The sequence below is a fragment of the Kitasatospora sp. NPDC048722 genome, from assembly GCF_040650235.1.
Lineage (GTDB): Bacteria > Actinomycetota > Actinomycetes > Streptomycetales > Streptomycetaceae > Kitasatospora.
This window is the reverse complement of the sequence record NZ_JBEZGX010000058.1, coordinates 1-56,312: the sequence shown is the minus strand read 5'-3', so window position 1 is coordinate 56,312 and position 56,312 is coordinate 1. Positions and strand designations below refer to the sequence as shown.

Here is a 56,312-nt window from a genome sequence, read left to right as displayed (position 1 = left end):
TAATCCCTGGCGGGCCGCGCGGGCCACCTGCGATGCTGATCGGCAGTCAGGGAGCATCCGGCACGGGAGAACGGACGCACCCGGTGAAGGGCGGGCTCCGGGGGAGACACCGCGTCAGAGCTCGGTCCGGCGGCGCCGGATGACCACGACGAGATCGACGACGGCGAACAGGGTGAGCAGGCCCATCGCGACCGCGAAGCCGGTGAGGGTGCCGCTGCTCGGGGCCCCGTACGACGGGGAGTTCGCCGCCCAGACCGCGAAGACCACCGTCGAGATCGCGAACAGCGGGGTGAAGGTGAGCGACAGCAGGTAGCGGAGCTTGAGGTCGCTGCGGGCGTTCGAGGGTTCGGTGCCGCTGCGCCAGCGCCGCGGGGTGGTGGTGCGCATGCCCGTTCACCTCCCGGCCGTACGGGTGCGGGCTACGATTCCAGCGTACGTCCGAGGGACGGGCCGGGGAGGGGCGATGACGGGATCGGGCAGGGTGGGACCGGGGGCCGGCGGCGGCGATCAGGGGGGCGCGGGCCGTGCCTGGGACGGGCCGGAGGGGGACGCCGAGGGCTATGCGGGACTGCGGATCGAGCGGGCGCGGGAGCTGGCCCGCCGGCACGGGTGGGCCTCGGTCCGGGTGCTGGAGCCGGACGCGATGATCACCATGGAGTACCGGGAGGGGCGGCTCAACCTCGCGGTGCGCGACGGCGTGGTGGAGCGCAGCTGGGAGGGGTGAGGCGCCGTGCCGGGTCGTTGACCCGGCCGTCGCTCAGCGGTTCCGGACGTCCCGGCGGCTTCCGCGCCCGCGGCTGGTGATCCACTGCTCGGCCGTGGTGACGAGCGGCTCCAGCAGCGGCAGCGAAAGCAGCACCAGCAGTCCGGCGGCCCAGCCGGCCAGGACGTCGGTGACCCAGTGGGTGCCCAGGTAGACGGTGGTCAGGCCGATCGAGCAGGCGGTGGCGGCGGCGATCAGCGCGCCGGTGCGGCGCCAGCGGGCGGCGAGGTAGGCGAGCACGCCCCAGGTGACCACGGCGTTGGCGGTGTGGCCGGAGGGGAAGATCGTGCCGCCGGAGAAGAGTTCGGGGGAGCCGACGTACTGGGCGTAGTGCGGGCCGAGCCGACCGGTGACGATCTTGACGGCGCCGACGGTGACGTTGAGCAGCAGCAGGGCGATGCCCATCACCAGGAGCGGGCGCAGACGGCCGAGCCGGTGGGCGCGCCAGCCGAGCCAGGCGAAGGCGGCGATCGCGGAGGGGCCGCGCTGGCCGGCCACCACCCAGGTGTCGAGCAGCGGTTCCAGGCTGGGCCAGCGTTCGTAGGGGCGCAGCAGGCGGACCGACCAGTCGAGGTCGACGAGGGCGGTGTTGAGGAGTACACCGGCGAGTACCAGCAGGTAGCAGGCGCAGGTGGCGAGGAGCAGGAGCGCGCGGCGGCGGCTCATCGGGGGCCAGCCGGTCTCGGCGGCGGCCGGGCCGAGCGGCGCGCGGCCCTCCGGGGCCGGGCGCACGGGCCGGTCCTGGGCCGGCCGGCCGGGGCGGCGGGAGGTGTTCTCCGGGCCCTGCTTCGGGAATTGCCGGGAGGCACTCGGGGCTTGCACGGGGGTGACCCTACCCATCCGTCCGGTGCCATTTCGGAGGGAATTGTCATTTCCCCGGGAAATCGACAATCGGGTAGACGGAGGATGGTCCGGGGAGTGATTTCGGCTAATCCTCGATCGAAAGTCCGTGTGGTGTTCGAATCATCCTTCAAAAGAGTCGGTAAAAAGAACGGGGCGGTCGGCCGGTCTGCCCGGCCGCCCGCCCCGTGGTCACCCTGTGTAGGTTCCGTGCTCAGTCGAGGGGTCAGTCGAGGGGGCCACCCGCGACGTAGATCACCTGACCGGAGACGAAGCCGGCGCCTTCGCTCGCGAGGAAGGAGATGGTGTGGGCCACGTCCTCAGGCAGACCGACCCGCTGGACCGGGATCTGAGAGGCGGCGGCCCGCTTGAAGTCTTCGAAGTCCATGCCGACCCGGGCCGCGGTGGCCGCGGTCATGTCCGTGGCGATGAAGCCCGGGGCGACGGCGTTGGCGGTGATGCCGAACTTGCCGAGCTCGATGGCCAAAGTCTTGGTGAAGCCCTGCAGGCCCGCTTTGGCGGCCGAGTAGTTGGCCTGGCCGCGGTTGCCCTGGGCGGATGAGGAGGACAGGTTGACGATGCGGCCGAAACCCGCGTCCACCATGTGCTTCTGCACCGCGCGGGTCATCAGGAAGGCGCCGCGCAGGTGGACGTTCATGACCGTGTCCCAGTCGGACTCGGACATCTTGAAGAGCAGGTTGTCGCGGAGCACTCCGGCGTTGTTGACCAGGACGACGGGGGCGCCGAGCTCGGCCACCACGCGGTCCACGGCGGCCTGGACCTGCCCGGCGTCCGAGACGTCGGCGCCGACCGCGAGGGCCCGGCCGCCCGCGGCGGTGATCCGGTCGACGGTGTCCTTGCCGGCCGCCTCGTCCAGGTCGAGGACGGCGACCGCGTAGCCGTCGGCGGCCAGCCGGAGGGCGGTGGCGGCGCCCAGGCCGCGTCCGGCGCCGGTGACGACGGCGACCCGGGGGGTGCTCTGCTCGGTCATGCTCGCTCTCGTCTCTCTCAGGATTTTCCCAGGGAAGGGCGTCCCCGGGTGACGCTGGCCACACCCTACCGGCGAGTAGGGAGGGCGGCCAGAGCGGAGACGCGCAGGTGACGGTGGGTAAGGACCGACCGGTCGGCTTTCTGCTGAGAACGGGTTACCGAGAGGGCGTGGCGGCGCGTAAATATGCCAATGTTGCCGAACCTGCGTCTACTATCCGCCCCTGCCTGCCAGCGAGGGCCCGCCGTTTGTATAGTGTCCGCCAGCAGCCACCGGCTGCACGGCTGGAGCGCCCTCCCTCATAGCGGGACGCCCACTCGCCGTTACTGCCCCACCCGGGTGTCCCACACACACCGGGTGTGACATCGGGACGGATACATGGTGCTGGGGGAGATCCCGACGACCCGCGTGTCCGCGCGACTGCAGCAGTCGCCCGGACACCTCATCCGCGTTGCACAGCAGGTCCACACACGACTGTGGTCCGAACACGTCGGAGCCGATCTCACGGCTCCGCAGTTCGCCGTCCTGCTGGTCCTCGCGCTGGAACCGGGCGCGGACCAGAGGACGGTCGGCGAGCGAGCCTCGCTGGACAAGGCCACGATGGCGGAGATGGTCGCGCGGCTGGTCCGCCGCGGCCTGGTGCTGAGAAGGCGCGACCCGGCCGACGGCCGGCGCAAGCTCCTCGCTCTGTCGCAGAGCGGGGCCCAGGCGGTGCGCGAGGCCACCGGAGGCGTGGTCCGCGTGCAGCGCACCCTGTTCGAGCCACTCGACGCGGACGAGCAGGTCGAGATCGTCCGGGTGATGGCCAAGATAGCCAGGCTGGAGCCCGCGGCGGTCGTGTACAGCGACGCGCGGCCGATACTGGACGCCCAGCGGGCGATCGGTTACCTGATCAGGGTGAGCCAGCAGGTGCACACCAAGCTCTGGTCGGAGCACGTCGGTTCGGAGCTCACCGCTCCGCAGTACGCGGTGCTCGACGCGCTGGAGCTGGAACCGGGCGCGGACCAGCGCACGGTCGGCGAGCTGGCGTCGCTGGACAAGGCCACGATGGCCGAGATGGTGAGCCGTCTCGTCCGCCGCGGCCTGGTGCAGCGCCGCCGCGATCCCTCGGACGGGCGGCGCAACCTGCTCTCGCTCTCGCCGGCGGGACAGGACCTGCTGCACCGCTCGGCGGCCGGCGTCGCCAAGGTGCAGCAGCTGCTGCTGGCGCCGCTGGAGGAGCACGAGCACGCCCCGGCGCTCGCGCTGATCGGCAAGGCCGCCAGGCTCTAGCTCCACCCTTTTGAGCTCCAGCCAAAACGATTCGCCAACGTACGGACGATCTCGGGTCGGATGGGGGTGGGTCGGGGAGGGCTTCGGGCTCGTGTCGTAGCGATCGTGTGCTCGTGTGCTCACATATGTGCGCCACGGGCCCCTTCCGGACATGCCGAAGACCGCCCACCCCTCAAACGGGGTGGGCGGTCTTTCGATATGACCGTCGGTCCGGTGACCACGGATTCCTGGTGTCGGACACCCGGCCAGGGGTGCCCGGCCGAGGGCGCCTGGCTTCCGGCTGCCCGGCCGGGCAGCCGGGCGGAACTCAGTTCCAGTCGAAGCCCTGCGGATCCGGGCCGATGCGCTCGCCGGTGGCGACGCCGGCGATCGCGGTGAGGTCGTCCGCGTCCAGCTCGAAGCCGGCCACGTCCAGGTTCTCCCGGATGCGGGAGGGGGTGACCGACTTCGGGATCGCGATGATGCCGCTCTGCAGGTGCCAGCGGAGCACGACCTGCGCGACCGTGCGGCCGTGCTTCTCGGCGATCTTCACCAGCGCCGGCTCGGCGAGCAGGTCCTTGCCCTGGCCCAGCGGGCTCCACGCCTCGGTGGCGATGCCGTGCTCGGCGTGGAAGGCGCGCAGCTCCGTCTGGGGGAAGTACGGGTGCAGCTCGACCTGGTTGAGCGCCGGGACGACCGAGGCCTCGTCGATCAGGCGGGTCAGCTGCTCGGGGCCGAAGTTCGAGACGCCGATGGAGCGGGCCCGGCCGTCGGCCTTGAGCTGCTCCAGCGCCTTCCAGACGTTCGGGTAGGTGCCGTGCATCGGGCGCGGCCAGTGGATCAGGTAGAGGTCGACGTACTCCAGGCCGAGCTTGGCCAGCGAGGCGTCGAACTCGCGCAGGACCGCGTCCCGGCCCTGCGCGCCGGACCAGTCGCGGGTGCCGGAGTTCCACAGCTTCGTGGTGATGTAGAGGTCCTCGCGGGCCACACCGCCGGCCAGCGCCTCGGCGACGGCCTGGCCGGTGCCGGTCTCGTTCTCGTAGATCGCCGCGGTGTCGATCGAGCGGTAGCCCGCCTCGATGGCGGCGCGGACGGCCGGAGTGGCCTCCGCGTCCGGGACCTGCCACACGCCGAAGCCGAGCTGCGGGATCCGCGTGCCGTCGTTCAGGGTCACGGTGGGGATGTTGCTCACGGGAAGGGGTGCCCTCCTGGTCGACCATGGGTTCCAGTGGGGCAACCGGAACTCCGGGGGGTTTGTTCCCGCCGTTCGGGTGAACCTTCCGGGGCCGTGGGCCGGCCGGGCGGGGAACCGCGGGGGCGGGCCCGGAAAACCTGTTGCGCGGATCACACCGGGGTTGGCAGGCTCGCGGCCATGACCTCCTGAGACACGGGCCCTTCGTGCCCTCCCCAATCCCGCCCCGGCCGCTGCCGGGCGCGTTTTCGCCGCCGTGTCGCCCGCGCCGCCCGTGGCGCGCGGCGCCTCGAACCAACCCGAAGCCTCCCGGACCGTGCGCACCGCGGACTGCTCGTCGCAGGCCGCGTGCCGCCGAACCGGCGCGCCGCTGTTCCGCGTGCCGCCGTTCCGCGCGCCGACCGGGCCCCAGGACCGTCCCCCGAACCACCGGCATCGGAGTGTCATGCCGCTCGCATCCCTCCCCCTGGCCGATCCCGGCCGTCCCGACCTCTCCTCACCCCTCGCCCTCCTGCGCTGGCTCCAACGCGCCCAGCGGCGCGGGCAGGTGCTCTCCACCTGCTGGGCGCTGCTGGAGATGGGCGGTCAGGCCGCCCTGCCCGTACCGCTCGGGCACGGCGTCCAGGCCGCCGTGGACGGCGACGCGGGCGGGATCTGGCGGGCCGGCGCCCTCGTGGTGCTGCTCGCCGCCGCCGCCTCGCTCGGGACCGTCCTGCTGCACCGCCAGGCGGTCTGGAACTGGATCCACGCCGCCACCCACGTACGGCAGTTGGTCGCCCGGCAGGCCTCGCACCTCGGCGCCGGGCTGTCCCGGCGGATCGCCACTGGCGAGGTCGTCGCGGTCGGCAGCGGGGACGTCGAGCGGATCGGCTGGTACGTCGAGCTCGTCGCCCGCGTCCGGGCCGCGGTGATCGTCTGGCTGGCCGTCAGCGCGGTGGTGCTGGTGACCGAACCGGTGCTCGGCCTCGGCGTGCTGCTCGGCGTGCCGGTGCTCGCGGCCTCCGTCTGGCCGTTGATCGGGCCGTTCGAGCGGCGCTACGAGAAGCAGCGCGCGCTCGGCGGCAAGGCCACCGAACTGGCCGCCGACACCGTCGCCGGGCTGCGGGTGCTGCGCGGCATCGGCGGCGAGGAGCTGTTCCTGGAGCGCTACCGCGCGGCCTCCCAGAAGGTCCGTGCCGCGGCCGTCCGCTCGGCCCGGCTGTGGTCCCTGATGCAGGCCCAACAGGTGCTGCTGCCCGGCCTGTTCGTCGTCGGGGTCACCTGGTACGGGGCCCGGCTGGCGGCCTCCGGGGAGCTGGCCGTCGGCACCCTGATCGCCGTGTACGGCGCCACCGCCTTCCTGGCGGCGCCGCTGCGGATCCTCGGCGAGGCCGCGCACGCCTGGAGCGTCGCCCGGGTCTCCGCGGGCCGGGCCGTCCGGGTGCTCTCGCTGCGCCGGACCAGCGGCGCGGCCGAGGCCGCGCTCACCCGGCCGGCCAACTCCGACCTGCACGATCCGGCGACGGGGCTGACCGCGCGGGCCGGCGAGCTGACCGCCGTGGTCTGCGGCGACCCGGACTTCGCCGGGGCGCTCGCCGAGCGGCTCGGCGGGCACGTGCCGGCGGCCGAGGAGGAACGGCAGCCCTCCGCCCGGCTCGGCGGGACGGAGCTGGACGCGGTGCCGCTGGGCGAGGCGCGGGCCGCGGTGCTGGTCCACGACAAGGAACCGGTGCTGCTCTCCGGCACGCTGGCCGGGCTGTTCGACATCCCGTCCTCGGGCCGGGTCCCGGTGGCCGAGGCGCTCGCGGCCGCCCGCTCCGACGACGTGCTGGAGGCCCTGGTCGAGGGCTCGCCGGAGTGCGGGGGAGACCCGATGCGCGCCCGGATCACCGAGCGCGGCCGGTCCCTGTCCGGCGGCCAGCGCCAGCGGCTCGCACTGGCCCGCGCGCTGCTGGCCGACCCGCCGGTGCTCGTCCTGGACGAGCCCACCAGCGCGGTCGACGCCCACACCGAGTCGCGGATCGCCACCGGTCTGCGGGACGTCCGGGCCGGGCGCACCACGGTGGTGTTCGCGACCAGCCCGCTGCTGCTCGACCAGGCGGACCGGGTGGTGCTGGTCCGCGACGGCCGGGCGGTCGTGGCAGGGCGGCACCGCGAGCTGATGCGGACGGAGCCCGCGTACCGGGCGGTGGTCACCCGTGAGGAGGAGGCCGCGCCCGGGGCTCCTGCCCGGGGGGAGACCGTCGCGGGGGCGGCCGCCCGGGGCGGGGAGGCCCTGCCCGGGGCGGAGGCGGCTTCCGTGGGGGCCGGGGAGGGGGCCGCGTGAGCACGCCCGTCAACTGTCCAGCGAAGCGAGCGAGGAGTACGTCATGAAGCCCCCTCTGCATCAGGAGCAGGGGCCGGCCGCCACCCTGCCGGTCGGCTCCCCGGCCGCCGTGCGCGCGTACCTGCGGCTGCTCGCGCGACGCCACCGCGGGGCCTTCTCCGGGGTGGTGGCGCTGCACTCGGTCGCCACGCTCGCCGGGCTGGTCGGGCCCTGGGTGCTCGGCGGGCTGGTCGAGTCGCTGGCCGCGGACGGCGCGCGGGCCTCCATCGGGGTGGCCGTCGGCTGGTACCTGCTGGCGCTGGCGGTGCAGTCCGCCTTCACCGGCTGGTCCCGGATGCGCGGCGCGATCCTCGGCGAGCGGGTCCTCGCAGACCTGCGCGAGGACTTCCTGATCCGCTCGGTCGGGCTGCCCACCGGCGTCCTGGAGCGGGCCGGCACCGGCGACCTCGTCTCCCGTGGTACCACGGACATCGACCGGCTGGACAAGTCCGTGCGCGAGGCGGTGCCCGAACTCGCGGTCGCCGTCGTGTCGTTGCTGCTCGTCCTCGGCGCCCTGCTGGTCACCTCGCCGCTGCTCGCGCTCACCTCGCTGGTCGGGCTGCCGCTGCTGCTGGCCAGCTCCCGCTGGTACTTCCGGCGCGCGCCGCAGTCCTACCGCAACGAGTCCGCCGGGTACGCCGCGGTGAACACCGTGCTCGCCGAGACGGTGGACGCCGGGCGGACGGTCGAGGCGCTGCGCCTGGGCGACCAGCGGGTCCGGCTGACGGACCGCAAGCTGCGCGAGTGGCTGGCCTGGGAACGGTACACGCTGTGGCTGCGCTCGGTGTGGTTCCCGACCGTCGACGCGGTCTACGCCTCTGCGGTGCTGGCCACGCTGGTGCTCGGCGGCCTGTTCACCCTCCGCGGGTGGATCACCGTCGGCCAGCTGACCACCGGAGTGCTGTACGCCCAGATGCTCACCGGCCCGGTCGACCTGATCCTGCGCTGGTACGACGAGCTGCAGATCGGGCAGGCTTCGCTGGCCCGGCTGGTCGGCGTCCGCGAGGTGCCGGAGCACGAGGGCGACGAGGGCGTGCGCCCGGACGGCCGCCGGGTCGAGGCCACGGACGTGCGGTTCGGCTACCGCGAGGGCGCGGACGTCCTGCACGGGATCAGCCTGGACGTCGCCCCGGGCAGCCGGGTGGCGCTGGTCGGGCCGTCCGGGGCGGGCAAGTCCACCCTCGGGCGGCTGCTGGCCGGGATCTACGCGCCCGGCCGGGGCAGCGTCACGCTCGGCGGGGCGGCGCTCGCGCGGATGCCGGCCGAGCGGGTCCGGGCCGAGGTGGCGCTCGTCAACCAGGAGCACCACGTCTTCGTGGGCACGCTGCGGGACAACCTGCGGCTGGCCGCGCCCGGTGCCGACGACACCGAGCTGCGGGCCGCGCTCGACGCGGTGGACGCCGGCGCCTGGGTGGACGCCCTCCCCGAGGGCCTTGACACCGAGGTCGGCTCCGGCGGCGCCGTGCTGACCCCGCCGCAGGCCCAGCAACTGGCCCTGGCCCGGCTGGTGCTGGCCGATCCGCACACCCTCGTGCTGGACGAGGCCACCTCGCTGCTCGACCCGCGCGCCGCCCGGCACCTGGAGCGCTCGCTCTCCCGGGTGCTGGAGGGGCGGACGGTCATCGCCATCGCGCATCGGCTGCACACCGCGCACGACGCCGACGTGATCGCGGTGGTCGAGGGCGGGCGGATCAGCGAGTACGGCAGCCACCCGGAGCTGGTCGCGGCCGGCGGTCCGTACGCGGCGCTGTGGCGCTCCTGGCGGGACGAGCGGTAGCACCCGCCCGCTCCGGGGTCGCCCGCTCCGGGGTCGTCCGGGCCCGCGCGGTGCGTGCCCTGCCCGCGCGGTACGTGCCGGGCCCGGACGTCCCAAACCCGCACGGGGCCGGATTACCCCGTGCGGGTTACTCCGCCCGCACGGAAGGGCGCGTAACCGGGCAAACCGGGGCCCGGGCCCGCAGACTGCTCCGGTGACCAAAGTTTCAGGCGGCTCGTCCGGCCCCCAGCGCAGCGAAATCGGCGGGATCCCCACCCGGTACATCGGGATCGGCGTCATCGTCGTCCTCGCGGTGTGGTTCCTGTTCGCCAACCTCGACAGGGTGAAGATCCAGTTCTGGGTGTTCACCGTCACCGCGCCGCTGTGGATCGCCCTGCTGGCCACCCTGCTCGCGGGCGGCGCGCTGGGCTGGCTGCTGAAGGGGCGGCGCGCACGGTGACCGCAGACCCCGGACCCGCACAAGGCGGCGCGTCCGGCTTCGCGCCGCTGATCGAGATGCGCGGCGTCAACAAGCACTTCGGGGACCTGCACGTCCTGCACGACATCGAGCTGACGGTCGGCCGCGGCGAGGTCGTCGTGGTGATCGGACCCTCCGGTTCCGGCAAGTCCACGCTCTGCCGGGCCATCAACCGGCTGGAGCCGATCGAGGCCGGCACCATCCTGATCGACGGCGAGCCGCTCCCCGCGGAGGGCAAGGGGCTGGCCCGGCTGCGGGCCGAGGTCGGGATGGTGTTCCAGTCCTTCAACCTGTTCGCGCACAAGACGGTGCTGCAGAACGTCTCGCTCGCCCAGATCAGGGTGCGCCGCCGGCCGAGGGCGGAGGCGGACGCCAAGTCCCGGACGCTGCTGGAGCGGGTCGGGCTGGCCGACCAGGCCGACAAGTACCCGGCGCAGCTGTCCGGCGGCCAGCAGCAGCGCGTGGCGATCGCCCGTGCGCTGGCGATGGACCCGAAGGCGCTGCTGTTCGACGAGCCCACTTCGGCCCTCGACCCCGAGATGATCAACGAGGTGCTGGACGTCATGCGCCAGCTCGCCCACGAGGGCATGACGATGGTCGTCGTCACGCACGAGATGGGCTTCGCCCGGGCCTCGGCGAACCGGGTGGTCTTCATGGCGGACGGCCGGATCGTCGAGGACCGCGCCCCGGAGGCGTTCTTCGGCGCTCCCGAGAGCGAGCGCGCCCGGGACTTCCTCTCCAAGATCCTGAAGCACTGAGGCGGCGTCGGTGACGAGGAAGGCCGTTGCGACGAAGGCCATGGCGAGGAAGGCCGTCGCGAGGAAGGTCGTGACGACGGGGACGGTGGAGGAGGCCAGGAGGACGAAGGCCGGGACGAAGAAGGGCGGGGCCGCCGCCGTGCTGGTGCTCGCCGTGCTGGCGGCGGGCTGCGGCAAGGCCGGCACCCCGCCGCCCAAGGGCCCGCAGCCCAGCGCCCTGCCCACCTACCAGGTGCAGGACGCCGCCGCGATCACCGGCTCGCCCACCCTGAACTCGGCCCGCAGCCGCGGCCACCTGGTGGTCGGTGTCAAGGAGGACCAGCCGTACCTGGGGCAGAAGAACCCGGCCACCGGCGTGTACTCGGGCTTCGACATCGAGATCGCCAAGATGGTCGGGGCCTCGCTCGGGTTCGCGCCGGACAGGATCCAGTTCAAGACCATCGCCTCGGCCAACCGCGAGACCGCGCTGCAGAACGGCCAGGTGGACTACTACGTCGGCACCTACACCATCAACGGCAACCGCAAGAAGCTGGTCGGCTTCGCCGGCCCGTACTTCGTCGCCGGGCAGTCGCTGCTGGTGCGCAAGAACGACAACAGCATCCACGGCCCGCAGGACCTGAACGGCAAGAAGGTGTGCTCGGCGGCGGGCTCGACCCCGTACCAGCGGATCCATTCGCAGTACCCGAAGGCGAAGCTGATCGGCTACGACACCTACTCGGCCTGCGTGGACAACCTGATCACCGGCCAGGTCGACACCGTCACCACGGACAACGCGATCCTGCTGGGCTACGCCGCCAAGGTGCCGGACGAGCTCAAGGTCGTCGGCCCGCTGTTCTCGACCGAGCCGTACGGGATCGGGACGCCGAAGAACGACACCGTGCTGCGGTACGCGCTGGACGACGCCCTGGCCCGGCACGAGCAGAACGGCGACTGGACGAAGGCGTTCGACGTGACCCTCGGCCTCTCCGGGGAGCCCGCGCCGACCCCGCCGCAGATCGACCGGTACTGAGAGGGGCCGCGCCGTGAAAACGCTGACCGACAACTGGTCGATCTACTGGGAAGGCTTCCTCGGCACGCTCTCGCTGTTCGCGGTGAGCGCCGTGATGTCGCTGGTGCTGGGCGTGCTGATCGCGAGCTTCAGGGTCTCGCCGGTGAAGCCGCTGCGGATCTTCGGCGCGGTGTGGGTGACGATCCTGCGCAACACGCCGCTGACCCTGCTGTTCTTCATCGTGGTGCTGGGTCTGCCGCGGTTCGACATCACGCTGCCCTTCTACACGTTCTCGGTGCTCGCCCTCGGCTGCTACACCTCGGCGTTCGTCTGCGAGGCGGTGCGCTCGGGCGTCAACACCGTGCCGCTCGGGCAGGGCGAGGCGGCGCGCAGCCTGGGCATGACCTTCGGGCAGACGATGGGGCTCGTGGTGCTGCCGCAGGCGGGCCGCTCGGTGGTCGCGCCGATCGGCAGCGTGCTGATCGCGCTGGCGAAGAACACCGCGATCGCCGGCTCGTTCAGCGTCACCGAGCTGCTGGGAACCTACCGGCCCATCAACGAGCTGGGCTACAGCATCGTCTGGACGTTCGTCTGGATCGCCGTCGGCTACCTGATCATCACCCTGGCCATCAGCGCCGTCTTCAACCTGCTCGAACGACGACTGGCGGTGTCGCGATGACCGTTGAATCCTCGGCGCTGTACGACATCCCCGGCCCGAAGGCGCTCGCCCGGCACCGGGCGTACGGCCTGGTCGCGCTGGTGCTGATCGCGGGGCTGATCGCGTGGGTCGTCTACATGCTCTTCCACACCCACCAGTTCACGTACGCGAAGTGGGAGCCGTTCACGTACCGCGGCGTCCAGGACCTGCTGCTGCGCGGGCTCGGCTACACGCTGAAGGCGTTCGGCTGGACGGTGCTGTTCGCGCTGCCGTTCGGGGCGCTGTTCGCGGCCGGGCGGCTGTCGGACCACCGGGTGGTGCGCTGGTTCTCCACGCTCGTGGTCGAGTTCTTCCGGGCGATGCCGCTGCTGGTGATGATCTTCTTCATCTTCGTCGCGCTGAAGGTGCAGCCGCTCTGGGCGCTGGTGGCCGGGCTGGTGCTGTACAACGGCTCGGTGCTGGCCGAGGTGTTCCGCGCCGGCGTGCTCGCCGTGCCGAAGGGGCAGCGGGAGGCGGCGTACGCGCTCGGGCTGCGCAAGACCCAGGTGATGGCCTACGTGCTGGTGCCGCAGGCCAACCGGGCGATGCTGCCGGCGATCATCAGCCAGCTGGTGGTCGCGCTCAAGGACACCTCGCTCGGCTTCCTGATCACCTACGAGGAGTTCCTGCACGCGGGCAAGCTGATCGCCACCAACCTCGACTACGACCTCCCGTTCATCCCCGTGGTGATCGTGATCGCGCCGATCTACATCGGGATGTGCCTGCTGCTCTCCTGGCTCGCCCGGTGGGTCGAGCGGCGCAGTCGGCGCAGCCCGAGCGTGCGGGGTGGGGCACCGGTGGCGAAGGCGGGGGTGGCGTTGGGGCTCCCGCCGTCGGCGCAGCAGGGAGGCGGGTGACGCGGGTGGGGTGGCCAGGGCGGTGGAGCGGTCGTGCCGGAGTGGGTCCGCCGTGCCGGTGTGGGTGCTGGTTCGCAACTGAACCATAGGTGCGCTCGGGGTCAGGCCCAGAACCTCCAAATTCCTCTTATGATTGCGGAGGCTGGAGGCAGACGACCGGGCGGAGGGGCCATGGAGCCGGTGTTCGACTCGCGGCACATCAGGACGTTCCACGAGGTGGTCAGGGCCGGGTCCTACTCGGCGGCGGCCCGCGAACTCGGCTACACCCAGCCCGCCATCACCCAGCAGATGAAGGCGCTCGAACGGACCGTCGGCGTTCCCCTCTTCACCCGGGCCGGACGCGGACTGCGCCTCACCGAGGCCGGCGAAGCGCTCTCCCGGCACGCCGAGGTGATCCTCGGCAGCCTCTCCGCCGCCCAGCAGCAGCTCGCCGCGCTCGCCCGGCTGCGCACCGGGCGCGTGCGGGTCTGCGCGTTCCCGAGCGCCAACGCGACCCTGATACCGCAGGCGATGGCGCGACTGCTCGACGAGCACCCGGGCGTGCGGGTCGAGCTCCTGGAGGCCGAGCCGCCGGACTCCGTCCAGCGGTTGCTGCGCGGGGAGTGCGACATCGCGCTGGCCTTCCGCTACCCCGGCGCCCCGGCCGACGTGCCGGAGGGGCTGGACGAGATTCCGCTGATGGAGGACCTGCTCACGGTGTTGCTGCCGGTCGGGCACCCGCTCGGGCGCCGGCACGCCGTGCGGCTCGCCGACCTCGACCGCGAGCGGTGGATCGCCGGGTGCCCGCGCTGCCGTGCGAACCTGCTGCACGTGTGCGCGGAGGAGGGCTTCGCGCCGGACATCGTCTTCTCGACGGACGACAACCTCGCGGTGCAGAGCCTCGTCGCGGCCGGCGTCGGGATCGCGCTGATGCCGGCGCTCGTGCTCTCGTTCATGTGCCACCGCAAGGTCACCGGGCGTGCCGTCGAGCCGCACCTGCGGCGGCACGTGAGCGCGTACGTGCTGCGCGAGCACCGGCGGATCCCGGCCACCGCGCTGGTGCTCGATCACCTGCGGCAGGCGGCGGCGAGCCGGGTGGGGTGCTGAGCCCGGTCCCGGAGCACGGCCGGTCGTAGGCCCGTCACGAAGCGTGCTCGGGGCGTTGTCGAGGGGCGGATCGTCTGCGGATTTATAAGCATGTGTTGGAATACCGCTTACGATCCCTCGTTGGACGTGATAGGTCCGCTTGGCCGAACCTGCTGGCATGACAGCCTCAGCCACGGTCGACAGCGACCGTCTCACCGAGCGGATGAACGCCCTCATCGGCGAGATCCGCGCCGTCGTCGACCGCGGCCTGCCGCCGGAGCTCACGGCGTACCTGGTCGGCGAACGCCTCGCCCCCCACCTGTCGGCCGACCCCGACGGCCCCGGCGCCCTGCTCACCCCCGCCCAGTGCGAGGCCGACCCCGCCCGCTACCGGCAGCACGTCGTGCACGCCGAGAAGGACGGCAGCTTCTCCGTCGTCGCCCTCGTCTGGCTGCCCGGCCAGCAGACCCCGATCCACGATCACGTCTCCTGGTGCGTCGCCGGCGTCCACCAGGGCCAGGAGAGCGAGATCCGCTACCGGCTCGTCTCCGACGGCCGCACCGCCCGGCTCGTCGAGACCGAGCACGTGGCCGGCCCGGCCGGCACCGTCGCCGCCTTCGCCCCGCCCGGCGACATCCACCTCGTGCGCAACGCGTGCAGCACCACCGCCATCTCCATCCACGTGTACGGCGCCGACGTCTCGCGCCTCGGCACCAGCATCCGGCGCGTCTACCGGTTGCCCGCCGACGGGCAGCGGTGAGCGTGGCGTGGCGCTGACCCTCCGGGAGCGGACCACCCGCACCCGCTCCCTCCCCCCGCTCGGTGGCGACGCCCCCGGCCTGCTCCTCGCGGCCGCTGGCGTCGGCGCCGCGCTCGCCGTCCACGCGGCCGTGCCGGCCGTGCCCAAGCTCACCGCCGCCGTCGTGCTCGGCATGGCGGCGGCCCACCTGCCCGGACTGCGCCCGGTCGTGCGCGGCGTGGCACGGCCCGGCCTGTCCACGGCCGGCAAGCGGCTGATGCGGCTCGGGATCGTGCTGCTCGGCCTCAAGCTCAGCCTCGGCGACGTGCTCGGCCTCGGCTGGGCCACCGTCGCCATGGTGCTCGCCGTCGTCGCTGCCACCTTCGGCGGCACGCTGTGGCTGGGGCGCAGGCTCGGACTGCCGGGGGACCAGCCGCTGCTGGTCGCCACCGGCTACTCGATCTGCGGCGCCTCGGCGATCGGCGCGGTCAGCCAGGCCTCCGGCAGCGACGAGGAGGACGTCGCCGCCTCCGTCGCGCTCGTGACGCTGTGCGGCACGCTCGCGATCGCCGTGCTGCCGCTGCTCCAGCACCCGCTCGGGCTCGGCGAGGTCGAGTTCGGGCGCTGGGTCGGCGCGAGCGTGCACGACGTCGGGCAGGTCGTCGCCACCGCGCAGACCGGCGGGCCCGGAGCGCTGCGCGAGGCCGTCCTGGTCAAGCTGATGCGGGTGGTGCTGCTGGCGCCGCTGGTCGCCGGGGTCGCGGTCGCGGTGCGGCGCAGGCAGCGGTGGAACAAAGAGAACGTTGGTGGACAAACTGCTAAAGAATCGGTCAAAACCGACAGTCGGCCGCCGATCGTCCCGCTGTTCGTCGCGGGCTTCCTCGCGATGATCGTCCTGCGGACCACCGGCGTGCTGCCGCAGCGGGCGCTCACCGTGGCCGGGGACGCCCAGGAGCTGCTGCTCGCCGCTGCGTTGTTCGGTCTCGGCAGCGCCGTCCACCTGCCGACCATGGTCCGCACCGGCGGGCGGATCGCCCTGCTCGGCCTCGGCTCCTGGGTGATGGTCGCGGGCGTCTCGTACGCCGGAGTGCTGCTCACGACCTGAGGAAAACGGCTGCTGGCACGGTGGCGACCTTGGGTATTGTCGGGCGGGTAGTGGTCCTGCGGGACCGTCCCGCACCCGAGTTCGCCGAGGAATGCGCATGCCGACCGCACTGCCCGAACGCAACGACCGCGACGCCGTGGTCACGCTCGACCGGCGCGAGGGGCCGTTCGGCGAGGTGGTGCTGCGCCAGCGCGGGCTGGACTTCGAGATCATCGCCAACGGCTGCTTCCTGATGGACACCGCCGACGGCCGCTCGGAGCGGCTGCTGATCCAGGCCGCGCTCGACGAGCTCGACCGCACGGGCGGAGCGGCCGGGCGGCCGTCCGTGCTGATCGGCGGGCTCGGCGTCGGCTTCTCGCTGGCCTACGCGGTCGCCGAGCCGCGCTGGGGGCGGATCGCGATCGTCGAGCGCGAGACCGCGATCATCGACTGGCACCGGAGCGGGCCGCTCGGCGCCTTCTCCGGCGGCGCGCTGGAGGACGAGCGGGTCGAGGTGCTCCACACCGACCTGCTGGAGTACCTCGCCGCCGCTGACGGCGAGCGCTACGACGCGCTGTGCCTCGACATCGACAACGGGCCGGACTGGACCGTCACCGACGGCAACGCGCCCCTGTACGGGGCCGACGGGCTCGCGGTGCTGTGGCACCGGCTCCAGCCGGGCGGGGTGCTGGCGGTGTGGAGCGCCCAGCCCTCGGCGGCGTTCGACGAGGCGCTGCGGGCGGCGGGGTTCTCGGACGTCGCATCGCACGAGGTCCCCGTCTCCCGGGGAGTGCCGGACGTGGTGCACCTGGCGCGGCGCGCGGGCTGATCCGGCTCGGGTCGGTCGAGGCCTGATCGTTCGCTTCGGTGCTGTGGGCTGAGGAGTTGGGCATGGCGGAGGACGGGACGCCGTCGGGGCGGATCCTGGCGGAGCTCCGACGGCGGATCGCCTCGGGGGAGTTGGCGCCGGGGGAGCGCGTGCCGTCCACCAGGGCGATCACCCGGGAGTGGGGGGTCGCGATGGCCACGGCCACCAGGGTGCTGAGCCGGCTGCGGGAGGAAGGGCTGGTCCGGGCGGTGCCGGGGGTCGGGACGGTGGTGGCAGGGGCTCCTGCTACTGCTGGTCCGCCGGCCGCCCTCGTCGCTCCGGGCGGGTCAACCGGTCCTTCGGGGACAGCTGTTGCGGGGCGGTCGCGCGGCGGAGACCGGGGCGGGGAGCGGACCGGGGACCGGGAGCTGTCCCGGGAGCGGATCGTCACGACGGCCGTGCGGGTGGCGGACGAGGAGGGGATCGCGGCGCTGTCGATGCGGCGCATCGCGACCGACCTCGGTGTGGCGACGATGTCGCTCTACCGTCATGTGCCGGGCAAGGACGAGCTGTTGAGGCTCATGACGGACCGGGTCTTCGGCGAGGAGCCGCTGCCCGATCCGTTGCCGGCGGGGTGGCGGGAGGCGCTGGAGACGGTCGCCCGGGTGCAGTGGCGGATCTACCGGCGGCACCCGTGGCTGGCGGGCACGATGTCGTTCACCCGTCCGGTGCTGGCACCGGACGCGGCCGTGCACACCGAACGCACGATGGCCGCCCTCGCCGGACTGGGGCTGGGCGTCGAGGAGATGGCCCAGGCGTCGGTCACGCTGGCGGCCTTCGTGTGCGGGCTGGCGGTGCACTTCGAGCGGGAGGCACAGGCCGTCCAGGACAGCGGGATGTCCGCGGACGAGTGGATGGACCGCCAGGACGTCGAGGAGCGGGACCAGCTGATGGCGGACCCGGAGCGGTTCCCGATGTTCGACGCGCTGAACCGGGGGCCGGAGATCGACATGAGCCTGGACGCGCTGTTCGCGTTCGGGGTGGCGCGCATGCTCGACGGGATCGGCGCGGTGATCGCGCGGCGGTCGGGCAGGGGATGACGGGTGGCGGCGGACAGATGACAGCTGACAGATTTCAGATTTCGTTCGCTGAAATCTGTCAGCTGTCATCTGTCCGCCGCCACCGCCACCGTCGCGTCGCGGGAGGCTCAGCCGAACGGTCGGGCCTCCGGCACCGGGGGCGCGGCCGCGGTGTCGGCGCCGGCGCGGGTGTCGTCGGGGGCGTCGCCCGGCAGGGGCGGGAGGGTTTCCGGGGCGAAGGGGTTGAAGTCCGGCGGGGGCACCCGGACGGGCGTGCCCCGGAGGGCCGGGTCGCTGTCCGGCTCGTCCTCGTCGTCCGTCGGGGCCTGCCCCGGGCCGTCCACCTGGGCGGGGATGCGCGGCGGGACCGTCGGCGGCGGCGGGACGGGCGGACGCTGGGGCGCGAGCCTGGTGCCGAAGGGGTCGCTCGGTTCGTCGGCCACCACCGTGCCGAACGGGTCGGTGAGCGCGGCGGGCACGTCGGCCGGCACGTCGTCCGGGGCGGTCTCCGGGAGGGGCGGGAGGGTTTCCGGGGCGAAGGGGTTGAAGTCCGGCGGGGGCACCCGGACGGGCGTGCCCCGGAGGGCCGGGTCGCTGTCCGACACGTCCTCCCGGCGCTCGTCGCGCTCCTCGCCCTCCCCGCGCTCCTCGACCGGTTCGTTCCGGTCCGGCGCGTCGGCGATCGCCGCGAAGGGGTTGAAGTCCGGCGGCGCAACCGCCACCGGGGTGTCCCGCTGTGCGGGGGCGTCCTCGGCCACGGGCGCGGCCGTCGCATCGGCGAGCGCGGCGAACGGGTTGTGGTCCAGGGGCAGGGCCGCCTCGCGCCCTGCGGGCAGGGGCACGGCCGCGGGCACGCCCGGTGTGCCGTCCCACCCGAACTGGACGCTCTTCAGCAGCTCCGCGAACGCCTCCGTGTAGAGGTCCCAGTCCTCCGGCTGCGCCGTGGAGAGCTGGACGCAGAGCACTGACGCGCCGTCCGGCAGCGGGACGAACGCCTCGACGACCGACGTGACCACCCAGCGCCGCTGCCCGTCGGCGGCCAGCGCCGCGGGCACGGGGACCGTCCGGCCCTCGACCAGGACGGCGGCCGGTCCGGCCGGCAGCAGGACCGTCCACACCTCGGCGTGCCGGCGGACGGTGGCGAGTTCGGTGGCGAGCGCCGTGATCGGCAGCGGGTGCCGGGCGAGCGAGACGACCAGGGTGGCCTCGGTGGTGCGGCCGTCCGCCTCCAGGGCGCACACGCCCGCGTAGACGGCGCCCGCGGCGTGGACCACGTCGGCGAGGGCGGCCGTGATGACGGCGAAGTCGCGGCGCGGGCCGGAGCCGGTGGCACTGAACAGTTCCTCGGCGACCTCGGCCAGGTGCCCGGCCAGCCCGTCGGCGGCCGCGGCGGCGGCCCGGTCGGCGTCGTGGCCGACCGCTCCGCGCAGCGGCGGCACCGCGCGGGACGAGACGCCCGCGGGGCCGTCGGGGGAGGTCAGGGGGTGGAAGCCGGGCGGGACGACCAGGCGGACCTCGGTGCCGGCGCCGGTGGCCAGTTCGACGGGCAGCCGGGTCTGCTGACCGCCGGCCAGCGCCGCCAGTGCGGGCGCGAACGGCGGGCGCAGCTTGGGGTCGGCGATCTCGCCGGTGACGGGCAGCTGGAAGAGCGCGGCGCAGGCGGTGCCGCGGTCGGCGGTCGTGCCGCGCACCGGGCCGCCGCCGAAGCGGGCGAGGAGGGCGGTGACGGTCCGTTCCGCGACCGGCGCGCCGGTGCCGGGGCGGGCCGTTCCGGCGGTGACGACGGTGCCGAGCCGGTCGACGGCTGCGTGCACCGGTCCGTTGGGCGCCAGCGGCAGGCCGAACAGCTCCTCGGCGGCCGGGTGCCGGTCCGACGACCCGCGCCGCGGGTCGAGCGAAGTCACCGGGTGACGGGAGGCACGTCCGTCGAAGAGGGCGTCGGTGAGGGTGGAGAGGGTCGCGCTGACCTGCTCCGCGGCGGCGAAGGGGTTGGCCTCCGCGGTGGACCGGTCGTCGAACCGGCCGCCGAACTGGCTGTCGAACTGGCCGTCCTGGGTCAACTGTTGAGCCCCCCGCTCTGGTGCGTCCGCGGTCGGTGTCCCGGTGGTCCGGGCGCGCGCCCGGTGGTGCGCCGCCGGGGTCCGCGACTGTTCCCGGCCGTGGTCATTCCTATCAGAGCCCACCGTCGGGGCAGAACCGGCGGCCGTCCTGCGGCCCGCCCGGGCCGGCTACTCCGCGGCCTGCGGTGACGGCCCGTCGGCGACCGGCGCCGCGGGCGGTGAAGCGACCGGTGCCGCGGGCGGCGCGGCGAGCGTCCCGAGCGCCTCGGTGATCCCCGGCACGGCGAGCAGTCCGGCGAGGTCGTGCACGAGGCGCCCGGTCGGCCCGTCCGGCCGTTCGTCGGCGAGGAACGAGGCGAGCTCGGCGCCGAGGGCCGGTTCCCGGGCGGCGGTGAGGACCAGGGCGGCGACGAACTCCTGCACCAGGTGCAGCTGCAGCTCCTCCAGCGGCACCGAGCGCTCGGCCAGCCATTCGAGCGAGGTGATCTCGGCGTTGGCGATCCAGGCGCGGACGGTCAGCCGCAGCCCTGGGCTCGGGTCGGGGATGGCGAGGTGGCCGAGGATCTGGTCGTGGGCGGCCCGCCGCACCTCGTCGATCACCGCCGAGGTGCCCGCGCTGGCGGCCACCGAGCCGCCGCGCAGCAGCGCCGCGAAGCCGGGCCCGTGGCTCTGGACGAAGTCCAGGTAGCGGCCCATCACGCGGTGGAGGCGCTCGGACAGCGGCCCCTCGGGGGGTTCCTCGAAGCGCCCGGCGAGCTCGCGCCCGGCCCGGCGCAGCGACTCCTCGTACAGCGCCTGCTTGCCGGGGAAGTAGTGGTAGACCAGCGGACGGGAGGCGCCCGCGGCAGCGGCGATGTCGTCGATCGACACCTCCTCCGGCGGGCGCACGCTGAAGAGCTCCAGCGCGACGGCGATCAGCTGCTCGCGCCGCTCGTCGACGCTCAGCCGGCGGCGCGGTCGCTCGCCCGCCGCCGCGGCGGGCGCGGCGGGCGCCGGGGTCCGGTCCGGGCCGGTGGTCCGTCCGGTGTGGGCGGCCGTCGGCGACGGCGTACGGGAGGCCATGCGCGCCACCCTATCCGGCGGGCGCAACGGGCCCTATGCGGCGTGGAAGTCCAGGTAGCGGCGGTAGGCCTCGCGGCCGTCGGGGACGAAGTCGTCGCGGGCGAGGCGCGCGTCGAGTTCGGCGGGGGTCAGCCAGTCGTGCCAGGCGACCTCGGACTCCTGCGGGGAGACCGGGCCGTCCCACTCGGCCTCGTACATGTCGCACCACCAGGACAGGTGGTCCTGCCGGAAGAGGAACTTGAACAGCGGGCGCGGGGCGACGCCGCTCACGCCCAGTTCCTCCTCGGCCTCGCGGACGGCCGCCTCGCCGTACGTCTCGCCGGAGCCGACGACGCCGCCGACGAACATGTCGTACGCGCCCGGGGCGAACAGCTTGGTGTCGGTGCGCCGGTGGACGAAGATCCGCCCGGCCGGGTCGCGGACCAGGACGAAGACGCACCGGTGGGTCAGGCCCCGCCGGTACACCTCCCCGCGCGCCGCGGTTCCGGTCACCCGGTCGTGCTCGTCGACGACGTCCAGCAGCTCTTCGGCGGGGTCCACCGCGGCAGGGTCGGTCATGACGGACAGGTTAGGGTTTCCGGGCCCGGTTCGAACGCGGGCGCGAACACATTCGGACACACGTACAGACAGCTGCGGTCGGGCCAGATCGGGCCGGACGAGCTGAGGACGGCGCGCGATGGTGGAGATCTGGGGCGAGACGGCCGAGGGCTTCGAGCCGGTGCGGGAGGCCTTCGCACGGAACTTCCGCGAGTACGGCGAGCTCGGCGCCGCCTTCGCGCTGTACGTGCGCGGCCGCAAGGCGGTCGACCTGTGGGGCGGCGACGCCCGGCCCGAGGTCGGTGGCCGGCCCGCGCCCGCCGTCGCCTGGACGGCGGACACCGCGCAGGTGCTGCGCTCGGTCACCAAGGGCCTGACCGCCGCCACCGCCCTCCTGCTCGCCGAGCGGGGCGAGCTCGACCTGGACGCACCGGTGGCCTCCTACTGGCCCGAGTTCGCGGCGGCCGGCAAGGGCGGGGTGCCGGTGAGCTGGCTGCTCTCGCACCAGGCCGGGGTGCCCGCGCTGGACGTGCCGCTGCGCCTGGAGGACGTGCTGACCTGGGAGCGGGCGGCCGCGGCCGTGGCCGCGCAGGAGCCCGCCTGGGAGCCCGGCACGGCGCACGGCTACCACCCGTACACCTTCGGCTGGCTGGTCGGCGAGGTGGTGCGGCGGGCGAGCGGGCGCACGGTGGGCCGGTACTTCGCCGAGGAGATCGCCCGGCCGCTCGGCCTGGACCTGTGGATCGGGCTGCCGGCCGGCGCGGCGCCGCGTGTCGGCCGGCTGGTCGACCTGCCCGCCCCCGAGGCGGCCAGGACCGGGCCGAGCGGGCTGCGGCTGCGGCCCAAGCAGTCCGTCCGGAACGCCTACCAGGACCCGTCCTCGCTGACCGCCCGCTCGTTCGCCTCGGTGCGTCCGGGAGTGGACCTCAACGACCCGGCGGTGCAGGCCGCAGAGATCCCCGGGGCCGGCGGCATCGGGACGGCCCGCTCGCTGGCCCGGTTCTACGCGGCGCTGGTCGGGGCGGCGGACCGGCACGACGGCTCGGGCGGCACGTGCGCCCCGCTGCTCGGGCCGCAGGTGCTGGCCAGGGCGGTCGGCCCGGCGGTGAACGGCCCGGACCGGGTGCTGATCGTCAACTCCACGTTCGGCCTGGGCTTCTGGCGGCACGGCCCGACGGCGCCGATGGCGTCCCGGGCGAGCTTCGGGCACCCGGGCCGGGGCGGCTCGCTGGGCTTCGCCGACCCGGACCTCGGGCTCGGTTTCGGCTACGTCACCAACGGGATGCAGCCGGGCGTCACGGGGGACGTCCGCTCGCGCAACCTCATCCGCGCCGTGCGCGGATGCCTGGGGCTCGACGGGTAGCGGGCCGGAACCGCCCCGGCTCGACGGGCGGTGCCGCCTAGGCCTGGCCGGTCTCGAAGCGGCTGATCTTCCCGGCGTCGACGGTGAACCGCCAGGCGGTGCGCATCTCGCCCCAGGTCGCGTTGGTGAAGTTGGCGACGAGGGCGTGGCCGCCGTTCGCCTCGGTCTGGACGTCCATGTGGCCGTTGGGCTCGAAGATCTCGCGGTCGATCCACTGCACCAGGTCGCGGTCGGAGCCGTCGTCGGACATGGTGGCGTCCGGGGTGAGGACGGCGAGGAAGGCGTCGCGGTCGCCGGCGTTGATCGCCGTCACGAAGGCGCGCACGGTCGGGTCGGAGAGCTTGGCGGGGGAGATGGTCATCGGGGCTCCCGGGGTGGAAGGGACGGGAGCCCCTGTGTACGACGTTCGCCGGGCGTGTCCGGGCATGTCGGCGGCGCGTCGGCGAAATTCACGCATTCATGTGCTTGGATCAACAAATGGGCGATTTGGTGGTTTTTGCCCTGATGTCACGGGGAGTGGCAGCGGATCGGGAGACCGGGAGCGGTCTCCCGACCCGCGACGGTCCGGCCGCTGAGGGACTTGGCCGGGATCCCTGGCCGAGATCCCGGGATCCCGGGTGGGGGGCTAGAAGAAGCCGACCTCGTCGGGCGAGTAGCTGACCAGCAGGTTCTTGGTCTGCTGGTAGTGCTCCAGCAGCGCCTTGTGGGTCTCCCGGCCGATGCCGGAGTTCTTGTAGCCGCCGAAGGCCGCGTGGGCCGGGTAGGCGTGGTAGCAGTTCGTCCAGACGCGGCCGGCCTGGATGGCGCGGCCGGCGCGGTGGGCGGTGTTGAGGTCGCGTGTCCAGACGCCCGCGCCGAGGCCGTACTGGGTGTCGTTGGCGAGCGCGACGCCCTCGGCGAAGTCGTCGAAGCGGGTGACGGAGACCACCGGGCCGAAGATCTCCTCCTGGAAGACCCGCATCCGGTTGTCGCCCTCGAAGACCGTCGGCGTCACGTAGTACCCGCCGGCCAGGGCGCCGCCGAGGTCGGCCTGCTCGCCGCCTGCGAGCACCTTGGCGCCCTCGGCGCGGCCGATGTCGAAGTAGGAGAGGATCTTCTTGAGCTGTTCGGCGCTGGCCTGCGCGCCGACCTGGGTCTCGGTGTCGAGCGGGTTGCCCTGGCGCATCGCGCGCACCCGCTCCAGGCCGTCGGCGAGCAGGCGCTCGTAGACCGAGGACTGGATCAGCGCCCGGCTCGGGCAGGTGCACACCTCGCCCTGGTTGAGGGCGAACATCGCGAAGCCCTCGACGGCCTTGCCGTAGAAGGCGTCGGTGGCATCGGCGACGTCCTCGAAGAACACGTTGGGGCTCTTGCCGCCGAGCTCCAGCGAGACCGGGATCAGGTTGTCGCTGGCGGCGCGGGAGATGAGCCGGCCGGTGCTGGTCTCGCCGGTGAAGGCGATCTTGCGGATGCGGGGGCTGGCCGCGAGCGGGGCGCCGGCCTCCTCGCCGAAGCCCGTCACGATGTTGACGACGCCGGGCGGCAGCAGGTCGGCGGTGAGCTCGGCGAGCAGCAGGACGGAGGCAGGGGTCTGCTCGGCGGGCTTGAGGACGACGGCGTTGCCGGCCGCGATCGCCGGGGCGAGCTTCCATATCGCCATCAGGATCGGGAAGTTCCACGGGATGATCTGGCCGACCACGCCCAGCGGCTCGTGGAAGTGGTACGCGACGGTGTCCTCGTCCAGCTGGGAGATGCCGCCCTCCTGGGCGCGCAGCGCGCCGGCGAAGTAGCGCAGGTGGTCGACGGCGAGCGGGAGGTCGGCGGCGAGGGTCTCGCGCACCGGCTTGCCGTTCTCCCAGCTCTCCGCGACGGCCAGCTGCTCCAGGTTCGCCTCCATCCGGTCGGCCAGGCGCAGGAGCACCTGGGCGCGCTCGGCGGCGGACGTGCGCCCCCAGGCGGGCGCGGCGGCGTGGGCGGCGTCCAGGGCGGCCTCGATGTCCTCGGCGGTGCCGCGGGCGACCTCGGTGAAGACCTCCCCGGTGACCGGGGTCGGGTTCCCGAAGTACTCGCCCCGCACCGGCGGCACCCAGTCGCCGCCGATCCAGTGGTCGTAGCGCGGACGGTAGGCGACGATGCTGCCGGGGGTGCCGGGCGGCTGGTAGACCGTCATGCTCTGGTGTCTCCTCGCGACGTCGGGCGCTGCCCGCGCCCTGCGGCCGGGCAGCGGGCCGGACCGCCCGGTTCGGGAGCGGTCCGGCGGGAGGGGTGTGAACGCGCGCTCGCGGCGGGCGCCCGCCGGGGGCGCCCGCCGCCGAGCACGATAGCCGCGACGGCGCGGTGCGGCTACGTTCCGTACGGATCTGGTGTACGGAGGGTGCGCGTTCCGGCCGTTGTGGAGATCGCCGGAGCCCGGCCGCGCGCCTCGTGGTACCTGGGCGCGCGTCGCGTCGGGCGTCGGGTGCACAGTGCTCAGGGGTGCACGGCGGTCAGGGGTGTGCGGCTGCCCCGGGGGTTCGGGGCCGCGCCGGACCGGGGCCGCCCTGCGGCGCCCCGCCGGCGGCGGGTGCGGCGCTGTGGGAGAGGCGGGCGGCCCTGGTGCGGTGCCGGTGGGCGTCCGGCGTCAGGCGGAGCCGTGCCGGACTGAGCGGCGTCAGACGGAGTGGTAGCGGCCCGTGCGGGACTCCCAGTGCTGGTAGCCGGCCAGCCAGGTGAGCAGCCCGTCGGCGTACCGCTGGGCGATGCTCGCCTCGACCCGGGACAGGCCGAGCTCGCGGTAGACCTCCGGGAGCTGGGCGTGCAGCTCGCCGCAGCGCTCCACCATGATCTGCGCCTCGTCGAGGACCACCGCGCAGGCCTCCTCGGCCGAGCAGTGGCGCTCGCGCTGGACGATCAGCACGAGGTTGTTGACGTCGCCGCGCGGGGCCTCCAGCGGGAAGGACCGCACGTCGTTGCTCAACGAGGGTATGTCAGCGGCGAGTTGGCGCAGCTGACGGAGCACCGGGTGGTGCAGGACGGCGGGCGGCACCTCGAACTGGCCGAGTCGTTCGACCATGTCGAAGATGGTCTCCATGGCCGCGGTCCCCCGCCGGAGCACGAGGTAGCCGGCCCGGTCCGGCGGCCGGGTGGAGATCCGGCCGGCGGCCTCGGCCGGGTGACTGGCCAGGTACCACTCCCAGTTGTAGGCGGCGCGGGCCTGCCAGCGGGCGGGCATGCCGCGCGCGCTGCGGTCCCAGAGGTCCGCGAACGCGGTCTCGACGGGGGAGCGCTGGTCGGCGCGCGCGCCGTGCAGGACCGCGATGAGCCGTTCGCAGATCGGGGCGACCTCGGTGGGCCGGCGGCCGAGCGGGCCGTCGAACTGGTCGTCGAAGAGGAAGTAGAACCCCATCAGGTCGGCCGCGAGCGCGAGTTCGTCCGGCCCGGCGTCCGGGTAGCCCAGGGCGGCGAGCTCGACGATCTCCCAGTGGGCGTACCCGGGGCGGTCGGCGTCGGCCAGCAGCGGGTGCCGGTGGAGCCAGTCGCGGTGCAGCGTGGCGGCGTGCGGGATGTGGGAACTGCGGCGGTGCGGGAACGGGATCTGAAGTGAGGTGTCGTCAGACATCGGACTCCCGGTGCAGCGGAGGGTGGGGGCGCTAACGGTTCGGACGCGGTTCGTGGGGGGAGTTGACGCGGCGAGGCTTCGAGGGCGAGGGTGGCAGGGGCAAGATCATCTTTGCCTCGCGGGCCGTAGGGTATCTGATGTAATGATCGGACGTTAGGGATATAGGGCAATTGCCCTTGGCAAGCGGTCCGAACCCTCACCGTCCGTCTCAGCCTGCGCGAATGCCGCACGGCACGCCCCCCGCGGCGCTAACCTCGGCACACGACCAGGGAGTCAGCAGGAGCGGCGGAGGCATGACGTGACCGAGCAGGGCAACGGACTTCGGGCGGGAACCGGCCCCGGCCGGGACGGGGACGGCGCCGCTTCCCGGGTCAGGCTGCGCGACCGCGACGCGGAACTGCGCTCCGCCGAGACCGCCGTGGAGAAGCTGTGCCGCGAATTCGCCGCCGGCGGCACCGAGATCGGCGAACTCCTCACCATCTCCGGCCGCCCCGGCATCGGCAAGACCAGCCTGCTCCACGAGGTGCGACGCACCGCCAAGCTCCGCGACGGCGCCACCGTGCTGTTCGCGCGCGGCGGCGAACAGCAGGTCAAGGAGCCCTACCACGTGCTGCGCCAGCTCCTGCAGCCCGCGCTCACCGCTCTTGCGCCGGCCGAGTTCCGGCAGGTCATGGGCACCTGGGAGGAGGTCGTCGGACCGGCCATGGGCCTCAAGCAGCCCAAGGCCGGCGCCCGCCGGCTCGACCCGCAGGGCGTGCGCGACGGACTGGACTACGTCCTCACCCAGCTCGCGCCCCGCAGCGCGCCCCTGGTGATGATCGTCGACGACCTGCACTGGGCCGACCTGGAATCCCTCTCCTGGCTCACCCAGTTCGCCGTCCGTGCACGCGAACTGCCCGTCCTGCTCGTCTTCGCGTTCCGCGAGGACGAACACGACTGGCAGCCCGAAGCCCACCCCCACCACTCCACCGTCCTCAAGCTCGCCACCCGTCGGCACGAGCTCAACCGCCTGTCCCTCGTTTCGGTCACGGACATCATCCGGGCGGAACTCGGCGAGAAGGCCGAGGACGCGTTCTGCTACGAGTTCTGGAACGTCGTCAACGGCAACCCCTACGAGGCCATCGCCCTGCTCGACCAGGTCCGCGACCAGGAGCTCGAACCGGTCGAGGAGAACTCCGTCCAGCTGCGCGAACTCGCCGTCGACGCCAACGGGATGACCCTCAAGACCTGGCTCGACCGGCTCGGCGCCAGCACCCTGCGCTTCGCCTGGGCCTGCGCCATGCTCGGCACCGACATCCGGATCGACCTCGCGACCCGCATCTCCACCCAGAGCGCCGAGGGCGCCCGCGAGTCCATCAAGCAGCTCCGCAAGCAGCGCGTCCTCACCCAGACCCCCAACGGGAACCTGGAGTTCGTCCACCCGCTGATCGGCAGCTCGATCTACAACACCATGCCCGAGGCCACCCGCACCGGCATGCACGGCGTCGCCGCGGCCGAGATCGAGAACGCCGGGCTCGGCCTGCTCGCCGCCTCCCGCCACCTCGTCGAGACCTTCGCGGGCGAGGGCGACGACCGCACCGTGCGCAAGCTGCGCAAGGCCGCCGCCGAACACCTGCTCATCGGCGCCCCCGAGGCCGCTCAGCGCTGCCTGCACCGCGCCCTCAACGAGCCGCCCGCCGACGGCATCCGCGCCGAGGTGCTCTACGAACTCGGCTGCTCGGCGCTGCTCACCGACCCCGTCGCCACCGTCAACCAGCTCAAGCTCGCCCTCGACCCGGAGGAGGGGCCGCTGCGCCCCGAACTGCGGGTGGACGCCACGTTCCGGCTCTCCGAAGTGCTCGCGCACAGCGGCGAACTGCGCGAGGCCGCGCTGGTGTGCCAGGAGGAGGTCGCCGCCACCGACGACGCCGCGGGCCGGCAGCGGCTGCAGGCCGCCTCGTTCATGTGGCACGCCTTCCGCAAGTCCGAGGAGGACGGCCCCGGCCGCTCCCGGCGGCTCGGCGAGATGTGCGAGGGCCTCACCGGCCGCGAGCCCGCCGACCGCGCGGTCCTCGCGATGCGCGCCTGGGACCTCACCCTGCGCGGCGCCCCCTCCGCCGACGCGCTCGCCCACGCCGACGACGTCCTGGAGGCCGGCCGGCTGCCCAGGGGGCTCGGCTGGACCGACAGCACCTGGGGCTTCGAGCTGCCCGCGATGCTCGGCCTCACCTACACGTACAACGACCGCATCGCCCAGGCCGAGCGGCTGTTCGCCGACGCCATCGTCCAGTTCGAGGTCGCCGGGTGGAGCGGTGCCCACCGGGGCTTCGCCTACTTCCTGATGGGCCTCGCCCGCTTCCGCCGCGGTCTGCTCGCCGAGGCCGAGGACTTCCTGCGCCGCGCCCTGCGCCTCTCCGAGCGGATCGCCCCCAAGCTGCCGCTCGCGTGGGACGCCGTCGGCGTGCTCGTCGACACCCTGCTCGCGCGCGGACGCGTCGAGGAGGCCTGGGACCTCGCCACCGGCTTCGGCTTCCAGCCGCCGTACCACGACACCGCGATGGTCCTGCCCGACGCGCCCTCGCTGTACGGCAAGCTGCTCGTCGCCAAGCGGCGCCACGCCGGCGCCGCCGCCGCGCTCACCGAGGCCGGCGCCCAGCTGGAGGCCCGCGGCTGGCGCAACACCGTCTGGGCGCCGTGGGCCGGCCACCTCGCCGTCGCCATCGCCCAGGACGAGCCCGACCGCGCCCGCGAGTACGCCCACAAGGCCGTCCGGGACGCCCGGACCTTCGGCACCGCCTCGGCGATCGGCACCGCGCTGCGGCTGCACGCCCAGATCGAGGACGGCCAGCAGGCGGTCGAGCTCCTGGAGCAGGCCGTGACCTACCTCGGCCAGTCCCCGGCGGGCTACGAGCACGCCGTCGCGCTGGTCGAGCTCGGGGCGGCGCTGCGCCGGGTCGGGCGGCTGGAGGACGCCCAGGAGTACCTGTACCAGGGCATCGAGCTGGCCCAGCACTGCTCGGCCGAGGGCCTGGTCGAGCAGGCGCGCCGGGAGCTCGCCAACTACGGCCTGCGGCCCAACCGCCTGGGCGACTTCCGCGCCTCCCGCGAGGCGCTCAGCCAGCCGGAGTGGGACGTCGCCCAGCTGGCGGTGCGGGGCGTTCCGCCGCAGCGGATCGCCGACGAGCTCGGGCTTCAGCTGAGCCTGGTCAACCGGCGCCTGGCCGCGGTCTACCGGAAGGCGGGCAGCGGGCCGGACGGCCTCGCCACCGCGCTCGGGCTGCCGGGCCAGCCGCCTGCCACCCGGCCGACGCGGCCGACCACGCCGGCTCAGCCCACCCGGCCGACCGGGGACGCGGAGCAGGAGGAGGCGGGCGACTAGGGCGTGCCATTCAACTCAGGCCGCCCTCGCCGCCGGGCGTCCGCGCCCGGCGGACGGAAGCGCTCGGGCGGCGCGCGGGGGTTCGGGAGCGCTCCCGCGGCCGTCCCCGTCGTTAGGCTGACGCACACCGGGGCGGCCGCAGCCGGCTTCCTGACCGTATTCCCGGCCGATCCCCGGCGACACCCCCGGACCGACCCCGTTCGGCGCGACCGCGGCACCCACCCCGGCCGCCAGTGAGGAGCAGCAGGGCATGGCGACTCAGGCCACCGGCGTGCGCCACGAACCCCTCGACGCCTCGGGCGCGGGCGCCGCGATCCAGCGCTGGACGCTCACCGCAGGCCCGTACGAGGCGAGCGTGCTCACCCTCGGCGCCACCCTGCACACCCTCACCGCGCCCGACCGCGTCGGCCGCCGCGCCCAACTCCTGCTCGCCACCGACGAACTGGCCCAGATCCTCGGCCCGGCCCGGCACTACGGCACCGTCGTCGGCCGCTACGCCAACCGGATCGACGGCTCGCGGATCACCATCGACGGCGAGGACCACCCGCTCGCCCCCACTGGCGGCGGCACGACCCTGCACGGCGGCCCCGACGGCTTCGCCAACCGGATGTGGGCCGCCACCGAGATCCCGGGCGGCGTCGAACTGCGGCTGCACAGCCCGGACGGCGACCAGGGCTTCCCCGGCGCCCTCGACGTCACCGTCGCCTACACCCTCGACGCCCGGGGCGAGCTCACCATCGCCTACCGCGCCGCCACCACGAAGCCGACCGTCGTCAACCTCACCAACCACGCCTACGTCAACCTCGCGGGCGAAGGCAGCGGCGACGTCCTCGGCCACCTGCTCACCCTCGACGCCGACGCCTACACCCCGGCCGACGAGCGGCAGATCCCCACCGGGCGGATCGAACCCGTGGCCGGCACGCCGTTCGACTTCACGACGGCCCGGCCGATCGGCAAGTCCGTGCACGACGAGCACCCGCAGCTGACCGGGCCCGGCGGGTACGACCACAACTGGGTGCTGCGCCCGCGCCCGGCCGACGGCACCCCGGCCCGGGCGGCGCTGCTGGAGGACCCGGTCAGCGGGCGCACCCTGGAGGTGCTCACCACCGAGCCGGGCGTCCAGGTCTACACGGCCAACAAGTTCCAGGGCGCGGTGACGGGCGCGAGCGGGGTGGCGTACGGGCCGTTCGCCGGGATCGCGCTGGAGACGCAGCACTTCCCGGACTCGCCGCACCACCCGGACTTCCCCAGCACGGTGCTGCGCCCGGGGAAGGAGTTCCGCTCGACGACCGTCCTGCGGTTCGGGACGAACTAGTCCCCGGCCACCGGGCGGGCCGGCAGGTCCCGGCGCATGCAGAGCCGGGGCCAGCGGTCGAGGCCGTGCCCGGCCTCCCGGCGGCGGATCTCCCGCAGGCCCGGCGTGAGTTCGCCGTCGGCGAGCGGGCGGAAGCCGCAGCGGGCGTAGTAGGGGGCGTTCCACGGGACGTCGGCGAACGTGGTGAGGGTGAGCGCGGGGGCGTCGGTGGTGGCGGCGAGGTGCTCGATCAGCGCGCGGCCGATGCCCCGGCGGGCGTGGTCGGGGTGCACCGAGACCTGTTCGACGTGGTACGCGCCGTCGACCGGTTCGGCGAGCAGGTAGCCGACGGGGCGGTCGCCGTCGTCGACCGCGACGAGGGCGGTGCCGTCCGTCAGGTAGCGGGCGAGTTCCCCGGGGGTCGGGGGTTCGTCCTCGGCGATCTCCGGCATGCCGATGGCGGCGAACGGGGCTCCGGCGGCCCGTTCCAGCTCGCTCAGCAGGGGCAGTTCGTCCTTCACGGCTGGTCTGATGCGCATGCCACCGAGTCTCCTGCAAGCGGCTTTCCGCCACGCAGGGTGGTGTTCCAGGCCACAGGCCGATGGAGTGCAACGGTCAAAGCCGGACATAGCCGGACGCTGTCCACTACCGTGCGGCAACATCCAGGACACGCGGCTGTAACGATCGCCGTTTCTTGCAGAAAGTTTCTGCAAGGGGTTTCCGTGACGTTTCGCCCGCTGTTAACTTCCTTCCAGCCCGACGGCAGCGAAGGTGCAGTCGGCACGAGGCAGCCATTATGCGCCTGTCTCCGAACATCTCGGGCACCCCCACCCTCCCAAGGAGTTCTCATGCGGCGTGGCATCGCGGCCTCTGCCCTCGTTGTGGCCCTCGCGGTCTCGATGGCTGCCTGTGGCAGCAGCGGCTCCAGCTCGGACGGCAAGGCCGACGGGCCGGTCACCCTCACGTACTGGGACACCTCGAACGCCACCAACGAGGCGCCGAACTACCAGGAACTGGTCAAGAAGTTCGAGGCGGCCAACCCGACCATCAAGGTCGACTTCGTCAACGTGCCGTTCGACCAGGCGCAGAACAAGCTGCAGACCGCTATGGGGGCCAAGGGCGCGCCCGACGTGTTCCGCTCCGAGGTCGGCTGGACCGCGGCCTTCGCCAAGGCCGGCTACCTGGAGCCGCTCGACGGCACCCCCGCCGCCGCCGACACCTCCGCCTTCCAGCCCAGCCTCGTCCAGCAGGCCAAGTACGACGGCAAGCTGTACGGCGTCCCGCTGGTCACCGACACCCTGGGCCTGCTCTACAACAAGGACCTCTTCGCCAAGGCCGGGATCACCGACGCCCCGAAGACCTGGGACGAGCTCAAGGCCGACGCCGCCACCATCAAGGACAAGGACGGCGTCGACGGCTTCTGGCTGAAGGCCGCCGACGGCTACTACGCGATGCCGTTCCTGTTCGGCGAGGGCACCGACACCGTCGACGCCGCCGGCAAGAAGATCACCGTCACCTCGCCCGAGGCCGTCAAGGGCATCGAGACCTACAAGTCGATGTTCACCTCGCCCGGCACCGTCAAGGCCGACGTCACCACCGACGCCTACGCCCACATGATGGACGCCTTCAACAGCGGCAAGGTCGCGGCGATCATCCAGGGCCCCTGGGAGATCACCAACATCTACAAGGGCTCCGCCTTCGCCGACAAGAAGAACCTCGGCATCGCCGCCGTCCCGGCCGGCTCCAGTGGCAAGGCCGGCGCCCCGACCGGCGGCCACAACATCTCCGTCTACGCCGGCTCCGACGCCGCCCACAAGGCCGCCGCCGAGAAGTTCGCCGCCTTCATGACCTCGGCCGAGAGCCAGGCGTTCATCGCGCAGAAGAACTCCACCCTGCCGACCCGCTCCGACGCCTTCACCGCCGACGTCAAGGCCGACCCGGGCATCGCCGGCTTCCAGGCCGTCCTCGCCAGCGCCAAGCCGCGCCCCGAACTGCCCGAGTACAGCTCGCTGTTCGCCTCGCTCGGCACCAACCTCGGCAAGGCCGTCCAGGGCACCAGCACCCAGGACGCGCTGAACACCGTCGCCACCGACTACGCCAAGCTCCTCCCGGGCTTCGCCAAGTAGTCGTCAGCCGCCCGGCCCGCCGCGGGTGAGGGACACCCCCACGTCCCTCACCCCGGCGGGCCCGGCGGCCGGACCCGCTCCTCCCGAGGCGGCCGGACCCGCTCTCCCCGAGACCTCCCCCGAGAAGGTGTAATCGATGTCAGTCGCCGTGCAGGGCGCCACCGGCAAGGGCAGCCGGCCGCGCGAGCAGCGTCCGGGCCCGCTGGAGCGCCTCAAGCGCTCCTACGCCAAGCACTGGTACGCCTACGCGATGACCGCCCCGGTCGTGCTCGTGCTCGGCGTGCTCGTGCTCTACCCGCTCGTCGAGGGCGTCTGGCTCACCCTCACCGACGCCAACAGCCTCAACTCGGCCCGCACCATCGGCGTCAACCACATCCCGGCCAGCTACAAGTTCGTCGGCCTCCACAACTACGCCGACATCCTGTGGGGCCCCGGCTCGTACGACCGCTTCTGGTCCCACTTCGTGTGGACCATCACCTGGACGGTGCTGTGCGTCGTCCTCCACTACACCATCGGCCTGGGCCTCGCCCTGCTGCTGAACAAGAAGCTGCGCGGACGCGCCGTCTACCGGATGCTGCTCATCCTCCCGTGGGCCGTGCCGACCTTCGTCACCGTGTTCTCCTGGCGCCTGATGCTCGCCGACGGCGGTGCCGTCAACGGCCTGCTCTCCGCCCTCCACCTGCCCCAGCCCGGCTGGCTGGACGACCCGCTGGCGCAGAAGGCCGCCGCCGTCCTGGTCAACACCTGGGTCGGCGTGCCGTTCATGATGATCTCGCTGCTCGGCGGCCTCCAGTCCATCCCGGCCGAGCTGTACGAGGCCGCCGAGATGGACGGCGCCACCCCGTGGCAGCGCTTCCGCCACGTCACCCTGCCCGGACTGCGCACCGTCTCCTCGACCGTCGTCCTGCTCGGCGTGATCTGGACCTTCAACCAGTTCGCCGTCATCTTCCTGCTGTTCGGCACCAGCGGCGGCTCCGACGCCCAGCTGCTCGTCACCTGGGCCTACCGCCTCGGCTTCGGCCAGCAGCCCCGGGACTACGCGCAGTCCGCCGCGTACGGCGTGATCCTGCTGTCCATCCTCATCGTCTTCACCGCCTTCTACCGGCGCTGGCTCGCCCGCAACGAGCAGGCCAACGGCTAGCAGGCCAACGGCTGCGGCCCCGGACCCAGTTGACCCACGAAGGCAGGTACCCCCGATGAGCACCACCACCGAAGCCCCCGCCCCGGCCGCGCGCCCCGCACCGGCCACCCGGCCCGCCAAGGTCCGCCGCCGCGGCGAGAGCAGCCCGCTGGTCACGGCGCTGTCCCACGGCGCCCTGATCCTCGCCAGCCTGATCGCCCTGTTCCCGGTGCTGTGGATCCTCTACATCTCCCTCGGCCCGGACAAGACGGACTACCTCCACCCCGGCGCGATCCTCGGCAAGCTGACCCTGTCGAACTACGACCACGTGCTGTTCGGCACCGACTTCTTCACCTGGTTCGGCAACTCCTTCCTGGTCTCCGGCATCACCACGGTGTTCGGCGTCATGGTCGCCGCCACCACCGGCTACGCCGTCTCCCGGATGAAGTTCCCCGGCCACAAGCCGCTCATGTGGTCGCTGCTGGTCACCCAGATGTTCCCGATCGCGGTGCTGATCGTGCCGATGTACACGATCCTGTCCGAGCTCGGCCTGCTCGACGGCTACACCGGCCTGATCCTGGTCTACTCGACCACCACCGTGCCGTACTGCGCCTGGCTGCTGAAGGGCTACTTCGACACCATCCCGGTGGAGATCGACGAGGCCGGCCGGGTCGACGGGCTCAGCCCGATCGGCACCTTCTGGCGGCTGGTCCTGCCGCTCGCCCGCCCGGGCCTGGCGGTGGCCGCGTTCTACTCCTTCCTGACCGCCTGGGCCGAGGTCGCGTTCGCCTCCACCTTCATGCTCAGCTCCGACAAGTACACGCTGGCCGTCGGCCTGCAGACCTTCGTCAGCGAGCACGACGCGCAGTGGAACTTCATGGCCGCGACCGCGGTGCTGATCGCGATCCCGTCCTCGGTCTTCTTCTACCTGGTGCAGCGACACCTGGTCACCGGCCTGACCGCCGGTGCCTCCAAGTCGTAACGCCGGCACACGTCTCAGCGCTCCTCGCTCCTCTAGTCCCCGAGGGATTCCGTCCATGACCCAGAACCTGGCCGACACCTCCCGGCCCGCCGCCGACACCGCTCACGAGGCGAACGTCAGCGCGTCCAGAGGCTGGTGGCGGGACGCGGTCATCTACCAGGTGTACCCGCGCAGTTTCGCCGACTCCAACGGCGACGGCATGGGCGACCTGCCGGGCATCCGCAGCCGCCTGCCCTACCTGCGCGACCTCGGCGTGGACGCCGTCTGGCTCTCGCCCTTCTACGCCTCCCCGCAGGCCGACGCCGGCTACGACGTGGCCGACTACCGCGCGGTGGACCCGATGTTCGGCACCCTGCTGGACGCCGACGCGCTGATCCGCGACGCCCACGAGCTGGGCCTGCGGATCATCGTCGACCTCGTCCCCAACCACTCCTCGGACCAGCACGAGTGGTTCCAGCGCGCCCTGCGCGAGGGCCCCGGGTCCCCGCTGCGCGAGCGCTACCACTTCCGCCCCGGCAAGGGCGAGACGGGCGAACTGCCGCCCAACGACTGGGAGTCCATCTTCGGCGGCCCGGCCTGGACCCGCACCGAGAACCCCGACGGCACCCCCGGCGACTGGTACCTGCACCTGTTCGCCCCGGAGCAGCCCGACTTCAACTGGGAGAACCCGGCCGTCGCCGACGAGTTCCGCTCGATCCTGCGGTTCTGGCTCGACATGGGCGTGGACGGCTTCCGCATCGACGTCGCCCACGGCCTGGTCAAGGCCCCCGGCCTGCCCGACCTCGGCGGCTCCGACCAGCTCAAGCTGCTCGGCAACGACGTCATGCCGTTCTTCGACCAGGACGGCGTGCACGAGATCTACCGCAGCTGGCGCAAGATCCTCGACGAGTACCCCGGCCAGCGGATCGGCGTGGCCGAGGCCTGGACCCCGACCGTCCAGCGCACCGCCAACTACGTCCGTCCCGACGAGCTCCACCAGGCCTTCAACTTCCAGTACCTGGGCACCGACTGGGACGCCGCCGCGCTGCGCGAGGTGATCGACGTCTCGCTCGACTCGATGCGCCCGGTCGACGCCCCCACCACGTGGGTGCTCTCCAACCACGACGTCACCCGGCACGCCACCCGCTTCGCCAACGAGCCCGGCCTCGGCACCCAGATCCGCACCCCCGGTGACCGCGCGCTCGGCCTGCGCCGGGCCCGTGCCGCCAGCCTGCTGATGCTCGCGCTGCCCGGCTCCGCCTACGTCTACCAGGGCGAGGAGCTCGGCCTGCCGGACGTCACCGACCTGCCCGACGAGGTCCGCCAGGACCCGTCCTTCTTCCGCCAGGCCGGACAGGACGGCTACCGCGACGGCTGCCGCGTGCCGATCCCGTGGTCCGGCACCGAGGCGCCGTACGGCTTCGGACCGGTCGCCGGCGGGCCGTCCTGGCTGCCGCAGCCGGCCCAGTGGGCCGAGCTCAGCGTCGAGGCGCAGACCGGCGACCCGACCTCCACCCTGGAGCTGTACCGCAGCGCGCTCGCCGTTCGCCGGGCGCAGCCCGACCTGGGCGCGGGCACCGGGGTCGAGTGGCTGGACGCCCCGGAGGGCACGCTCGTCTTCCGCCGCGGCTCCTTCGTCTGCACGGTCAACACCGGCGCCGAGCCGGTGCGGATACCGGCCCCCGGGAAGCTGCTGCTCGCCTCGGCGGAGCTGGTCGTGGACGGCGGCGAGACGGTGCTCGCACCGGACAGCACCGGCTGGTGGGCGGTCTGACGTGGTTGCAATAGGCTCTGGGACCGTGACTACGGCGCGACTATCAGACATCGCGGCGCAGGCGGGGGTCAGCGAAGCCACCGTCTCCCGCGTACTCAACGGCAAGGCGAACGTCTCCGCCGCCACCCGGCAGACCGTGCTGGCGGCGCTCGACGTGCTCGGGTACGAGCGGCCCACCCGCCTGCGCCAGCGCAGCGCCGGGTTGATCGGGCTGATCACACCGGAGCTCAGCAACCCGATCTTCCCCGCGCTCGCGCAGGTCATCGAGCAGGTGCTCAGCCGGCACGGCTTCACGCCGGTGCTGTGCACCCAGACGCCCGGCGGGTCCACCGAGGACGAACTGGTCGAGATGCTGGTGGACCGGGGGGTGGCGGGCATCGTCTTCGTCTCCGGTCTGCACGCCGACTCCACCGCCGACCACGACCGCTACGCCCGGCTGGCCGGGCGCGGGGTGCCGTTCGTCCTGATCAACGGCTTCAGCGAGCGGATCGACGCGCCGTTCATCTCGCCGGACGACCGGGCCGCGATGTGGATGGCCGTCCAGCACCTCGCCGAGCTCGGGCACGAGCGGATCGGGCTGGCGGTCGGCCAGAAGCGGTACGTGCCGGTGCTGCGCAAGATCGAGGGCTTCACGGCCGCGATGCGCGCCGTCCTCGGGCGGACGCAGGAGGAGGCCGAGGAGCTGGTCCACCACACGCTGTTCAGCGTCGAGGGCGGGCACGCGGCGGCGGGCGCGCTGCTGGACAAGGGGTGCACGGCGATCGTGTGCGGCAGCGACATGATGGCGCTCGGGGCGATCCGGGCGGTGCGGCAGCGGGGGCTGTCGGTGCCGCAGGACGTGTCGGTGGTCGGCTTCGACGACTCGCCGCTGATCGCCTTCACCGAGCCGCCGCTGACGACGATCCGCCAGCCGGTCGAGGCGATGGCGACGGCGGCGGTGGACGCGCTGCTGGAGGAGGTGGGCGGAAACGCCGCCCAGCGTGGGGAGTTCATGTTCCAGCCGGAGCTGGTCATGCGCGGCTCCACGGGGGCCTGCGCGCGCTGAGGCCGGCGAAGGCAGTGTGAAGGGCCCCGGAGGGCGGTTGCTCTCCGGGGCCCTTCGGCATGCCGTGCCGGGCTCTGCCGGGCTCTGGTGGGTTGTGCCGGGCTGGGCTGCGCCGTGCCGCGAGTGGCCGCGAGTGCCGTGCCGGGCCGGGGTCAGCCCTCCTGGACGGCCGGGCGGTCGGAGGTGACGCGGTGGCCGTCGGCGGTGTCGCCGGTGCGGGTCTCGGTGCGGCGACCGCGGGCCAGGTAGTCGCGCAGGATCAGTTCGACGGCGTCCTGGGGACTCTTGGTACCGGAGAGCATCATCGCGTCGATCGCGAGGTTCGCGTCGAGCGTGACGGTGACCTGGGCCATGGGTGACTCCTCCTCGGGTGCGGAGCAGCAGCATGCCCGCTGGGCCGGGGTTTGACCACGCGAACGCTCCGAGGCGCGGAGCGGCGGGCGTGCGCGGGGAGGCGGCGCGGATCTCGGGTGCGGGGACGCCGAAGCCCCGGGGAGAGCGACCAGTCTCTCCCCGGGGCGGCGGGCGGGTGACAGCTGACAGATAACAGATGATGAAATCTGTTATCTGTCAGCTGTTCGCTGTCATCCGCGATCCGTCACCCGTCCCCGGCGGGAGGGTTCCGGAAGGATCCTCAGACGCGACCGGCGAAGTCCGGCGCCCAGTTGGCGATGGTCTGCAGGCGGACGCCCGAGCTCGGGTTGGCGGCCTCGACGTACTGGCCGCCGCCGATGTAGATCGCGACGTGGTAGACGCCGGAGTCCTGACCGTTGTTGGACCAGAAGAGCAGGTCGCCCGGCTGCAGGCTGTCCAGCGAGACGTGGGTGCTCGCGGCGGCCTGGTCGTTGGCGACGCGCGGGATCGAGATGCCCGCGGCGCGCAGCGCGGCCTGGGTCAGGCCCGAGCAGTCCCAACCGCCGTTGCCGGTGCCGCCGTAGACGTACGCCTGGCCGACCTGAGCCTTGGCGAAGTCGACCGCGGCGGCCATCGAGCCGGTGACGGCCGGGGCCGGGGTCTGCGCCTGGGCGGCGGGCTTCGAGGACGGCTTGGCGGCCGGGGTCTGGGCCTCGGCGGCCGGCTGGGCGTTCACGGCGTTCCCGGCGGAGGACTGGCCCGGCTTCTGCGAGCGGTTGAACCAGTTGAAGTCACCGGACTGGCCGGCCGGCGCCTGGGCGGAGTCGCCGAGGGACAGGTGCTGGCCCGGGTAGATGGTGTTCGGACCGTCGGTCAGGGTGCCGCGGTTCAGCTCGTACAGGCGCTGCCAGCCGCCCTTGACGTTGTGCCTGTCGGCGATCGTGGACAGCCAGTCGCCGGCCACGACGGTGTAGTCCGAGGCGTTGGTCTGGGCGCCGCCCTGGGCCCAGTCCTGGCGCTTCTGCGTCCAGGTGCCCTTGGCGGAGTCGGCGGCGGCCGGGGCCTGCGCCTGGTCCTGCGCCGGGGCGGCGGGCTTGGCGGCGGGCTTCGAGGACGGCTTGGCGGCCGGGGCGGCCTTCGCGGTGCTCGCACCTGCGGAGGTGTCGACGGCGGCCGGGGCGCCGCCCGCGGTCAGGCCGGCCTGGACGGAGCACACCGGCCAGGCGCCCGGGCCCTGCGAGGCGAGGACCTTCTCGGCGACGGCGATCTGCTGGTCCTTGGTGGCCTGGTTGGCCTGCGGGGCGTACGAGGTGCCGCCGAAGGCGGCCCAGGTGCTGGAGGTGAACTGCAGGCCGCCGTAGAAGCCGTTGCCGGTGTTGATGCTCCAGTCGCCGCCGCTCTCGCACTGGGCGACCTTGTCCCAGGTGGCGACGGAGGCGGCGGAGGCGGTGCCGGTGGTGAGGCAGGGGATGGTGAGGCCGACGCCCGCGACGCCGAGGGCGGCGATCACACGGCGGGTGCGGCTGGACAGGCGAGAGCCGTTGGTGGGCAGCATGAAGACGCGGTCCTCTCCCACGCCTGCGAGGTGAGCTGTCGGATTCGGGCCGGAGTTGCCCGGCCGCGCTGTGGCGCGGCTTCACCCCTAGCCCAGGACCGTTCCGTGGAGCGGTCCGGGGCGACTTACCTGTGGGTCCCCCGCTCCTGCCGTGGTGCGTTTTCGCGCTTCCAGCGCACCCGACGGCAGGACTCGGCGTTGCGGATGTGCTGGGTCCGTGTGGTCACGAACGGGGAGCACGTTAAGCAGACTTAAGTTCGAACTGCAAATACCTGTGATGCGCATCACGGATTATGGAAAGCCACCAAAACTTTCCTTCTTCAAGATCGAAAATGATCGTTTTCTCGCAATAAACCTGCGGATGTGCACAACTGGCAGGCTCTCAGGATTCGCATGACGGACAATCACCCGATCGCAAACAATCACAGAACGGACATCTCGCACATTCGGTCCTTAATTCCCTTACGCCGCAAGCCGAAAGGGCCCGGAACGCGGTCGTTCCGGGCCCTTTCGTACGTGCGGTCGGCGGCTACTCGCCGGCGGCCTCCCCGGTCGCCCCGGAGGCCGTCCCGCCGGCCGCGTGGGCCGCGCGGGAGCCTTCGGAGGCGGCCTCCGCCGCCTCGGCCTCGGCCTGCGCGGCGGCCAGGGCCTCCGCGGACGGCGCCGGCAGCGCGGCCAGGTACAGCGAGGCGATGAGCTGGCCGACCGTCTGGTAGGCGCCGAGCGGCGCGGCGGACGGGCAGCCGGTCTCCTCGGCGGCCGTGGCGAGCAGCTCGGAGTCCGCCTCCGGGCCGATCACCAGCGGGGCCAGTGCGGGGCGCTGCGAGCCGGTCTCCTTGAGGTGCGCGACGGCGGCGGCGACCGAGCCGGGCACGTCGAGCGCGGCGGCGACGACCGGGACGGCCAGGCGGGCGGCCAGCAGTACGCCGGTGATGCCGGCGGCGGCCGCGGCGTCCTCGCCGCCGACGGTGGTCAGCACGACGCCGTCCGCGGCGGTCGCGATGGCGAACAGACGGGCGCGGTCGGCGCGGGCCAGCCCGGCCTCGGACAGGCGTACGTGGACGGCCTCGGCCAGCAGCGGGTGCGGGCCCAGCACGTCGGTGACGTGGGCGCCGTACTCGGCGGCGAGCGCGTGGAGTTCGGGCAGGAAGTCGTGCGGGCCGGGCACCAGCGGTACCAGGATCGGCGCCGGCACGCCGGCCTCGGCGGCGGCCGCCAGCAGCTCGCCGATGCTGCGCTCGGTGCCGTCCGCGCCCTCGGTGCCGTCGCCGGGGAGGTAGCCCACCGCGGTCTGGACGCCGTTCTGTTCGCTGCGGACGATCGAGAGCAGCTCCTCGACGACCGAGCGGGACTCGGGCCCGGCGGTCGCGGGCACGGCGAGCACCAGGGCCGGGGAGCCGGCCGGGATCTCGGGGCGCTCGGGGCGACGGTGGCGCCCCCGCGCACGGGAGCCTGGAGTGCGAACGGGCAGTGGCGCGCCCGGGATGGCTGCGGTGCTCATGGCGGAGATCGTAGGACATCGGCCCGTCAGGGCTGCAGTCGGCTGCCGTGCCGGTTTCGAGCGAGCGTGGTGTGCGCGGCGCGCGGAGGTCTCGCGTGCGCGGGTCGATCAGCGGTCATTAGGTCACATTCCGGACATACCTGGCCCAACCCCCGCGCGTCCGCCGGTATCTCCTGGAGACGTGCCCGGTGGGGCGTCACGTTGCACCCGTGGCACGTGAGATGTCTCACAGTCGACGGGCGGTCTGACGGAGGGTCACGAGTGCGCGACTCCCGGCTTTCGAAGATCAACATTCAGCGGGGAGCCGCTCACGGCCGGTTATCGGGAGCCGGCCGGTTCGGTCCACTATGTCCGTTTACGTACCGTCAGGAGAAGGGTCCGTGAAGGGTTCAGGTCGGCCGGTGAAAGGCCTCGTGCACCTGCACCGTCTCGTGCTGATGCACGTGCACAACGGCTATCATCGCGTCAAGTGAGGCGTTGTGCCGGGCTGGTACGGGGCCGGCCCGTTCGTTCGGCGGGTGCCGGGAGCGCCGCGCTGGACCACAACTCCGGGGCTCTTCGGGAGACTTCTATGCACGACTCGCACGAATCGCAGGACCTGGGCGGCTCGTACGGTCCCTACAACGGGATGGCCGCCACCGAGCTGGAGGGAGTGGTCTGGCAGAAGAGCCTGCACAGCAACTCCCAGGGCAACTGCGTCGAGTTCGCCGCGCTGCCGGGGGGCGACGTGGCGATGCGCAACTCGCGCTTCCCGGACGGTCCGGCGCTCATCTACACGCGGGCCGAGATCGCCGCGATGCTGCTGGGGGCCAAGGACGGGGAGTTCGATCACCTGTCCGCCTGACCGGGCGTCCATCCGGCCGTTCACCGGGCCGTCCGGCCGCTTCACCGGACGTCCGCCGGTCCGGCCACCGCTCCGCACCCGGAGCCATCGGGGGGCCGTCGTGGGTGCTGACACCACGGCGGCCTTTGTCTTCTTCGCGGGCTCGGCCCCGCCGTCGTCCGCGCGCTTCGTCACGCGCTCGGTCACGTGCTCGGCGGGGTGCCTCTGCGCGGGTTCCGCCGCCGTCCCGTGCGCTGCCGTCCCGGCTGTCCCGTGCACTGCCGGCCCGTCGGGCGTCGGGGGCCAACTGGTCGTTGCGGGTGTGCTGCGGGGGGCCCAGGGGTCTCCGGCGCGAGCTCGGCCGGGGCGAACTGCCACTTCTTCCCGGGGGTTCGGTCCTCCCGGGGTGTCCGTCGAGCCGGGGACGCGTGCCCGCGCTGCGGGGGTGCGTGCCCGTCCGCCGCTAGGCGGAGCGACGGTGCCGGCCACCGAGTTCGGGGGTCGCGGCCCGGGCTTCGGCTTCGAACAGCGCCCAGACGACCTTGCCGCCGCCCAGGGGGTGCCAGCCCCAGGAGTGGCTGAACGAGTCCACCAGGTGCAGCCCGCGGCCGGATTCGGCCACGAAGTCCGCCTCCCGGGCGACCGGGCCGATGCTGCTCGGGTCGCTGACCGCGCAGACGATCTGCGGCGCGCGGTGCACGAGGCTTATTCGGATCGGCAGCCTGCCGTCACCGCCGGGCTGTGTGGGAAAGTCGTACTCGCCCAGGGCGCCGCCCACCGGGTCGGGCCGTGCGCCGATCGCATGCCGCAGCGCATTGGTCACGAGTTCCGACGCGACCAGCGCGACGTCGTCGAACAGCTCCATCAGCCCCCAGCGTTGCAGAGCGGTCCGGGCGAAGTCACGTGCGGTTCTGACGGCTTCGAAGCGAGGAGCGAGCGTACAGGTGACCACGTGGGGGTCAACCGCCAAAGCCGTACCGGTGCCCATGAAGAGCTCCTCCCATAAGGGGGCGGACACGGCTGGACCCGCCGGGGTCATGCCGGTCACCTCCGACTCGCTCGGCCGCACGGCCCCCTCCTCGACGAGGCGCGCGCGCACACGAAGGCCCGGTGGCGTGGGGGACGCTGCCGGGCTGGTGCACGGAGTCGCGCGTGGGGTCGACGCGGAGCCCGCGGGATTGCCAGGGATGTGCAGGTGCACGTGCACCATGGTCCTCTGCGCTCACTGCAGATGCAAGAGTCGATTCACGTGCAGTCGCACTATTGGCATATGCAAGCGCCGGATGCACGTGCATCCTGGTGTGCGGAGTGCAGAACTGATAGGAACATCCGTCAGTATCGGCACCGTGAGCGCTCAACTGATGGCAGACTGTGCGCTGTTTGCCCTAGGTGGAGGTTTCGACCGCATGACCACAGTTCAGCCGGGCGGCGGCTCGATGGTCCGCCGGATCCTCCTCGGCTCACAGCTGCGACGCCTGCGAGAGGCGCGCGGCATCACCCGCGAGGACGCCGGCTACGCGATCCGCGCCTCCGAGTCCAAGATCAGCCGCATGGAGCTCGGCCGGGTCAGCTTCAAGGAGCGCGACGTCGCCGACCTGCTCAGCCTCTACGGCGTGGATGACGGCCTGGAGCGGGAGGCCCTGCTCGGCCTGGTCCGCGAGGCCAACAAGTCCGGATGGTGGCACAGCTTCAACGACGTGCTGCCGGGCTGGTTCCAGACCTACGTCGGCCTGGAGGAGGCCGCGCAGCTGATCCGCACGTACGAGGTGCAGTTCATCCCGGGACTCCTGCAGTCCGAGGAGTACGCGCGAGCTGTTTTCGGTCAGAGTCGGCCGGTCATCAGCGAGGAGGAGGTCGAACGGCGGGTCAGCCTCCGCCTGCGCCGCCAGAAGCTGCTGACCGAGGGCAACAACCCGCGCCTGTGGGCCGTCATCGACGAGGCCGCGCTGCGCCGCCCGGTGGGCGGACCCAAGGTGATGCGCGGCCAGGTCCAGTACCTGATCGACGTCGCCGAGCAGGCCAACGTCGTCATCCAGGTCATGCCGTTCCGCTTCGGCGCGCACGCGGGTGAGTCCGGCGCGTTCACGATCCTGCGCTTCCCGGAGCAGGACCTCGCCGACGTCGTCTACCTGGAGCAGCTCACCAGCGCGCTCTACCTCGACAAGCGGGACGACGTGGACGCCTACATCCAGGTCATGGAGCGGCTCTGCGTGGACAGCCTCACGCCCGAGCGCACCATAGACCTGCTCGCCTCGATCCTGAAGGAACGCTGAGCCTTTGCCCGGAGGGGCCTGGGCGTCCGGGCCCGAACGGCCGGACCGCGGGCCGTGTCGGCCCGCCGCCCGGACCGGCCACCGATGAGCACCCGTCGCCGCCCACCCGCCGTCAGCCGCGGGCCGGCGGCCGTTCGCGTTCCGGAGGCAGCGGCTGCGGGGGGCGGCCCAGCTCCCACGGCAGCCCGTAGCGCCGGAACAGGTCGGCCCGGATCGGCGCCAACGGCAGTTCCGCGCCCGGCAGCAGGACGCCGATGCACCCGCCCATGAGCGCGCTGCGCAGCACCGCGTGCTCGGCGGCCGGATCCGGCGCGCCCCACTCCCGCAGCAGGCCCTGGAGGATCGCGCCGAGCTGCTGCTGCTCCGGGTCCTGGACGAAGGAACCGGTGTCCGGGTCGAGGATCAGCGCCAGGTGGGAGCGCATCACCCGTGGGTGGTCGAGGGCGAGGCCGAGGACCGCGTCGATGGCGCGGGCCAGCCGGGCCTCGGGCGTCGCGTCCGGCGCGAGTTCGGCCAGGGCGCTGCTGAGCGACTGGTGCATCATCCGGTGCGTGGCTGACTGCATGAGCAGCCGTTTGCCGTCGAAGTAGTACGACAGCAGCCCGCGCGCGAGTCCGGCGCGCTCGGCGATGTCGCTCAGCGTGGTTCCGGCGTATCCGTGCTGGTCGACCAGTTCGACGGTGGCCCGCATGATGCGCCGGCGCGACCGCTGACGCATCTCCTCGTTGACCGAATCCCCGCGAGGTGCCATCGTGACTGCTCCGAACGTTCGTTGGCTCCCGGCCAATATACTGGGGGAGTTGACGGCCGATCCGTGGAACCGCGTTGACGAGCGGCGCACGGGCGGCTGGTGCGGGGGCGGCCGATACGAAGACGGCCGGCTCCACCAACACGGGGGTTTGGTGGAGCCGGCGGCACTGTCCGGGGGCGGACATCCGCGCGGCTCGACGCGGCGCGATGCGGTCCGGCGTGGTCCGGTACAGTCCGGTGCTGTTTTCGCGTGGGTGGCTCGGCGCGGGCGGAAGCGGTCAGCGCTCGGCCAGTACCCCGGCCCGGTCGGCCGGCTCGAAAGGCCGTGACGTGTAGTCATAGTCCGGGACCGACACGGGATTTGCCTTCTTCCGGCGCTCCAGTAGCGCGCCCACGAGGGCGATCAGGAACCCGAGCAGCGCGACCGCCGTGACGAACAGCAGGGCAGGCCGGTAGCCGTCCAGCTGCGCCTGCGGGCTGTCGCCGCCGGCGCTCCCGGCGGTGATCATCGCGGTCGCACCGGCGAGCACGACGGCGGTGCCGACCTGGATCGCGGTGTTGACCAGGCCCGAGGCCAGGCCCTGCTCCTCGTCCGCGACGCCGTCGGTGGCGGCGATGTTCACGGAGGGGAAGGCGAGCGCGAAGCCGACGCCGAGCAGCAGCATCGACGGCAGGACCAGCGCGGGGTAAGAGCTGTGCTCGTCCAGCCGCAGGAACATCGCGAACGCCGCGGTCAGCGACAGGACGCCGATGGGCAGCAGCCGGCCGGTGCCGAAGCGGTCCACGATCGGGCCCATGAACGGCGCGGACAGGGCGATGAACGCGCCGGCCGGCAGCAGCCCGAGGGCCATCTCCAGTGCCGACCAGCCGAGCAGGTGCTGGAGGTAGAGCGTCACGATGAACTGGAAGCCGCCGTAGGCGCCGGTCATCGTGAAGGCGATCACGTTGGCCCGGGCCACCGCGCCGTTGCGGAAGATGCCGAGCCGGACCAGCGGGTGCGCGGCGCGGCTCTCGGTCACCAGGAACGCGGCCGCCAGGGCGGCGACCACGGCGAACGAGCCGAGCGTGCGCAGGCTGAGCCAGCCGGCGCCCTGTGCCTCGGTGACGGTGAACACGAGCAGCAGGACGGTGAGCGTGCCGGTGATCGCGCCGAGGACGTCGTATCCACCCTCGGTGCGCTCCTCGACCGGGCGGGGGAGCAGGCGGACGGCGAGGAGCAGGGCGATCAGCGCGACCGGGACGGGCATCAGGAACGTCCACCGCCAGCCGACCGAGGTGAGCAGGCCGCTGAGCACGAGGCCGAGCGAGAAGCCGCTGGCTGCGCAGGTGGTGTAGATGGACAGCGCCCGGTTGCGGGCGGGGCCCTCCGGGAAGGTCGTGGTGATGATCGACAGGCCGGCCGGGGCGGTGAACGCGGCGGCGGTCCCCTTGAGGAAGCGGGCGGCGATCAGCAGCGCGCCGTCGTCGACCAGTCCGCCGAGCAGGGAGGCGGCACCGAAGACGCCCAGGGCGACGAGGAACACCCGGCGGCGGCCGAGCAGGTCGGCCGCCCGTCCGCCGAGCAGGAGCAGGCCGCCGTAACCGAGAACGTAGCCGGAGACCACCCATTGCAGGGTCGAGGTGGAGAGGTGCAGTTCGGACCCGATGGACGGGAGGGCCACTCCCACCATGGAGACGTCCAGGGCGTCCAGGAAGATTGCGGCACAGAGGACGAACAGGGTGCCCCAGAGGCGGGGGGTCCAGGCCTGTACGCCGGTTGACGGTGCGTCGGGTGACGTGACTGTCGCGGTGGTCATGGGGAGGAGATTACATGCATGTGCAATCAATGCAAGTGAATAAGATGTAAACGCATAAGTTGCGGTAACGGTGATAGGGTGGCGCCGTGGCTGAACTCGACTCCCCGGCGGAGGCCGGTCTCGTCGCGCAGTGGCGCGAACTGCTGGCCCGGCACGCCGAGACCTCCTGCGCGCTCGACCGCGAGCTGGGCGAGAGGCACGGGCTCGGGATGAGCGAGTTCGAGGTGCTGGAACGCCTGGTCGAGGGCTGCTCGGTGGACCGCAGTCACCGGCTCCGGGTCCAGGAGCTCGCCGACGTCGTCCACCTCAGCCAGAGCGCGCTGTCCCGCCTGATCGGCCGGCTGGAGAAGGCGGGCCTGGTGACGCGCGAGATGTGCGTGGACGACCGCCGCGGCATCCTGATCGTCCTCACGGACGAGGGGCGCGAGCGCTATCGGCAGGCTCGTCCGCTCCATCGCGAGGTGCTCGCGCGCACGCTCGGCGGTGAGGTCACCGGCCCGTGCGGGTCCTGATGCTGACGTTTCGTCAGATCGCCTGAGGAGTCGGCGGGTCGACGGGGTTAGAACTGCGAGACGAGGCCCGGCGCGGCGGCCAGCAGCACGACGGCCACGGGCGCGGCGAGCGCGGCGGCGGTGAGCTGGAGCCGGTGCGGCACGGACAGCCGGGGGCGGCCCGCGAGCAGGCGGTCCACCCGCTTCGGGGACTGTGCGAGGCCCGGCGGACAGGAGCCGAACACCCCGCGGCCCAGGTTGAGTTCGGCGAGCGCGAGGGCGGTGGTGTGCCGTCCGTGCCGACGGGCCGCGCGGTCGTCGGCCGCCAGCTCGACCAGCTCGCCTACCTGGTCCCGGAAGGTGCTGAACACCCGGACGCCCGGGAATCCGGACGCGAGTGCCTGAGCGGCCTGAGCGAGCCAGTCGTGCCGGGCGCGGACGTGCCCGCGCTCATGGCTCAGTACGGCCGCCAACTCCCGCGCGGTCAGCTGTTGGAGGGCTCCGGTGGTGACCACCAGTCGGGAGTTCGGGCCGGGCAGTGACCAGGCCTCCGGGCGGACGTTCTCCAGTACCACCAGGCGTTCCCGACGGCTTCGGGCGGCCGCGATGGCCTCCGGCAATTCGGGAGCGCGGTCGGAGAGTTGAGCGTGACGGTGGTTGCGCAGAGCCTTCGCCGAACGGACCTCGCGGGTGACCGCCAGTACCGTCTGCAACCCGCCCGCGGCCAGCACCGCCGCGCAGAGCCGGCCCCAGCCCTCGGCGTCCTGGAGCCCGTACGCCGCTTCCACCCCGTGCGGTGCGCCGGCGAACACGAGCGCGCGCAGTTCGGGCAGCGCTGCCGAGGCGGCCAGAACCAGGCTCAAGGCGCAGCACAGCAGGACGGCTACGACCAGGCACTGCCACACCAGCAGCGCCAGCACGGGTTCGCGCTCCACCCAGCGGGCCCGGGCGAGCAGCCGGGGCACGGCGGTGGAGAGCAGCAGGCCGAGCAGCAGCAGGCCGATCAGGGCAGTCATCGCATGGGCTCCCCGAGTACGCACGGAGCGCGACAGCGCGCTCCTCGCCAACCTATGCGGTGGCGACGCCCGGTGGCACGGCTTTCGGCCGGCCAGTGACCAACGCCACGCGGCCCCGGGGACCTTGGTCCCGGGTGCGGCTCGGCCAGGGCACGCGGAGTGTGGTCGGGGCGGGGGACGGAGTGGGGGCGGGGCGGGGAGGGGCGAGGTCACATGGTCAGGAGCATCGCGAACATCCCGATGCCCATGGTGAGCCGGCAGGCCTGCGGGAGGCCCGCCGTGCCGACGGTGACGCTTCCACCGGGGGCGTGGAGGAGCCGGGTGCCGGCCCACAGGGAGTAGGCGCCGAAGTAGACCAGCAGCGCGCCGGTGAGCAGTGGGGCGCCGGTGCTCGGGGCGTGGTGGTGATGGCTGGGGGAGGCGGTCATGGCGAGGGCCGTGTAGGTCATGGCGAGGCCGCCGATCGCGTGGTGCAGCCGGTGTCCGCGGTGGTCCGGGGCACCGGCGGCGGCGAGCAGGAAGACGGCTGCGGGGACGCCGAACAGCCCGGCCCAGACGGGCGCCGGGACGGCGGCGCCGGTGACGGCCATTCCGGCCATGCCGAGCCCCATCAGCGCCTCGGCGGCGTCGGCTTCACGGGCGAGCAGCCGGCGGGTGCCCGTTGGGCGAGTGGTCGCGGGCGCGCAGGCGGAGTGCGGCGCGGGCGGGGAGCCGGGGCCCCCCGGGGCGTGCCGGAGGCGGGTCAGGCAGTAGGCCCCGGCGGTGGCGGTGAGGAGGGCGAGGAGCCAGTTGACCAGGGTGGGTCCGTGCAACGGCGGCCTCCTGGGGCGCGGGAGGACGGCGAGCGGCGAACAGCTGACAGGTTTCAGATGACAGATGACGAAATCTGTCATCTGAAACCTGTCAGCTGTTCGCCGTCACCCGTACTCTGCGGCGTTCGTCCTGTCCACGATCACCGCTCCCGCTCCCGAGAGGCCAGGGCGCGTGCAGGGGCGCACGGTGGTGACCAGCGGAGTGCGTTCCCGCGAACGCCCTGAGCTCGCCTCGACGAGCCCCCGCCAGATCCCGCCGGAACCCGCCATCCCGCCGGACCCCGCCAGATCCCGCCGGATCCCGCCCGCCCCCGCGCGGCCCGTCTCAGCCCTGAAGCCGCCCCGAGGCGACGATCCGGCTGAGGAACCGCCGGGTCCGTTCCTCCCGCGGATCGCCGAACACCTGCTCCGGCGGCCCCTGTTCGAGCACCACCCCGCCATCCAGGAAACAGACCTGGTCGGCCACCTCGCGTGCGAACCCCATCTCGTGCGTCGACAGGACCATCGTCATGCCCTGTTCCTTCAGATCGCGCACCACCGACAGCACCTCCCCGACGAGCACCGGGTCGAGCGCCGCCGTGATCTCGTCGAGCAGCAGCAGCCGCGGCCCGGTGGCCAGCGCCCGCACGATGGCGACGCGCTGCTGCTGCCCGCCGGAGAGCCGGTCCGGGTACTCCTTCGCCTTGGCCGCCAGCCCGAGCCGGTCCAGCAGCTCCAGCGCCTTCGCCTCCGCCTCGGCCCGTCCGAGCCCGTGCACCCGGCGCGGCGCCAGCGTGATGTTCTCCAGCACCGTCATGTGCGGGAACAGGTTGTAGGCCTGGAAGACGACACCGATCCGGCGCCGGACGGCGTCCTCGTCCGTCCGCGGGTCGGTGATGTCCTCGCCGTCGAGGAAGATCGCGCCGTCGTCGACGCCCTCCAGCAGGTTCACGCACCGCATCAGCGTGGACTTGCCCGAGCCCGACGCCCCGATCAGCGCCGTCACCGAGTGCTCGGCCACGGCGAGGTCGACGTCGCGCAGCACCACCTGCGAGCCGAAGGTCTTGCGCACCGACTCCAGCCGCAGCACGTCCGCTCCGGCCGCCACCGGGTCCCCGTTCACAACGCTCACCCCGCTCACACCGCACCCCCCTGGACCTGCCGACGGTTCATGCGCGCGGTCAGCCAGTCGGCGAACCGCGTGAGCGGAATGGTCAGCACGATGAACACCAGCCCCGCGACCAGGTACGGCGTGTAGTTGAACGACCGGGAAGCGATGATCTTCGCCGCGTAGACGGCGTCGATCGCCCCGCCGATCGAGACGAGCCCGGTGTCCTTCTGCAGGCTGACCAGGTTGTTGATCAGCGGCGGCACCACCCTCCGCACCGCCTGCGGCAGCACGACGTACCGCATCGCCTGCGTGTTGGTGAGCCCGAGCGAGCGTGCCGCGGCCCGCTGGCTCGGGTGCACCGACTCGATCCCCGCGCGGAAAACCTCGGACACGTACGCCGAGTACGTCAGTACCAGAGCCGCCCCGCCGAGCAGCAGGGGATCGGTGGTCACCCCGGTGAGGCGCAGCGCCGGCACCCCGGTGATCATCACCAGCAGGCAGATGATCATCGGCAGGCCGAGGAAGAAGTCCACGTACACGGTGGCCAGCAGCCGAACCGGCAGGAACACCGGGCCGCGCAGGGTCCGGAGCACCGCCAGCAGCAGGCCGAACACCAGGATCAGCACGCCGCAGCCGAGCATCAGCTCCAGGTTGAGCCGAAGCCCGGTCAGGACCTCGGGCAGCGCCTGCCGGGCGTAGTCGAGGTTGAAGAAGGTCCGCCGAGTCACCTCCCAGCCGGGGGAGTTGACGACGAGCAGGTACAGCACGACGGCCGTCAGCAGCGTCGACGAGCCCGCGATCAGGGCCGAACGCCGGGCCCGCCCGCGGCGGTAGGCGTCCCGGGCGAGCCGGCGCTCGGACGGACGGTAGCCGTCGTCCGCCCCGCAGCCGGACGCACCGCTGTCCCGTGCGCCCACCTTCCGGCCGGCCGCGCCGCTGGCCTCGGCGCCGCCACCGACCTCGGCGCCGCCACCGACCTCGACACCGCCGCTCACTTCAGCACCGGTGCCGAGACGGCGTCGGACAGCCACTGCTTCTCCAGCTTCGCGAGCGTCCCGTCCGCCCGCAGCGCGTCCACGGCCTGCGACACGCAGCCGGTGAGTCGGGAGCCCTTGTCCAGCACCAGTCCGAACTGCTCGCCCTGCGACGCGCTCTCGAACTGCCCGACGACCTGAGCCTCCGGCACCTCGGCGCCGGTGATGTAGAAGGCTGTCGGCAGGTCGACCACGAGCGCCTCGACCTGGCCGTTCTTCAGCGCGGCCTTGGCCAGGTCGTTGGAGTCGAAGACGGCCGGCTGGATGCTCGGCTTGATGGTGCTGGTGATGGTGTCGAGGCTGGTCGTGCCGACCTGCGCGCCGAGCTTGGCGCCCTTGAGGTCGGCGATGCTCTTCGCGTTCGCGGCCTTGGAGTTCTTGAGCGCGATGACGGCCTGTCGGACGTCGTAGTAGCCGGAGGAGAAGTCCACCGCCTGCTTGCGCTCGGCGCTGACGGACACCTGGTTGACGTCGAAGTCGAAGTCCTTCGGGCCGGGCGAGGTGGCCTTGTTGAACGGTGCCACCACCCAGGTCACCTTCTCCTTGGGGTAGCCGAGCCTGTCGGCGACCGCGTAGGCGACCGCCGACTCGAAGCCCTTGCCGTTCTCCGGCTTGTCCTCGGAGAACCACGGGTCGTACGCGGGCTTGTCGGTGCCGATCGTCAGCGTGCCGGCGGTCCGGGTCGCCAGTGCCCCGGGCGCGCAGCCGCCCGACGTGCCCGACGTGCCCGAGGCCGCGGTCCCGTCGGTCTTGGCGTCCTGCGGCGCGCACGCGGTCAGCGCGGCAGCGGCCGCCAGCAGCGCGGCGACGGGGAGGGCGGCGGACTTGCGGCGGCCGGGGCGGAGACGGAGGTCGGTCATGGCAGGGCTCCAGGGAAGGAAGGCCGGGCAGGACAGGAGATGCGGCGGCCGGGGCCGGAGGCGGCCGCGGACCCGGCGGGTCACTTCCCCCGGTGGCGGCGCCGGGACACACGCGGCATGGTCGGCGTACGGGCCCGCGTCCGCGGTGCCCTCCGGGCCTGATCGGCGGATCGGCGAGCGAGTGGATCGGCGGATCAGCGACAGCGGCGGCGGCAGCAACAGCCGCGCGTGCCACGGCAGGCGTGACAACGAGAGGGCACCCGGAACAGGCCGTCGTGCCGCTCGGTCATCGTGATCACCGCCGGGAGCATGGCGGGAGGTTCGCATCCCGACGGCGCCCGTGTCCAGAACATCCACCGCGGCGTCCACATGCCGGACATCCGGTCGCGGCGCCCCCGGAACCCCCCACCACCGGAGGTTCTCCGATCGGAGCCCCCTTGAACAGGAGAACCTTTCGTATCTATGGTGTCTCCATCGAAAACCTCCTGTCGAAGTGAGTCCACGATGCAGAATCTTTCGCCAAGGCTCGCTGTGGCGGCCGACGCCCCGGTCTCGACCCTCGCCGGCCACCCGGCGTGGCTGCGCCTGAAGGAGGCCGTCGAGACCCTGCGCCCGCTGCAGTCCAAGGACGGCTCGATCGACCTGGCCGCCGTCCAGCGGCACACGGTCGATCCGCTGGTCGCCACCGTTCGCAGCGCGGTCGCCGAGCTGGCCCCGCTCTTCCCGCACGACGAGGCCTACCTGGCCGCCGTCGACGCCGACCTGGCCAAGTGGGCCGACACCGGCTACCGGGAGCCCGACTTCCTGGACTCGCTGCTCGCCTTCCAGCCCGCCGACCAGCGCGTCGACGGCCTCGAGCACCTCGTGGTCTTCCCGATGTACACGCAGAACGGGAACCCCGACCGCAACCTCGAAGCCGTCCTGCTGCGCGTCGTGTGGCCCGACTGGCTGGCCGAGCTGGAGCGCACGCGCTTCGACAACCCGATGTTCGTCCCGATCACCTTCACCGACTTCACGGCCGGGTACGACACCAACTCCGCCGTCCTCTTCCCCGAGACGGTCGCCGTGCGCGAGGCGCCGGAACGTTTCACCTGGGGCGGCATCTTCTGCGACCGCGAGGCCGCCCGCTTCCGCGCCGTCACCACCAGCGCCGTCCAGCAGCTCGGCCTGGCGATCCCGGCCGACGCCGAGGGGCTGCTCGAGGACCAGGCGCGCGCGCAGGAGACCTTCGTCCTGTGGGACCTCGTCCACGACCGCACCCACAGCCACGGCGACCTGCCGTTCGACCCCTTCATGATCAAGCAGCGCAGCCCGTTCTGGATGTACGGCCTGGAGGAGCTCCGCTGCGACCTCACCACCTTCAAGGAGGCGGTGCAGCTGGAGGCCGAGGGCAACAAGCACGCCCGCGACGTCCAGTACGCGATCCTCTTCGACCGCCTGTTCCGGTTCCCGGTCAGCGGCGACCGCGTGCGCAACTACGACGGCATGGGCGGCCAGCTGCTCTTCGCCTACCTGCACAAGCACGACGCGCTGCGCTGGCGCGACAACCGGCTCACCATCGACTGGGACCGCGCCCCGCAGGTCACCAACGAGCTCTGCGCCGAGATCGAGACGCTGTACCGCGACGGCATCGACCGGCCCAAGCCGGCCCACTGGATCGCCGCCTACCAGCTCGTCTCGCGCTACCTCACCCCGCACCCGGCCTCCACCTGGGCGAAGGGCGCCGACGCGCTGCCGCTCGACATCACCGACGGCAAGGCCCTCAACAAGGCGCTGTGCGACGCGGTGCTCCCGGACGAGTTCCCGCTGAGCATGTTCTACGAGGCCCTGTCCAAGAAGCTCGGCGGCGTCATCGCCGCCACCGCCGGCATCACCGGCATCGGAATCAAGGGAGCCGCCGCGTGACCACCACCTCCAACGCCCCGCTGGCCGGCAAGGTCATCGCCGTCGCCGGAGCCAGTGGCCCGGCCGGCCAGGCCGTGCTGCGCCGCCTGACCGCCGACGGCGCCACCGTGATCGGTGCCGACATCGACCCGGTCCGGCTGGAGAGCGCCCTCGACGCCACCCGCGTCGCCGTGCGCGGAGCGAAGGTCAGCGGCCAGGTGATCGATCTGCTCGACCCGCAGGAGGTCCACGACTGGGCCGACCACCTGGAGGCGGAGCACGGCCACGTCGACGGTCTGTTCCACCTGGTCGGCGGCTGGCGCGGCAGCAAGACGTTCTTCGACACCCGCCTCGACGACTGGGACTTCCTGCACGACACCGTCGTGCGGACCCTCCAGCACACCTCGCTGGCCTTCCAGCCCGCGCTGGTCCGCAGCCCCGCCGGCCGGTACGCGATGGTCTCGGCCGCCGCGGCCCACAAGCCCACCGCCGGCGGCGCCGCCTACGCGGCCGCCAAGGCCGCCACCGAGGCGTGGACCCTCGCCATGGCCGACTCCTTCAAGAAGGAGACCACCTCGGCCGACGGCGAGCCCACCGCCGCAGCTGCCATCCTGGTGATCAAGGCGCTGGTCAGCCCGGAGATGCGGGCAGAGAAGCCGGATGCGAAGTTCGCCGGCTTCACCGACACGGCTGACCTCGCCACTCACCTGGCGGGCCTCTGGGACCGCCCCGCAGCAGAACTGAACGGACAGCACCTGTGGCTGACAGCCCGATGAACGACTCCATCCGCACGGACGCGGTACGGCGGCACGACCCCGCCGTCCGCGGCTTCGCCAGCGACAACTACGCCGGCGTGCACCCCGAGGTCCTCGCCGCGATAGCGCTCGCCAACGGCGGCCACCAGGTCGCCTACGGCGAGGACGACTACACGGCGCACCTGCAGGACGTCTTCCGCCGCCACTTCGGCGAGAAGGCCGAGGCCTACCCGGTCTTCAACGGCACCGGTGCCAACGTGGTCGCCCTCCAGGCGCTGCTCCCGCGCTGGGGCGCGGTCGTCTGTGCCGAGTCCGCCCACATCCACGTGGACGAGGGCGGCGCCCCGGAGAAGATGGGCGGTATCAAGCTCCACACCGTCCCGACCCCGGACGGCAAGCTCACCCCCGAACTGCTCGACCAGCAGGCCTGGGGCTTCGGCGACGAGCACCGCGCGCAGCCGCTGGCGGTCTCGATCACCCAGAGCACCGAGCTCGGCACCCTCTACACCGCCGACGAGATCCGCGCGATCACCGAGCACGCCCACCAGCTCGGCATGCTGGTCCACGTCGACGGCTCCCGCCTGGCCAACGCCGCAGCCTCGCTCGGCCTGCCGATGCGCGCCTTCACGACGGACGTCGGCGTCGACGTCCTGTCGTTCGGCGGCACGAAGAACGGCCTGCTGCTGGGCGAGGTCGTCGTGGTGCTCAACCCCGAGCGGGTCCGCAACATCAAGTACCTGCGCAAGACCTCGATGCAGCTCGCGTCGAAGATGCGCTTCGTCTCCGTGCAGTTCGAGGCACTGCTCTCCGGCGACCTCTACCTGCGCAACGCCGGCCACGCCAACGCCATGGCCAGCCGCCTGGAGGCGGCCGTCCGGAAGATCGACGGCGTCGAGATCGTGCGCCCGGTCCAGGCGAACGCGGTCTTCGCGATCCTCCCGCGGGAGGTCAGCGAGCGGCTGCAGAAGCGGTACCGCTTCTACTTCTGGAACGAGCACACCGGCGAGGTGCGCTGGATGTGCGCCTTCGACACCACCGAGGCCGACATCGACGCCTTCGCGGCGGCCATCGCCGAGGAGATGGGCCGCGCCTGACGGCGCTCCACCAGCGGATCGTCCCGTCCTGCGACAGCAGGGCGGGACGATTTGCACGGGGCGCCCCCGGCCCCGTACAGTTCCGGAGTCGCCGCGGGAGACCGGGGCAACGAAAGCGGAAAGCAAATCCGATGAATGAAACTCCGGAAAACGGAGCGGAAAACATCTGATAAGCTGGAAACACGAAAGAACGAAGCGCCCGGAGGGCCCGCTGGAAGGCGGCTCGAAGGAAGTGTCCGTTCCTTGAGAACTCAACAGCG

Annotated in this window: 50 protein-coding genes and 1 riboswitch; of the genes, 28 read left to right on the top strand and 22 right to left on the bottom strand. The window is 72.7% G+C overall.

What is annotated here, in order from left to right; all coding sequences use genetic code 11:
* Nucleotides 1–114: 114 nt before the first annotated feature.
* A complete protein-coding gene (locus AB0C76_RS32580; protein ID WP_359972504.1) occupies nucleotides 115–387 on the bottom strand; it encodes a DUF6343 family protein in 273 nt (90 codons plus the stop codon).
* Nucleotides 388–463: 76 nt separating this feature from the next.
* Here AB0C76_RS32580 and AB0C76_RS32575 point away from each other — a divergent pair, with 76 nt between their 5' ends.
* Nucleotides 464–724 (top strand): I78 family peptidase inhibitor, encoded by a 261-nt coding sequence (locus AB0C76_RS32575; protein ID WP_359972502.1) that lies wholly within the window; start codon nucleotides 464–466, stop codon nucleotides 722–724.
* A gap of 33 nt (nucleotides 725–757) precedes the next feature.
* Here the strand turns inward: AB0C76_RS32575 and AB0C76_RS32570 are convergent, their stop codons facing one another.
* Both AB0C76_RS32570 and fabG read right to left on the bottom strand, forming a co-directional pair.
* On the bottom strand, nucleotides 758–1,585 hold the full coding sequence (locus tag AB0C76_RS32570) for a phosphatase PAP2 family protein (RefSeq protein WP_359972500.1): 828 nt from the start codon (nucleotides 1,583–1,585) through the stop codon (nucleotides 758–760).
* 244 nt (nucleotides 1,586–1,829) lie between these two features.
* A complete protein-coding gene (gene fabG / locus AB0C76_RS32565; protein ID WP_359972498.1) occupies nucleotides 1,830–2,594 on the bottom strand; it encodes a 3-oxoacyl-ACP reductase FabG in 765 nt (254 codons plus the stop codon).
* A gap of 405 nt (nucleotides 2,595–2,999) precedes the next feature.
* Between fabG and AB0C76_RS32560 the strand changes: the two genes are divergently transcribed.
* Complete coding sequence (locus AB0C76_RS32560; protein WP_359972496.1) at nucleotides 3,000–3,863, top strand: MarR family winged helix-turn-helix transcriptional regulator; 864 nt, start codon at nucleotides 3,000–3,002, stop codon at nucleotides 3,861–3,863.
* Nucleotides 3,864–4,170: 307 nt separating this feature from the next.
* Here AB0C76_RS32560 and AB0C76_RS32555 read toward each other — a convergent pair whose 3' ends face one another.
* Complete coding sequence (locus tag AB0C76_RS32555) at nucleotides 4,171–5,034, bottom strand: aldo/keto reductase (protein ID WP_359972494.1); 864 nt, start codon at nucleotides 5,032–5,034, stop codon at nucleotides 4,171–4,173.
* A gap of 445 nt (nucleotides 5,035–5,479) precedes the next feature.
* Here AB0C76_RS32555 and AB0C76_RS32550 point away from each other — a divergent pair, with 445 nt between their 5' ends.
* The 12 genes from AB0C76_RS32550 (at nucleotide 5,480) to AB0C76_RS32495 (ending at nucleotide 17,708) form a co-directional block, all read left to right on the top strand.
* Nucleotides 5,480–7,339, top strand: coding sequence for an ABC transporter ATP-binding protein (locus AB0C76_RS32550; protein ID WP_359972492.1), 1,860 nt, complete (start codon nucleotides 5,480–5,482; stop codon nucleotides 7,337–7,339).
* 43 nt (nucleotides 7,340–7,382) lie between these two features.
* On the top strand, nucleotides 7,383–9,155 hold the full coding sequence (locus AB0C76_RS32545) for an ABC transporter ATP-binding protein (RefSeq protein WP_359972490.1): 1,773 nt from the start codon (nucleotides 7,383–7,385) through the stop codon (nucleotides 9,153–9,155).
* A gap of 193 nt (nucleotides 9,156–9,348) precedes the next feature.
* Entirely contained in the window at nucleotides 9,349–9,594 is a 246-nt protein-coding gene (locus AB0C76_RS32540) for a LapA family protein (protein WP_359972488.1), read from the top strand.
* 56 nt (nucleotides 9,595–9,650) lie between these two features.
* Nucleotides 9,651–10,370: an amino acid ABC transporter ATP-binding protein gene (locus AB0C76_RS32535; protein ID WP_359972516.1), complete on the top strand. Its 720-nt coding sequence runs from the start codon at nucleotides 9,651–9,653 to the stop codon at nucleotides 10,368–10,370.
* A gap of 40 nt (nucleotides 10,371–10,410) precedes the next feature.
* The gene (locus tag AB0C76_RS32530) at nucleotides 10,411–11,379 is read left to right on the top strand and encodes a glutamate ABC transporter substrate-binding protein (protein ID WP_359972514.1); all 969 of its coding nucleotides are present in this window, start codon (nucleotides 10,411–10,413) and stop codon (nucleotides 11,377–11,379) included.
* A gap of 13 nt (nucleotides 11,380–11,392) precedes the next feature.
* Nucleotides 11,393–12,037 carry an amino acid ABC transporter permease gene (locus tag AB0C76_RS32525; RefSeq protein WP_359972486.1) on the top strand — a complete coding sequence of 215 codons (645 nt, stop codon included), beginning with the start codon at nucleotides 11,393–11,395 and terminating at the stop codon, nucleotides 12,035–12,037.
* Entirely contained in the window at nucleotides 12,034–12,912 is an 879-nt protein-coding gene (locus AB0C76_RS32520) for an amino acid ABC transporter permease (protein ID WP_359972484.1), read from the top strand. The genes AB0C76_RS32525 and AB0C76_RS32520 overlap by 4 nt, the downstream gene beginning before the upstream one ends.
* A 180-nt stretch (nucleotides 12,913–13,092) precedes the next feature.
* Nucleotides 13,093–13,998 carry a LysR family transcriptional regulator gene (locus AB0C76_RS32515; RefSeq protein ID WP_359972512.1) on the top strand — a complete coding sequence of 302 codons (906 nt, stop codon included), beginning with the start codon at nucleotides 13,093–13,095 and terminating at the stop codon, nucleotides 13,996–13,998.
* A gap of 157 nt (nucleotides 13,999–14,155) precedes the next feature.
* A complete protein-coding gene (locus AB0C76_RS32510; protein ID WP_359972483.1) occupies nucleotides 14,156–14,737 on the top strand; it encodes a cysteine dioxygenase family protein in 582 nt (193 codons plus the stop codon).
* Nucleotides 14,738–14,750: 13 nt separating this feature from the next.
* Nucleotides 14,751–15,821: a putative sulfate exporter family transporter gene (locus AB0C76_RS32505; RefSeq protein ID WP_359972511.1), complete on the top strand. Its 1,071-nt coding sequence runs from the start codon at nucleotides 14,751–14,753 to the stop codon at nucleotides 15,819–15,821.
* A 97-nt stretch (nucleotides 15,822–15,918) separates the two neighbouring features.
* Nucleotides 15,919–16,629 (top strand): spermidine synthase, encoded by a 711-nt coding sequence (locus tag AB0C76_RS32500; protein WP_359972481.1) that lies wholly within the window; start codon nucleotides 15,919–15,921, stop codon nucleotides 16,627–16,629.
* A 62-nt stretch (nucleotides 16,630–16,691) separates the two neighbouring features.
* On the top strand, nucleotides 16,692–17,708 hold the full coding sequence (locus tag AB0C76_RS32495) for a TetR/AcrR family transcriptional regulator C-terminal domain-containing protein (RefSeq protein WP_359972479.1): 1,017 nt from the start codon (nucleotides 16,692–16,694) through the stop codon (nucleotides 17,706–17,708).
* A gap of 107 nt (nucleotides 17,709–17,815) precedes the next feature.
* Here AB0C76_RS32495 and AB0C76_RS32490 read toward each other — a convergent pair whose 3' ends face one another.
* From AB0C76_RS32490 to AB0C76_RS32480, 3 genes are all read right to left on the bottom strand, one after another.
* Nucleotides 17,816–19,747, bottom strand: coding sequence for a hypothetical protein (locus tag AB0C76_RS32490; RefSeq protein ID WP_359972477.1), 1,932 nt, complete (start codon nucleotides 19,745–19,747; stop codon nucleotides 17,816–17,818).
* 168 nt (nucleotides 19,748–19,915) lie between these two features.
* Complete coding sequence (locus AB0C76_RS32485; RefSeq protein WP_359972509.1) at nucleotides 19,916–20,692, bottom strand: TetR/AcrR family transcriptional regulator; 777 nt, start codon at nucleotides 20,690–20,692, stop codon at nucleotides 19,916–19,918.
* 150 nt (nucleotides 20,693–20,842) lie between these two features.
* Nucleotides 20,843–21,367 (bottom strand): NUDIX domain-containing protein, encoded by a 525-nt coding sequence (locus tag AB0C76_RS32480; RefSeq protein WP_359972475.1) that lies wholly within the window; start codon nucleotides 21,365–21,367, stop codon nucleotides 20,843–20,845.
* 118 nt (nucleotides 21,368–21,485) lie between these two features.
* Here AB0C76_RS32480 and AB0C76_RS32475 point away from each other — a divergent pair, with 118 nt between their 5' ends.
* Nucleotides 21,486–22,709, top strand: a complete 1,224-nt coding sequence (locus AB0C76_RS32475; RefSeq protein WP_359972473.1) for a serine hydrolase domain-containing protein — start codon at nucleotides 21,486–21,488, stop codon at nucleotides 22,707–22,709.
* A gap of 37 nt (nucleotides 22,710–22,746) precedes the next feature.
* Here AB0C76_RS32475 and AB0C76_RS32470 read toward each other — a convergent pair whose 3' ends face one another.
* The 3 genes from AB0C76_RS32470 to AB0C76_RS32460 form a co-directional block, all read right to left on the bottom strand.
* The gene (locus tag AB0C76_RS32470; RefSeq protein WP_359972471.1) at nucleotides 22,747–23,070 is read right to left on the bottom strand and encodes a nuclear transport factor 2 family protein; all 324 of its coding nucleotides are present in this window, start codon (nucleotides 23,068–23,070) and stop codon (nucleotides 22,747–22,749) included.
* Between the two features lie 264 nt (nucleotides 23,071–23,334).
* Nucleotides 23,335–24,858, bottom strand: coding sequence for an aldehyde dehydrogenase family protein (locus AB0C76_RS32465; RefSeq protein ID WP_359972470.1), 1,524 nt, complete (start codon nucleotides 24,856–24,858; stop codon nucleotides 23,335–23,337).
* Nucleotides 24,859–25,338: 480 nt separating this feature from the next.
* The gene (locus AB0C76_RS32460) at nucleotides 25,339–26,286 is read right to left on the bottom strand and encodes a terpene synthase family protein (protein ID WP_359972468.1); all 948 of its coding nucleotides are present in this window, start codon (nucleotides 26,284–26,286) and stop codon (nucleotides 25,339–25,341) included.
* A gap of 298 nt (nucleotides 26,287–26,584) precedes the next feature.
* On the opposite strand from AB0C76_RS32460, the gene AB0C76_RS32455 reads away from it, so the two are divergent.
* Both AB0C76_RS32455 and AB0C76_RS32450 read left to right on the top strand, forming a co-directional pair.
* Nucleotides 26,585–29,644 carry an AAA family ATPase gene (locus AB0C76_RS32455; RefSeq protein ID WP_359972466.1) on the top strand — a complete coding sequence of 1,020 codons (3,060 nt, stop codon included), beginning with the start codon at nucleotides 26,585–26,587 and terminating at the stop codon, nucleotides 29,642–29,644.
* A gap of 250 nt (nucleotides 29,645–29,894) precedes the next feature.
* Nucleotides 29,895–30,959, top strand: coding sequence for an aldose epimerase family protein (locus AB0C76_RS32450; protein WP_359972464.1), 1,065 nt, complete (start codon nucleotides 29,895–29,897; stop codon nucleotides 30,957–30,959).
* Here AB0C76_RS32450 and AB0C76_RS32445 read toward each other — a convergent pair.
* Nucleotides 30,956–31,477 carry a GNAT family N-acetyltransferase gene (locus AB0C76_RS32445; RefSeq protein ID WP_359972462.1) on the bottom strand — a complete coding sequence of 174 codons (522 nt, stop codon included), beginning with the start codon at nucleotides 31,475–31,477 and terminating at the stop codon, nucleotides 30,956–30,958. The genes AB0C76_RS32450 and AB0C76_RS32445 overlap by 4 nt on opposite strands.
* A gap of 309 nt (nucleotides 31,478–31,786) precedes the next feature.
* Between AB0C76_RS32445 and AB0C76_RS32440 the strand changes: the two genes are divergently transcribed.
* From AB0C76_RS32440 to AB0C76_RS32420, 5 genes are all read left to right on the top strand, one after another.
* Nucleotides 31,787–33,064: an extracellular solute-binding protein gene (locus AB0C76_RS32440; RefSeq protein WP_359972460.1), complete on the top strand. Its 1,278-nt coding sequence runs from the start codon at nucleotides 31,787–31,789 to the stop codon at nucleotides 33,062–33,064.
* Nucleotides 33,065–33,200: 136 nt separating this feature from the next.
* Complete coding sequence (locus AB0C76_RS32435) at nucleotides 33,201–34,205, top strand: sugar ABC transporter permease (RefSeq protein WP_359972458.1); 1,005 nt, start codon at nucleotides 33,201–33,203, stop codon at nucleotides 34,203–34,205.
* 55 nt (nucleotides 34,206–34,260) lie between these two features.
* Nucleotides 34,261–35,166, top strand: coding sequence for a carbohydrate ABC transporter permease (locus tag AB0C76_RS32430; protein WP_359972456.1), 906 nt, complete (start codon nucleotides 34,261–34,263; stop codon nucleotides 35,164–35,166).
* 55 nt (nucleotides 35,167–35,221) lie between these two features.
* Complete coding sequence (locus AB0C76_RS32425) at nucleotides 35,222–36,919, top strand: glycoside hydrolase family 13 protein (protein WP_359972455.1); 1,698 nt, start codon at nucleotides 35,222–35,224, stop codon at nucleotides 36,917–36,919.
* 25 nt (nucleotides 36,920–36,944) lie between these two features.
* Complete coding sequence (locus AB0C76_RS32420) at nucleotides 36,945–37,964, top strand: LacI family DNA-binding transcriptional regulator (RefSeq protein ID WP_359972453.1); 1,020 nt, start codon at nucleotides 36,945–36,947, stop codon at nucleotides 37,962–37,964.
* A gap of 152 nt (nucleotides 37,965–38,116) precedes the next feature.
* On the opposite strand, the gene AB0C76_RS32415 is transcribed toward AB0C76_RS32420, so the two are convergent.
* The 3 genes from AB0C76_RS32415 to AB0C76_RS32405 form a co-directional block, all read right to left on the bottom strand.
* Entirely contained in the window at nucleotides 38,117–38,317 is a 201-nt protein-coding gene (locus AB0C76_RS32415) for a hypothetical protein (protein ID WP_359972451.1), read from the bottom strand.
* A 281-nt stretch (nucleotides 38,318–38,598) separates the two neighbouring features.
* Nucleotides 38,599–39,894, bottom strand: coding sequence for a transglycosylase family protein (locus tag AB0C76_RS32410; RefSeq protein ID WP_359972449.1), 1,296 nt, complete (start codon nucleotides 39,892–39,894; stop codon nucleotides 38,599–38,601).
* Nucleotides 39,881–40,040: riboswitch (cyclic di-AMP (ydaO/yuaA leader) on the bottom strand. Its footprint overlaps the gene before it by 14 nt.
* A 362-nt stretch (nucleotides 40,041–40,402) precedes the next feature.
* A complete protein-coding gene (locus AB0C76_RS32405; protein WP_359972447.1) occupies nucleotides 40,403–41,374 on the bottom strand; it encodes a hypothetical protein in 972 nt (323 codons plus the stop codon).
* 571 nt (nucleotides 41,375–41,945) lie between these two features.
* Here AB0C76_RS32405 and AB0C76_RS32400 point away from each other — a divergent pair.
* Entirely contained in the window at nucleotides 41,946–42,218 is a 273-nt protein-coding gene (locus tag AB0C76_RS32400; protein ID WP_359972445.1) for a DUF397 domain-containing protein, read from the top strand.
* A gap of 442 nt (nucleotides 42,219–42,660) precedes the next feature.
* Here AB0C76_RS32400 and AB0C76_RS32395 read toward each other — a convergent pair whose 3' ends face one another.
* Nucleotides 42,661–43,185: an ATP-binding protein gene (locus AB0C76_RS32395; protein WP_359972443.1), complete on the bottom strand. Its 525-nt coding sequence runs from the start codon at nucleotides 43,183–43,185 to the stop codon at nucleotides 42,661–42,663.
* A gap of 418 nt (nucleotides 43,186–43,603) precedes the next feature.
* Between AB0C76_RS32395 and AB0C76_RS32390 the strand changes: the two genes are divergently transcribed.
* A complete protein-coding gene (locus AB0C76_RS32390) occupies nucleotides 43,604–44,470 on the top strand; it encodes a helix-turn-helix transcriptional regulator (protein ID WP_329930454.1) in 867 nt (288 codons plus the stop codon).
* Nucleotides 44,471–44,582: 112 nt separating this feature from the next.
* Here AB0C76_RS32390 and AB0C76_RS32385 read toward each other — a convergent pair whose 3' ends face one another.
* Together AB0C76_RS32385 and AB0C76_RS32380 are read right to left on the bottom strand one after the other, a co-directional pair.
* A complete protein-coding gene (locus tag AB0C76_RS32385) occupies nucleotides 44,583–45,188 on the bottom strand; it encodes a TetR family transcriptional regulator (RefSeq protein WP_359972441.1) in 606 nt (201 codons plus the stop codon).
* A 310-nt stretch (nucleotides 45,189–45,498) separates the two neighbouring features.
* Complete coding sequence (locus AB0C76_RS32380; protein WP_359972439.1) at nucleotides 45,499–47,016, bottom strand: MFS transporter; 1,518 nt, start codon at nucleotides 47,014–47,016, stop codon at nucleotides 45,499–45,501.
* A gap of 86 nt (nucleotides 47,017–47,102) precedes the next feature.
* Between AB0C76_RS32380 and AB0C76_RS32375 the strand changes: the two genes are divergently transcribed.
* Nucleotides 47,103–47,528, top strand: coding sequence for a MarR family transcriptional regulator (locus AB0C76_RS32375; RefSeq protein ID WP_359972438.1), 426 nt, complete (start codon nucleotides 47,103–47,105; stop codon nucleotides 47,526–47,528).
* Nucleotides 47,529–47,575: 47 nt separating this feature from the next.
* On the opposite strand, the gene AB0C76_RS32370 is transcribed toward AB0C76_RS32375, so the two are convergent.
* The 5 genes from AB0C76_RS32370 to AB0C76_RS32350 form a co-directional block, all read right to left on the bottom strand.
* Nucleotides 47,576–48,523 (bottom strand): M56 family metallopeptidase, encoded by a 948-nt coding sequence (locus tag AB0C76_RS32370; protein ID WP_359972436.1) that lies wholly within the window; start codon nucleotides 48,521–48,523, stop codon nucleotides 47,576–47,578.
* Nucleotides 48,524–48,732: 209 nt separating this feature from the next.
* The gene (locus tag AB0C76_RS32365) at nucleotides 48,733–49,335 is read right to left on the bottom strand and encodes a DUF5134 domain-containing protein (RefSeq protein ID WP_359972434.1); all 603 of its coding nucleotides are present in this window, start codon (nucleotides 49,333–49,335) and stop codon (nucleotides 48,733–48,735) included.
* Between the two features lie 325 nt (nucleotides 49,336–49,660).
* Nucleotides 49,661–50,446 carry an amino acid ABC transporter ATP-binding protein gene (locus AB0C76_RS32360; RefSeq protein ID WP_359972432.1) on the bottom strand — a complete coding sequence of 262 codons (786 nt, stop codon included), beginning with the start codon at nucleotides 50,444–50,446 and terminating at the stop codon, nucleotides 49,661–49,663.
* A 5-nt stretch (nucleotides 50,447–50,451) separates the two neighbouring features.
* A complete protein-coding gene (locus AB0C76_RS32355) occupies nucleotides 50,452–51,342 on the bottom strand; it encodes an amino acid ABC transporter permease (protein WP_359972507.1) in 891 nt (296 codons plus the stop codon).
* Between the two features lie 74 nt (nucleotides 51,343–51,416).
* A complete protein-coding gene (locus AB0C76_RS32350; RefSeq protein WP_359972430.1) occupies nucleotides 51,417–52,319 on the bottom strand; it encodes an ABC transporter substrate-binding protein in 903 nt (300 codons plus the stop codon).
* A 504-nt stretch (nucleotides 52,320–52,823) separates the two neighbouring features.
* On the opposite strand from AB0C76_RS32350, the gene AB0C76_RS32345 reads away from it, so the two are divergent.
* From AB0C76_RS32345 to AB0C76_RS32335, 3 genes are read left to right on the top strand one after another with little or no spacing between them, the layout of a single operon-like run.
* A complete protein-coding gene (locus tag AB0C76_RS32345; protein ID WP_359972428.1) occupies nucleotides 52,824–54,224 on the top strand; it encodes a DUF6421 family protein in 1,401 nt (466 codons plus the stop codon).
* On the top strand, nucleotides 54,221–54,979 hold the full coding sequence (locus AB0C76_RS32340; RefSeq protein WP_359972426.1) for an SDR family NAD(P)-dependent oxidoreductase: 759 nt from the start codon (nucleotides 54,221–54,223) through the stop codon (nucleotides 54,977–54,979). The genes AB0C76_RS32345 and AB0C76_RS32340 overlap by 4 nt, the downstream gene beginning before the upstream one ends.
* Nucleotides 54,976–56,052: a low specificity L-threonine aldolase gene (locus tag AB0C76_RS32335; RefSeq protein WP_359972505.1), complete on the top strand. Its 1,077-nt coding sequence runs from the start codon at nucleotides 54,976–54,978 to the stop codon at nucleotides 56,050–56,052. Before AB0C76_RS32340 ends, AB0C76_RS32335 begins: the two co-directional genes overlap by 4 nt.
* Nucleotides 56,053–56,312 lie beyond the last annotated feature (260 nt).

Excerpts from the sequence above, each read along its gene's own strand:
- AB0C76_RS32580 (WP_359972504.1), bottom strand. The coding sequence starts at position 387 with ATGCGCACCACCACCCCGCGGCGCTGGCGCAGCGGCACCGAACCCTCG.
- AB0C76_RS32575 (WP_359972502.1), top strand. The coding sequence starts at position 464 with ATGACGGGATCGGGCAGGGTGGGACCGGGGGCCGGCGGCGGCGATCAG.
- fabG (WP_359972498.1), bottom strand. The coding sequence starts at position 2,594 with ATGACCGAGCAGAGCACCCCCCGGGTCGCCGTCGTCACCGGCGCCGGA.
- AB0C76_RS32550 (WP_359972492.1), top strand. The coding sequence starts at position 5,480 with ATGCCGCTCGCATCCCTCCCCCTGGCCGATCCCGGCCGTCCCGACCTC.
- AB0C76_RS32545 (WP_359972490.1), top strand. The coding sequence starts at position 7,383 with ATGAAGCCCCCTCTGCATCAGGAGCAGGGGCCGGCCGCCACCCTGCCG.
- AB0C76_RS32535 (WP_359972516.1), top strand. The coding sequence starts at position 9,651 with ATGCGCGGCGTCAACAAGCACTTCGGGGACCTGCACGTCCTGCACGAC.
- AB0C76_RS32530 (WP_359972514.1), top strand. The coding sequence starts at position 10,411 with ATGGCGAGGAAGGCCGTCGCGAGGAAGGTCGTGACGACGGGGACGGTG.
- AB0C76_RS32520 (WP_359972484.1), top strand. The coding sequence starts at position 12,034 with ATGACCGTTGAATCCTCGGCGCTGTACGACATCCCCGGCCCGAAGGCG.
- AB0C76_RS32510 (WP_359972483.1), top strand. The coding sequence starts at position 14,156 with ATGACAGCCTCAGCCACGGTCGACAGCGACCGTCTCACCGAGCGGATG.
- AB0C76_RS32500 (WP_359972481.1), top strand. The coding sequence starts at position 15,919 with ATGCCGACCGCACTGCCCGAACGCAACGACCGCGACGCCGTGGTCACG.
- AB0C76_RS32495 (WP_359972479.1), top strand. The coding sequence starts at position 16,692 with ATGGCGGAGGACGGGACGCCGTCGGGGCGGATCCTGGCGGAGCTCCGA.
- AB0C76_RS32480 (WP_359972475.1), bottom strand. The coding sequence starts at position 21,367 with ATGACCGACCCTGCCGCGGTGGACCCCGCCGAAGAGCTGCTGGACGTC.
- AB0C76_RS32475 (WP_359972473.1), top strand. The coding sequence starts at position 21,486 with ATGGTGGAGATCTGGGGCGAGACGGCCGAGGGCTTCGAGCCGGTGCGG.
- AB0C76_RS32470 (WP_359972471.1), bottom strand. The coding sequence starts at position 23,070 with ATGACCATCTCCCCCGCCAAGCTCTCCGACCCGACCGTGCGCGCCTTC.
- AB0C76_RS32465 (WP_359972470.1), bottom strand. The coding sequence starts at position 24,858 with ATGACGGTCTACCAGCCGCCCGGCACCCCCGGCAGCATCGTCGCCTAC.
- AB0C76_RS32460 (WP_359972468.1), bottom strand. The coding sequence starts at position 26,286 with ATGTCTGACGACACCTCACTTCAGATCCCGTTCCCGCACCGCCGCAGT.
- AB0C76_RS32450 (WP_359972464.1), top strand. The coding sequence starts at position 29,895 with ATGGCGACTCAGGCCACCGGCGTGCGCCACGAACCCCTCGACGCCTCG.
- AB0C76_RS32445 (WP_359972462.1), bottom strand. The coding sequence starts at position 31,477 with ATGCGCATCAGACCAGCCGTGAAGGACGAACTGCCCCTGCTGAGCGAG.
- AB0C76_RS32440 (WP_359972460.1), top strand. The coding sequence starts at position 31,787 with ATGCGGCGTGGCATCGCGGCCTCTGCCCTCGTTGTGGCCCTCGCGGTC.
- AB0C76_RS32435 (WP_359972458.1), top strand. The coding sequence starts at position 33,201 with ATGTCAGTCGCCGTGCAGGGCGCCACCGGCAAGGGCAGCCGGCCGCGC.
- AB0C76_RS32430 (WP_359972456.1), top strand. The coding sequence starts at position 34,261 with ATGAGCACCACCACCGAAGCCCCCGCCCCGGCCGCGCGCCCCGCACCG.
- AB0C76_RS32425 (WP_359972455.1), top strand. The coding sequence starts at position 35,222 with ATGACCCAGAACCTGGCCGACACCTCCCGGCCCGCCGCCGACACCGCT.
- AB0C76_RS32415 (WP_359972451.1), bottom strand. The coding sequence starts at position 38,317 with ATGGCCCAGGTCACCGTCACGCTCGACGCGAACCTCGCGATCGACGCG.
- AB0C76_RS32405 (WP_359972447.1), bottom strand. The coding sequence starts at position 41,374 with ATGAGCACCGCAGCCATCCCGGGCGCGCCACTGCCCGTTCGCACTCCA.
- AB0C76_RS32400 (WP_359972445.1), top strand. The coding sequence starts at position 41,946 with ATGCACGACTCGCACGAATCGCAGGACCTGGGCGGCTCGTACGGTCCC.
- AB0C76_RS32395 (WP_359972443.1), bottom strand. The coding sequence starts at position 43,185 with ATGGGCACCGGTACGGCTTTGGCGGTTGACCCCCACGTGGTCACCTGT.
- AB0C76_RS32390 (WP_329930454.1), top strand. The coding sequence starts at position 43,604 with ATGACCACAGTTCAGCCGGGCGGCGGCTCGATGGTCCGCCGGATCCTC.
- AB0C76_RS32385 (WP_359972441.1), bottom strand. The coding sequence starts at position 45,188 with ATGCGTCAGCGGTCGCGCCGGCGCATCATGCGGGCCACCGTCGAACTG.
- AB0C76_RS32380 (WP_359972439.1), bottom strand. The coding sequence starts at position 47,016 with ATGACCACCGCGACAGTCACGTCACCCGACGCACCGTCAACCGGCGTA.
- AB0C76_RS32370 (WP_359972436.1), bottom strand. The coding sequence starts at position 48,523 with ATGACTGCCCTGATCGGCCTGCTGCTGCTCGGCCTGCTGCTCTCCACC.
- AB0C76_RS32350 (WP_359972430.1), bottom strand. The coding sequence starts at position 52,319 with ATGACCGACCTCCGTCTCCGCCCCGGCCGCCGCAAGTCCGCCGCCCTC.
- AB0C76_RS32345 (WP_359972428.1), top strand. The coding sequence starts at position 52,824 with ATGCAGAATCTTTCGCCAAGGCTCGCTGTGGCGGCCGACGCCCCGGTC.
- AB0C76_RS32335 (WP_359972505.1), top strand. The coding sequence starts at position 54,976 with ATGAACGACTCCATCCGCACGGACGCGGTACGGCGGCACGACCCCGCC.